Source organism: Streptomyces sp. EDA2-14 (genome assembly GCF_054963755.1).
In genome coordinates this window covers 1-55899 of sequence record NZ_JBUEGE010000015.1, presented here as the reverse complement: position 1 = coordinate 55899, position 55899 = coordinate 1, and the positions used below count along the sequence as shown (strand labels likewise).

General features: G+C 70.9%; 54 protein-coding genes and 1 riboswitch (1 of these 55 only partly in view). Of the genes, 32 read left to right on the top strand and 22 right to left on the bottom strand.

The annotated features are described in order from the left end of the window. From ACY34M_RS29315 to ACY34M_RS29305, 3 genes are all read right to left on the bottom strand, one after another. On the bottom strand, positions 1-358 hold the 5' portion of the coding sequence (locus ACY34M_RS29315) for a GNAT family N-acetyltransferase (protein WP_462721338.1). The gene continues 242 nt to the left of window position 1, outside the view; 358 of the gene's 600 nt are visible here — the first part of the coding sequence; it begins with the start codon at positions 356-358; the stop codon falls past the left edge of the window. 139 nt (positions 359-497) lie between these two features. Continuing rightward, complete coding sequence (locus tag ACY34M_RS29310; RefSeq protein ID WP_462721337.1) at positions 498-1601, bottom strand: family 2 encapsulin nanocompartment cargo protein polyprenyl transferase; 1104 nt, start codon at positions 1599-1601, stop codon at positions 498-500. A gap of 112 nt (positions 1602-1713) precedes the next feature. Then, entirely contained in the window at positions 1714-3120 is a 1407-nt protein-coding gene (locus ACY34M_RS29305; protein WP_462721336.1) for a family 2B encapsulin nanocompartment shell protein, read from the bottom strand. A gap of 232 nt (positions 3121-3352) precedes the next feature. Here ACY34M_RS29305 and ACY34M_RS29300 point away from each other — a divergent pair, with 232 nt between their 5' ends. From ACY34M_RS29300 to ACY34M_RS29290, 3 genes are all read left to right on the top strand, one after another. Further along, positions 3353-3586 (top strand): hypothetical protein, encoded by a 234-nt coding sequence (locus tag ACY34M_RS29300; RefSeq protein WP_462721335.1) that lies wholly within the window; start codon positions 3353-3355, stop codon positions 3584-3586. A 136-nt stretch (positions 3587-3722) separates the two neighbouring features. Next, positions 3723-4313: an N-acetylmuramoyl-L-alanine amidase gene (locus ACY34M_RS29295; protein ID WP_462721334.1), complete on the top strand. Its 591-nt coding sequence runs from the start codon at positions 3723-3725 to the stop codon at positions 4311-4313. A gap of 52 nt (positions 4314-4365) precedes the next feature. Beyond that, positions 4366-5295, top strand: a complete 930-nt coding sequence (locus ACY34M_RS29290; protein WP_462721333.1) for a 1-aminocyclopropane-1-carboxylate deaminase/D-cysteine desulfhydrase — start codon at positions 4366-4368, stop codon at positions 5293-5295. Here the strand turns inward: ACY34M_RS29290 and ACY34M_RS29285 are convergent. Beyond that, positions 5274-6872: a Na+/H+ antiporter gene (locus ACY34M_RS29285; RefSeq protein WP_462721332.1), complete on the bottom strand. Its 1599-nt coding sequence runs from the start codon at positions 6870-6872 to the stop codon at positions 5274-5276. The two genes, ACY34M_RS29290 and ACY34M_RS29285, sit on opposite strands and share 22 nt — an antisense overlap. A gap of 50 nt (positions 6873-6922) precedes the next feature. Here ACY34M_RS29285 and ACY34M_RS29280 point away from each other — a divergent pair, with 50 nt between their 5' ends. From ACY34M_RS29280 to ACY34M_RS29270, 3 genes are all read left to right on the top strand, one after another. After that, positions 6923-7183, top strand: a complete 261-nt coding sequence (locus ACY34M_RS29280) for a UBP-type zinc finger domain-containing protein (RefSeq protein WP_462721331.1) — start codon at positions 6923-6925, stop codon at positions 7181-7183. A gap of 265 nt (positions 7184-7448) precedes the next feature. After that, positions 7449-7862, top strand: coding sequence for an ATP-binding protein (locus ACY34M_RS29275; RefSeq protein ID WP_462721330.1), 414 nt, complete (start codon positions 7449-7451; stop codon positions 7860-7862). Beyond that, complete coding sequence (locus ACY34M_RS29270; RefSeq protein WP_462721329.1) at positions 7859-8893, top strand: RNA polymerase sigma factor SigF; 1035 nt, start codon at positions 7859-7861, stop codon at positions 8891-8893. Before ACY34M_RS29275 ends, ACY34M_RS29270 begins: the two co-directional genes overlap by 4 nt. 71 nt (positions 8894-8964) lie before the next feature. Here the strand turns inward: ACY34M_RS29270 and ACY34M_RS29265 are convergent, their stop codons facing one another. Next, positions 8965-9408 (bottom strand): hypothetical protein, encoded by a 444-nt coding sequence (locus ACY34M_RS29265; protein WP_462721328.1) that lies wholly within the window; start codon positions 9406-9408, stop codon positions 8965-8967. 126 nt (positions 9409-9534) lie between these two features. Here ACY34M_RS29265 and ACY34M_RS29260 point away from each other — a divergent pair, with 126 nt between their 5' ends. Both ACY34M_RS29260 and ACY34M_RS29255 read left to right on the top strand, forming a co-directional pair. Continuing rightward, positions 9535-10503, top strand: a complete 969-nt coding sequence (locus ACY34M_RS29260; RefSeq protein WP_462721327.1) for a diacylglycerol/lipid kinase family protein — start codon at positions 9535-9537, stop codon at positions 10501-10503. Positions 10504-10823: 320 nt separating this feature from the next. Continuing rightward, the gene (locus ACY34M_RS29255; protein ID WP_016639615.1) at positions 10824-11081 is read left to right on the top strand and encodes a WhiB family transcriptional regulator; all 258 of its coding nucleotides are present in this window, start codon (positions 10824-10826) and stop codon (positions 11079-11081) included. Positions 11082-11253: 172 nt separating this feature from the next. On the opposite strand, the gene ACY34M_RS29250 is transcribed toward ACY34M_RS29255, so the two are convergent. Continuing rightward, positions 11254-12720, bottom strand: coding sequence for a sensor histidine kinase (locus tag ACY34M_RS29250; protein WP_462721471.1), 1467 nt, complete (start codon positions 12718-12720; stop codon positions 11254-11256). Positions 12721-13421: 701 nt separating this feature from the next. Here ACY34M_RS29250 and nagB point away from each other — a divergent pair. Next, entirely contained in the window at positions 13422-14207 is a 786-nt protein-coding gene (gene nagB, locus ACY34M_RS29245) for a glucosamine-6-phosphate deaminase (RefSeq protein ID WP_462721326.1), read from the top strand. A gap of 131 nt (positions 14208-14338) precedes the next feature. Here nagB and ACY34M_RS29240 read toward each other — a convergent pair whose 3' ends face one another. The 4 genes from ACY34M_RS29240 to ACY34M_RS29225 all read right to left on the bottom strand — a co-directional run bounded on the left by ACY34M_RS29240 (position 14339) and on the right by ACY34M_RS29225 (position 19108). Further along, on the bottom strand, positions 14339-15823 hold the full coding sequence (locus tag ACY34M_RS29240; RefSeq protein WP_462721325.1) for a glycoside hydrolase family 3 protein: 1485 nt from the start codon (positions 15821-15823) through the stop codon (positions 14339-14341). A gap of 9 nt (positions 15824-15832) precedes the next feature. Further along, positions 15833-16711, bottom strand: a complete 879-nt coding sequence (locus ACY34M_RS29235; protein WP_462721324.1) for a carbohydrate ABC transporter permease — start codon at positions 16709-16711, stop codon at positions 15833-15835. Further along, positions 16708-17706 (bottom strand): carbohydrate ABC transporter permease, encoded by a 999-nt coding sequence (locus tag ACY34M_RS29230; RefSeq protein WP_462721323.1) that lies wholly within the window; start codon positions 17704-17706, stop codon positions 16708-16710. The genes ACY34M_RS29235 and ACY34M_RS29230 overlap by 4 nt, the downstream gene beginning before the upstream one ends. 97 nt (positions 17707-17803) lie before the next feature. Continuing rightward, positions 17804-19108: an extracellular solute-binding protein gene (locus ACY34M_RS29225; protein WP_462721322.1), complete on the bottom strand. Its 1305-nt coding sequence runs from the start codon at positions 19106-19108 to the stop codon at positions 17804-17806. Between the two features lie 536 nt (positions 19109-19644). Between ACY34M_RS29225 and ACY34M_RS29220 the strand changes: the two genes are divergently transcribed. The 9 genes from ACY34M_RS29220 (at position 19645) to ACY34M_RS29180 (ending at position 29432) form a co-directional block, all read left to right on the top strand. Then, on the top strand, positions 19645-21015 hold the full coding sequence (locus ACY34M_RS29220) for a nitroreductase family protein (RefSeq protein ID WP_462721321.1): 1371 nt from the start codon (positions 19645-19647) through the stop codon (positions 21013-21015). Positions 21016-21020: 5 nt separating this feature from the next. Then, a complete protein-coding gene (locus tag ACY34M_RS29215; RefSeq protein WP_462721320.1) occupies positions 21021-22496 on the top strand; it encodes a class I adenylate-forming enzyme family protein in 1476 nt (491 codons plus the stop codon). A gap of 84 nt (positions 22497-22580) precedes the next feature. Further along, positions 22581-22844 (top strand): phosphopantetheine-binding protein, encoded by a 264-nt coding sequence (locus tag ACY34M_RS29210; RefSeq protein ID WP_462721319.1) that lies wholly within the window; start codon positions 22581-22583, stop codon positions 22842-22844. Further along, positions 22837-23538 (top strand): dihydrodipicolinate reductase C-terminal domain-containing protein, encoded by a 702-nt coding sequence (locus ACY34M_RS29205; protein WP_462721318.1) that lies wholly within the window; start codon positions 22837-22839, stop codon positions 23536-23538. The genes ACY34M_RS29210 and ACY34M_RS29205 overlap by 8 nt, the downstream gene beginning before the upstream one ends. After that, the gene (locus ACY34M_RS29200; RefSeq protein WP_462721317.1) at positions 23535-24287 is read left to right on the top strand and encodes a class II aldolase/adducin family protein; all 753 of its coding nucleotides are present in this window, start codon (positions 23535-23537) and stop codon (positions 24285-24287) included. Before ACY34M_RS29205 ends, ACY34M_RS29200 begins: the two co-directional genes overlap by 4 nt. Next, positions 24284-25423: an acyl-CoA dehydrogenase family protein gene (locus ACY34M_RS29195; protein ID WP_462721316.1), complete on the top strand. Its 1140-nt coding sequence runs from the start codon at positions 24284-24286 to the stop codon at positions 25421-25423. The genes ACY34M_RS29200 and ACY34M_RS29195 overlap by 4 nt, the downstream gene beginning before the upstream one ends. Positions 25424-25532: 109 nt before the next feature. Next, positions 25533-27053 carry a condensation domain-containing protein gene (locus ACY34M_RS29190; RefSeq protein ID WP_462721315.1) on the top strand — a complete coding sequence of 507 codons (1521 nt, stop codon included), beginning with the start codon at positions 25533-25535 and terminating at the stop codon, positions 27051-27053. Beyond that, positions 27050-28123 (top strand): polysaccharide deacetylase family protein, encoded by a 1074-nt coding sequence (locus ACY34M_RS29185; RefSeq protein WP_462721314.1) that lies wholly within the window; start codon positions 27050-27052, stop codon positions 28121-28123. Before ACY34M_RS29190 ends, ACY34M_RS29185 begins: the two co-directional genes overlap by 4 nt. A 34-nt stretch (positions 28124-28157) precedes the next feature. Continuing rightward, positions 28158-29432, top strand: a complete 1275-nt coding sequence (locus ACY34M_RS29180; protein WP_462721313.1) for an MFS transporter — start codon at positions 28158-28160, stop codon at positions 29430-29432. Here ACY34M_RS29180 and ACY34M_RS29175 read toward each other — a convergent pair. Beyond that, a complete protein-coding gene (locus tag ACY34M_RS29175; RefSeq protein ID WP_462721312.1) occupies positions 29377-30132 on the bottom strand; it encodes a 4'-phosphopantetheinyl transferase family protein in 756 nt (251 codons plus the stop codon). The two genes, ACY34M_RS29180 and ACY34M_RS29175, sit on opposite strands and share 56 nt — an antisense overlap. A 181-nt stretch (positions 30133-30313) precedes the next feature. Between ACY34M_RS29175 and ACY34M_RS29170 the strand changes: the two genes are divergently transcribed. The 9 genes from ACY34M_RS29170 to ACY34M_RS29130 all read left to right on the top strand — a co-directional run bounded on the left by ACY34M_RS29170 (position 30314) and on the right by ACY34M_RS29130 (position 40772). Next, positions 30314-31078, top strand: coding sequence for a GntR family transcriptional regulator (locus ACY34M_RS29170; protein ID WP_462721311.1), 765 nt, complete (start codon positions 30314-30316; stop codon positions 31076-31078). A gap of 105 nt (positions 31079-31183) precedes the next feature. Then, a complete protein-coding gene (locus tag ACY34M_RS29165) occupies positions 31184-33325 on the top strand; it encodes a carbon starvation CstA family protein (protein WP_462721470.1) in 2142 nt (713 codons plus the stop codon). Further along, entirely contained in the window at positions 33294-33497 is a 204-nt protein-coding gene (locus ACY34M_RS29160) for a YbdD/YjiX family protein (protein WP_462721310.1), read from the top strand. The genes ACY34M_RS29165 and ACY34M_RS29160 overlap by 32 nt, the downstream gene beginning before the upstream one ends. Positions 33498-33621: 124 nt before the next feature. Beyond that, on the top strand, positions 33622-33888 hold the full coding sequence (locus ACY34M_RS29155; RefSeq protein ID WP_462721309.1) for a DUF3311 domain-containing protein: 267 nt from the start codon (positions 33622-33624) through the stop codon (positions 33886-33888). Further along, the gene (gene mctP, locus ACY34M_RS29150; protein ID WP_462721308.1) at positions 33885-35513 is read left to right on the top strand and encodes a monocarboxylate uptake permease MctP; all 1629 of its coding nucleotides are present in this window, start codon (positions 33885-33887) and stop codon (positions 35511-35513) included. Before ACY34M_RS29155 ends, mctP begins: the two co-directional genes overlap by 4 nt. A 103-nt stretch (positions 35514-35616) precedes the next feature. Continuing rightward, the gene (locus ACY34M_RS29145) at positions 35617-36129 is read left to right on the top strand and encodes a GNAT family N-acetyltransferase (protein WP_462721307.1); all 513 of its coding nucleotides are present in this window, start codon (positions 35617-35619) and stop codon (positions 36127-36129) included. Positions 36130-36191: 62 nt separating this feature from the next. Beyond that, positions 36192-36322, top strand: a riboswitch (cobalamin riboswitch). Positions 36323-36449: 127 nt separating this feature from the next. Next, entirely contained in the window at positions 36450-38825 is a 2376-nt protein-coding gene (locus ACY34M_RS29140; RefSeq protein WP_462721306.1) for a ribonucleoside-diphosphate reductase subunit alpha, read from the top strand. Beyond that, a complete protein-coding gene (locus ACY34M_RS29135; RefSeq protein WP_462721305.1) occupies positions 38816-39862 on the top strand; it encodes a ribonucleotide-diphosphate reductase subunit beta in 1047 nt (348 codons plus the stop codon). The genes ACY34M_RS29140 and ACY34M_RS29135 overlap by 10 nt, the downstream gene beginning before the upstream one ends. 79 nt (positions 39863-39941) lie before the next feature. Further along, on the top strand, positions 39942-40772 hold the full coding sequence (locus ACY34M_RS29130) for a class I SAM-dependent methyltransferase (protein ID WP_462721304.1): 831 nt from the start codon (positions 39942-39944) through the stop codon (positions 40770-40772). Here ACY34M_RS29130 and ACY34M_RS29125 read toward each other — a convergent pair. After that, entirely contained in the window at positions 40754-40915 is a 162-nt protein-coding gene (locus tag ACY34M_RS29125) for a hypothetical protein (RefSeq protein WP_462721303.1), read from the bottom strand. The genes ACY34M_RS29130 and ACY34M_RS29125 overlap by 19 nt on opposite strands. Before the next feature lie 94 nt (positions 40916-41009). Between ACY34M_RS29125 and ACY34M_RS29120 the strand changes: the two genes are divergently transcribed. Next, entirely contained in the window at positions 41010-41972 is a 963-nt protein-coding gene (locus tag ACY34M_RS29120) for a helix-turn-helix domain-containing protein (RefSeq protein WP_462721302.1), read from the top strand. Here the strand turns inward: ACY34M_RS29120 and ACY34M_RS29115 are convergent. The 10 genes from ACY34M_RS29115 to ACY34M_RS29070 all read right to left on the bottom strand — a co-directional run bounded on the left by ACY34M_RS29115 (position 41969) and on the right by ACY34M_RS29070 (position 52315). Continuing rightward, positions 41969-43348 (bottom strand): bifunctional albaflavenone monooxygenase/terpene synthase, encoded by a 1380-nt coding sequence (locus ACY34M_RS29115; RefSeq protein ID WP_462721301.1) that lies wholly within the window; start codon positions 43346-43348, stop codon positions 41969-41971. The genes ACY34M_RS29120 and ACY34M_RS29115 overlap by 4 nt on opposite strands. Next, entirely contained in the window at positions 43345-44439 is a 1095-nt protein-coding gene (locus ACY34M_RS29110; RefSeq protein ID WP_462721300.1) for a terpene synthase family protein, read from the bottom strand. Before ACY34M_RS29110 ends, ACY34M_RS29115 begins: the two co-directional genes overlap by 4 nt. Before the next feature lie 334 nt (positions 44440-44773). Then, positions 44774-45427: a peptide deformylase gene (def, locus tag ACY34M_RS29105; RefSeq protein ID WP_462721299.1), complete on the bottom strand. Its 654-nt coding sequence runs from the start codon at positions 45425-45427 to the stop codon at positions 44774-44776. Positions 45428-45500: 73 nt separating this feature from the next. Then, positions 45501-46481, bottom strand: coding sequence for a tetratricopeptide repeat protein (locus ACY34M_RS29100; protein WP_462721298.1), 981 nt, complete (start codon positions 46479-46481; stop codon positions 45501-45503). Positions 46482-46596: 115 nt separating this feature from the next. Next, complete coding sequence (locus tag ACY34M_RS29095) at positions 46597-47817, bottom strand: HD-GYP domain-containing protein (RefSeq protein ID WP_462721297.1); 1221 nt, start codon at positions 47815-47817, stop codon at positions 46597-46599. A gap of 83 nt (positions 47818-47900) precedes the next feature. Then, the gene (locus ACY34M_RS29090; protein WP_462721296.1) at positions 47901-49232 is read right to left on the bottom strand and encodes an HD-GYP domain-containing protein; all 1332 of its coding nucleotides are present in this window, start codon (positions 49230-49232) and stop codon (positions 47901-47903) included. A 128-nt stretch (positions 49233-49360) separates the two neighbouring features. Beyond that, positions 49361-49657 carry a mycothiol system anti-sigma-R factor gene (rsrA, locus tag ACY34M_RS29085; RefSeq protein ID WP_351338991.1) on the bottom strand — a complete coding sequence of 99 codons (297 nt, stop codon included), beginning with the start codon at positions 49655-49657 and terminating at the stop codon, positions 49361-49363. Continuing rightward, positions 49654-50346, bottom strand: coding sequence for an RNA polymerase sigma factor SigR (gene sigR / locus ACY34M_RS29080; protein WP_462721295.1), 693 nt, complete (start codon positions 50344-50346; stop codon positions 49654-49656). The genes rsrA and sigR overlap by 4 nt, the downstream gene beginning before the upstream one ends. 244 nt (positions 50347-50590) lie before the next feature. Further along, positions 50591-51226: an alpha/beta hydrolase family protein gene (locus ACY34M_RS29075; RefSeq protein ID WP_462721294.1), complete on the bottom strand. Its 636-nt coding sequence runs from the start codon at positions 51224-51226 to the stop codon at positions 50591-50593. A 273-nt stretch (positions 51227-51499) separates the two neighbouring features. Then, entirely contained in the window at positions 51500-52315 is an 816-nt protein-coding gene (locus ACY34M_RS29070) for an SOS response-associated peptidase (RefSeq protein WP_462721293.1), read from the bottom strand. Positions 52316-52375: 60 nt separating this feature from the next. On the opposite strand from ACY34M_RS29070, the gene ACY34M_RS29065 reads away from it, so the two are divergent. From ACY34M_RS29065 to ACY34M_RS29050, 4 genes are all read left to right on the top strand, one after another. Beyond that, on the top strand, positions 52376-53077 hold the full coding sequence (locus ACY34M_RS29065; RefSeq protein ID WP_462721292.1) for a M50 family metallopeptidase: 702 nt from the start codon (positions 52376-52378) through the stop codon (positions 53075-53077). 36 nt (positions 53078-53113) lie between these two features. Further along, positions 53114-54439, top strand: a complete 1326-nt coding sequence (aroA, locus tag ACY34M_RS29060; RefSeq protein WP_462721291.1) for a 3-phosphoshikimate 1-carboxyvinyltransferase — start codon at positions 53114-53116, stop codon at positions 54437-54439. Positions 54440-54451: 12 nt separating this feature from the next. Next, on the top strand, positions 54452-55462 hold the full coding sequence (rsgA, locus tag ACY34M_RS29055; RefSeq protein WP_462721290.1) for a ribosome small subunit-dependent GTPase A: 1011 nt from the start codon (positions 54452-54454) through the stop codon (positions 55460-55462). Between the two features lie 118 nt (positions 55463-55580). Then, positions 55581-55899: DMT family transporter (locus ACY34M_RS29050; protein ID WP_462721289.1), on the top strand; the 319-nt coding region annotated here is incomplete at its 3' end.

Here is a 55899-nt window from a genome sequence, read left to right as displayed (position 1 = left end):
GCGCCCGGCCCACGGGATGCGTCTGCTCCGTCCACCGGGCTATCTGCTCCACCCGTACGTTGTCGGGGTCGACGGCCGCCCGCACCTGCGCGGGCACGTCCTCCTCGCCCTCGTCCACCGGCTCGGCCGGCATGTCCACCCACAGCGCGACAGCCGATTCGTCCTCGGTGAGATCCACGTAGCCGTCCGCGAGCGTCGCGTCCGCGAACACCCCCATCAGTCCGGAGTGCCGCTTGCGGCGTCGCTCCGCATCGGGAAACACCCAGCCGCTGACCGGGTCGTCCATGAACACCTCGTCGAGCAGCCGCACGACGAGCTCCCGGTCGGCCTCCCCCGCCCGCCTGATACGCACACCCATTCCGCTTCGCCCCTCGCCCAACCAGCTTGTTCTGCACGGCCGTTGGCACTCTAGGCGATCACTCCGTGTACGGGCAGGGCGCCGTGGGGGCAGGGGGGCGCCGCGGGCGATGGCGGCGCCCCCCCCTGCCCGGCGGGCGTCAGTACCCGCGCCGCGTGACGAACTCCGCCAGCGACAGCAGGCCGCCCGCCGCCTCCGGCACCGGGACCGCCTGCGACAGCAGGTCCACCGCGCGGGACATGTGGTCCGCGGCCTGCGTCTGCGCCCAGTCCCGGCCACCGGCCCGCTCCACGGCCAGCGCGATCCTCTCCAGTTCCGCCACTCCCTCCTTGCCCGGCCCCGGCGGCCCGTACAGCGCCGCCAGCTCGTCCGCCGCCGGACCGCCGGAGGCGAGCGCGGCGACCACGGGCAGGGATTTCTTGCGTACGGCCAGGTCCGCGCAGGCCGGCTTGCCGGTGCGGGCCGGGTCGCCCCAGATCCCGATCACGTCGTCGATCAGCTGGAACGCCAGTCCGGCGCAGCGCCCGAACGCGTCGAGCGCCTCGACCTCCTCGGCTCCGGCCCCCGCGTACAGGCCGCCCACCGCGCAGGCGCAGCCGAGCAGCGCCCCGGTCTTGGCCTCCGCCATGGCCAGCGTCTCGGCCAGGCCCACCTCCGCCGGGCCCCGCCCCTCCAGGGCGACATCGACGGCCTGGCCCTCGCACAGCTCCACCACGCAGGCCGCGAGCCGGATGGCCGCGGCCGAGGCCGCCGGGTGGTCGTCCTCGGCGAACATGCGCTGCGCCTGGGCCTGTATCGCGTCGCCCGTGAGGATCGCGCCGGCCTCCCCGAACACCGTCCACGCGGTGGGCCGGTGTCTGCGGGTGGCGTCCCGGTCCATCACGTCGTCGTGCAGCAGCGTGAAGTTGTGGGTCAGCTCCACGGCGGCCGCCGCCCGCACCGCCCGCTCCGGCCGCCCGCCCAGGGCCCGCGCCGCCGCGAGCACGAGGGCGGGCCGCACGGCCTTGCCCGCGTTGCCCGCGGCCGGTGTGCCGTCGGCGTGCTCCCAACCGAAGTGGTAGAGGGCGACGCGCCGCATGGATCCGGGCAGGGCCTCGACGGCCCGCCGCAGCTCCGGGTCGACCGCGGCCCTGGCCTGCGCCAGGATCGCCGACGCCTCCTGCGTGTCGTGCCCCTCCGCCGCGGCCGACCCGGTCGGCTCTGCTGCCACTCGCGCCTGCTCTCTCACGGCCGGCTGTGTCATGGACTCACCCCTGAAAGGGTGCGGACGGTGGCGGTTCCGCTGCGGGTGGGCGCGTACCCCCTGGGTGTACCCGCCCGGCTGGGCGGGGACACGGCGGACCGGGCGCGGCCCGTCACCGCCACCGCCCCACCTCTACGTTTTCGAGCACTCCCAGCGCATCGGGCACCAGGACCGCGGCGGAGTAGTACGTGGACACCAGGTACGAGATGATCGCCTGCTCGCTGATGCCCATGAACCGCACGGACAGGCTCGGCTCGATCTCGTCCGGGATGCCGGACTGCCGCAGCCCGATGACGCCCTGGTCCTCCTCTCCCGTACGCATGCAGATGATGGAGGTGGTCCGGGCGTCCGAGACCGGGATCTTGTCGCACGGGTAGATCGGCACTCCGCGCCAGGTCGGGATGCGGCTCCCGCCGACGTCGATGCTCTCGGGGACGAGTCCCCGCTTGTTGCACTCGCGGCCGAACGCGGCGATCGCCTTCGGGTGCGCGAGGAACAGCTTGGAGCCGCGCCGCCTGCTGAGCAGTTCGTCCATGTCGTCGGGGCTCGGCGCACCGTCGTGCGGCTGGAGGCGCTGCTCGTACTCGCAGTTGCTGAGCAGTCCGAACTCCCGGTTGTTGATCAGTTCGTGCTCCTGGCGCTCCTTCAATGCCTCGACGGTGAGCCTGAGTTGGTGCTCCGTCTGGTTCATGGGCTGGTTGTAGAGGTCGGCCACGCGCGAGTGGATGCGCAGCACCGTCTGGGCGACGCTCAGTTCGTACTCGCGCGGCTCGGCCTCGTAGTCCACGAACGTGCCGGGCAGGACCGCTTCCCCGACGTGACCGGCCGAGAGGTCGATCTCCTTCTCGCCGTACGTGTTGGACCGCTGCGCGGGCAGTGAGCGCAGCCCCTGGAGGTGGTCGCGCAGTGAATCGGCGCGCTCGGCGATCTGCTCGAAGTCGCTGCGCGGGAGCGTGAGCACGGTGCAGGCGGTGGCCGCCCGCGCCGTGTACTCCCAGATGCCCTCCGGGTCGAGCAGCGCCTGCTCGCCGAAGTACGAGCCGTCGGCGAGCACGCCGAGCACCGCGTCGTCCCCGTACGGGCCGGTGCCGACCTTCTCGACGCGGCCGTGCGCGAGCAGGAACACCTCGTCGGTCCGGCTGCCGAACGAGGCGAGCAGCTCACCGGCCGCGAACTCCCGCTGGGTGCAGCGCCGGGCCAGCTCCCCCAGTACGTCCTCGTCCTCGTATCCCCGCAGAGCGGGAAGCTCCCCCAGCTCGGCGGGGATGACCCGTACGTCGTCGCCCGTCTTCACGAACGTGACGCGACCGTCGCCGACCGTGTAGCTCAGCCGCCGGTTGACCCGGTACGTGCCGCCCCGCACATCCACCCAGGGCAGTGTCCGCAGCAGCCAGCGGGAGCTGATCTCCTGCATCTGCGGTGCGGATTTGGTCGTCGTGGCCAGGTTCCGCGCCGCGGACGTACCCAGACTCTTCTGCGGTCCGGGGGCCTGCTCGCGGACCTCTTCGCCTACCGACATGTGCAATGCCCTCCCGATCATGAACTGACCTGCGAGGACAAGCCTTCAGCACGGAGCGCGAGCGCACCATTACACAAATGAGGGGGAATGGATGACGGGCGGTCCGGGCATGGGGTGGCCACTTTTCCGCACCCGTCCGGCCCACCGGCCGCCACCACCCGGAACTCCAAGATCCCGGCGCCCGTTGGTCAGGAAACGGTAAAGACGAGAACAGGCGAGAAGGGTGATCACCATGGCGGGTTTCCTCGACCGGGCCAAGGAGCAGGCGCAGCGCGGTCTGACGCAGGGCAAGCAGAAGATGGACGAGATGCAGGCGCAGCGGGCGGGCGGAGACCTGCTGAAGCAACTGGGCGCGGCGTACTACGCGGAGCGCAAGGGCAGCGGCAGCCCGCAGGCGACCCAGCAGGCACTGCAGGCCCTCGAGTCGCACATCGCGGTGAACGGGGACGGCTTCCTGCGCAGCTGAGCGACCCGGCCGCCGGCGTCGCGGACGTTGTGCACGTTATGCGAACAGTAGGTCGCTGAACGGCAGTTCCGGGTAAAAGCGAACCGTACGAGACGGTACGCAGTCGGCGGCCGTCGCTCCCCCGAAGGAGGCGGCCGTGGCCCCACCCATGTCCGCAAGCAGCTTCATCAAGGCCCTCAAGGACGAGGGGCTGACGGTCGTCGAGGTCGGCGACTGGCGGACCCACAACCGCAATCACATCGGTGAGTGGGGCCCGTTGAACGGGGTGATGATCCACCACACCGCCACCTCGGGCAGCGCCGGCACGGTGCGCGTCTGCCGCGACGGCCATGCGAACCTGCCGGGGCCGCTGTGCCACGGGGTCATCACGAAGGACGGCCACGTCCACCTGGTCGGCTACGGCCGGGCGAACCACGCGGGGCTCGGCGACGACGACGTGCTGCGCGCGGTGATCGCGGAGAAGCGCCTGCCGCACGACAACGAGGCGAACACGGACGGCAACAGCCGCTTCTACGGCTTCGAGTGCGAGAACCTCGGCGACGGCGACGACCCCTGGCCCGCCGCCCAGCTGGAGGCCATCGAGAGAGCCGCCGCGGCGATCTGCCGCCACCACGGCTGGACCGAGCGCTCGGTCATCGGCCACCTCGAGTGGCAGCCGGGGAAGGTGGATCCCAAGGGTTTCACGATGGCGTCGATGCGCAAGCGCATCGGAGACCGCCTCAAGTAGCCGCACGCCACCGCGCGGGCGGGAACTCGGCCAGGTGTCCGACAATGGCCGGGTGTCCCGCCCCACCGCCTCCGGCCTGCGCCCCCGCCTCCCGTCTCCCGTCGCGGAGGCCGACGACGAGCGCTTCGCACGCCACGGCGTGCGGCTGCTGCTGAAGCGGGACGACCTGATCCACCCGGACCTGATCGGCAACAAATGGCGCAAACTCGCGCCGAACATCGACGCGGCGGCGACGCGGGGCCGCGCGATCGTCACCTTCGGGGGCGCCTACTCGAACCATCTGCGGGCCACGGCCGCGGCGGGCCGCCTCCTGGACCTGCCCACCATCGGCGTCGTCCGGGGGCAGGAACTCGCCGGCCGTCCGCTCAATCCGTCCCTGTCCCGCTGCGCGGCCGACGGGATGCGCCTGCACTTCGTCGACCGGTCGGCGTACCGGCGCAAGACCGAGCCGGAGGTGCTGGCCCGGCTGCTCGACGCCGCGGGCGCCGGGGACGCGTACGTGGTGCCCGAGGGCGGCAGCAACTCCCTGGCCGTGCGGGGCTGCACGGAGCTGGGCCGGGAGCTGCGCGATCGCGCCGACGTCGTCGCGCTGGCCTGCGGCACGGGCGGCACCCTCGCGGGGCTCGCGGCGGGCCTCGCTCCCGGACAGCGCGCCCTGGGGGTCGCCGTCCTCAAGGGCGGGTTCCTCGGGGACGACGTCCGCGCCTTGCAGGAGACCGCATTCGGCGGCCCGCGGGGCGACTGGCGCGTGGAGGACCGGTTCCATTTCGGCGGCTACGCGCGCGTGCCCGGGGAACTCGCGGCGTTCGCAGAGGACTTCGAGAACCGCCACGGCGTACCCGTCGAGCACCTCTACGTCGCCAAAATGCTGTACGCGCTCGTCGCCCTCACCCGGGAAGGCGCGTTCCCGCGCGGCACCACCCTCGCGGCGGTGATCACGGGCGCCCCCTTCGAGGGCGCTCAGTCGTCGACCTCGCGGTAGGCGGCGGCCTCCTCCAGGTCGAGCTTGCGCAGCAGCGTCCGCAGCATCTCGTCGTCGATCCGCCGTTCGTCCCGCATCCGTACGAAGACCTCGCGCTCGGCGGCGATCGCCTCCCGCGCGAGCCGGCGGTACGTGTCGTCGGCGGACTCCCCGGTCACCGGGTTGGCCTGGCCGAGCCGCTCCCACACCGAGTTGCGCCGCCGCTCCAGAACGGTGCGCAGACGGTCCTGGAGGGGCGTGGGCAGGCAGTTGCGCCGGTCCCGCATCAACTCCTCCACCCGCTCCTCCGCGGCCACGGAGGCGGCGTTCTGCGCCTGGGCCTCGGCGAGCGTCTCCGCCTGCGTGTCCCGGCCCGGCAGCTTCAGGAGCTTGATGAGCGGCGGCAGCGTGAGCCCCTGGACGACGAGCGTTCCGATGACCGTCGTGAAGGTCAGGAAGAGCACCAGGTTGCGCGAGGGGAACGGCTCCCCGTCCTCCGTGACGAGCGGGATGGAGAACGCGATGGCCAGCGACACCACGCCCCGCATGCCGGCCCAGCTCACGATCAGCGGCCGCTTCCAGTCCGTGTCGCTCTCACGCGCGCGGATGCGCGGCGACATGCACCACGGCAGATACGTGGCCGGATACGACCACACGAAGCGGATCACGACCACGAAGACGAACACCCCGACCGCGTACCAGACGGCCTGCCACACGCTGTACTCGCCGAGCCCGTGCAGGACGAAGCGCAGCTGGAGACCGATGAGCGCGAAGACCGCGGACTCCAGGATGAACGCGACGACCTTCCACACCGCGGTCTCCTGGAGCCGCGTCTCGAAATCGACCTGCCAGGAGCGGTGCCCCAGGTAGAGCGCCACGGTGACGACGGCGAGCACTCCGGAGGCGCCCACCTGCTCCGCGACCGCGTACGCGAGGAACGGGATCAGCAGCGAGAGGGTGTTCTGCAGCAGCGCCTCCTTGAGGTGCGTGCGCAACCAGTGCAGCGGCACCATCAGCAGCAGCCCCACACCGACGCCGCCGACGGCCGCCATCAGGAACTCCCGGATCCCGCCCGCCCAGCTCGCGCCCTCGCCGACCGCCGCGGCGAGCGCAACCTTGTAGGCGGTGATGGCCGTCGCGTCGTTCACGAGGGACTCGCCTTGAAGGATCGTGGTGATCCGGGAGGGCAGCCCCACCCGCCGGGCGATCGCCGTGGCGGCCACCGCGTCCGGCGGCGCGACCACCGCTCCGAGGACGAGCGCGGCCGTCAGCGGCAGGTCGGGGATCAGCTCGTACGCCAGCCAGCCCACCGCGAGCGTGGCGAACAGGACGTAGCCCACCGAGAGCAGCGCGACGGGCCTGATGTTCGCCCGCAGGTCGAGGTACGAGCTCTCCAGGGCGGCGGTGTGCAGCAGCGGAGGCAGGATCAGCGGCAGCACGACATGCGGGTCGAGCACGTACTCCGGGACCCACGGCACGTAGGAGGCGATCAGACCGACCGCGACCAGGAAGAGTGGCGCGGGGACGGGCGTCCTGCGCGCCGCCCCCGCGACTGCCGCACTCGCGGCGACCAGACCCACCAGAGGCAATACGTCCATGACCCGCCTTCCACCGCCCTCTCCGCGCCACCCGACGTAACCTGGCCATCATGAACGAGTGCTCGCACGTCGCCGCGTTGCCGCACCCCGAGCCCGCACCTCTGAGCGAGACCTGCTTGGAGTGTCTGGCCGTCGGCAGTCACCCTGTGCAACTACGGCTGTGTCTGGCATGCGGCCACGTCGGGTGCTGCGACTCGTCGCCGTACAAGCACGCGACGGCTCACCATGCGGAGACCGGCCACCCGGTGATGCGCACCTTCGAGCCTGGTGAGAGCTGGCGTTGGTGCTTTGTCGACTCGGTTCTCGTCTGACGCGAAGGATCCCCCGCCCCGCCGGGGTTCGATCCACTGGCGCCCGGGTACGTCAAACCGGCGCCCGCTCTTTCCAATTGAGCCCGCACACCCTCTAGCCACTGTCCGTACCCGTAGGCTTACTATGAGTGACAGCAATGGGCCGGGGGTCCCCGGGACAGGAAAGTCGGGCGCGCGGTAGCGTCACCGCAGATATAAGTGGCGCATCACCCGGGGGACGACGCCTCCGGAGCCCGTAAGTGCTTGTACCACCTTGGAGGTGAGGGTGTCCCAGATCGCAGGCGACCCCGGTAATCAGGACTTCGTGGAAGTCCGACTCCCGGCTGCGGGTGCCTACCTGTCGGTGCTGCGTACGGCGACGGCCGGTCTCGCGGCGCGTTTGGACTTCACCCTCGACGAGATCGAGGACCTGCGCATCGCTGTCGACGAGGCCTGCGCGATCCTGCTCCAGCAGGCCGTCGCGGGATCCGTCCTCAGCTGCGTGTTCCGACTGGTCGACGACTCGCTGGAGGTGACGGTCTCCGCGCCGACGACCGACGGTCGGGCCCCGGAGCGCGACACCTTCGCGTGGACGGTGCTGTCGGCCCTCGCGGGCCAGGTCGACTCCACGGTGGCCGAGGACAGGACCGTCTCCATCAGCCTCTACAAGAAGCGCGGCGCGGGCCCCGGCCCGACGTGAGGAACGGGGACGGTCCGGTGCGGGACGACAAGCGCGGCACACGGGATCTCCCGGCCGACGGCACGGACGGGATGCAGCGGCCGACCACCGGCATCCCCGAGCAGCAGGCCCGGCCGCACCCGGTGGACACGGCGGACCCGGCGGCCGACGCGGCACAGCAGGCAGCGCCGACCACGGGGGCCGTGCATCGCGGGGGCCCCGGGGGATCGGACGCGCGACGGGCGGGATTGATGAGCGACCACGAGCGACACGGTGAGCAGCACGGCCGGCACGATCCGACGGACCGCAGTGGCGCGCGGGCGATGTTCATCGAGCTGCGCACGCTGCCGGACGGCAGTCCGGAGTACGCGGAGCTGCGCAATCAGCTCGTCCGCATGCACCTGCCGCTCGTCGAGCATCTGGCGCGCCGCTTCCGCAACCGCGGCGAGCCCCTCGACGACCTCACCCAAGTCGCGACGATCGGCCTGATCAAGTCGGTCGACCGTTTCGACCCCGAGCGCGGCGTGGAGTTCTCCACGTACGCGACGCCGACGGTCGTCGGTGAGATCAAGCGGCACTTCCGGGACAAGGGCTGGGCCGTGCGCGTGCCCCGCCGCCTCCAGGAACTGCGCCTGGCCCTGACGACGGCGACCGCGGAGCTGTCCCAGCTGCACGGCCGCTCCCCCACGGTCCACGAGCTGGCCGAGAAGCTGGCCATCTCCGAGGAGGAGGTCCTGGAGGGCCTGGAGTCGGCCAACGCGTACTCCACGCTGTCCCTGGACGTCCCGGACACGGACGACGAGTCCCCTGCGGTCGCGGACACGCTGGGCGCCGAGGACGAGGCGCTGGAGGGCGTCGAGTACCGCGAGTCGCTCAAGCCGCTCCTGGAGGACCTGCCCCCGCGCGAGAAGCGCATCCTGCTGCTGCGGTTCTTCGGGAACATGACGCAGTCGCAGATCGCCCAGGAGGTCGGCATCTCCCAGATGCACGTCTCCCGGCTGCTGGCCCGCACGCTGGCCCAGCTCCGGGACAGGCTCCTCGTCGAGGAGTGACCAGGCACGCACACGAAGAGGGCGCCCGATGCGGATCCGCATCGGGCGCCCTCTCGTTACGGGCTTGCGAGCTACTGCGAGGACCCCGGCGTACGGATGCCCAGCGCGCGCGTGGTCTCCCGGTTGACGAGCAGCACCAGGGCGGCGATCGACACGGCGGCGAGCGCGATACCGGCCCCGATGGCCATGCTGTCGGCCTGCAACAGCGTGTAGGCGACCGGCAGCGCCATGATCTGCGTGATGATCGCCGGTCCGCGGCTCCAGCGCCTGCGGCCGAGCAGTCCGCGCGCGGCGAACAGCGGCAGCAGCGCGAGCACGATGAGCGTGACACCGCCGGTGACGGCCTGCTCCGGATTGTCGGGGTGCCCGCCCAGGCCGGCGACCAGCATGTAGACACCGCCGACGACGAGCGCGATCCCTTCGAGCCCGGCGAGGGCCGCCGCGGCGGTCAGCCGGCCGGGACGCGGGCCGTCTTCTTCGGAGGCTTCGGGGGCGGGGTTCTGCTCTGAGGTCACCTTTGCAGAGTAGCCGCCGGTCGCCGCCGCTCCGAAGCCCGGACCCCGCCCGGGATCCGGGTGGACTCTTACCCGACCCCTACCTCGGTCTGGGCCCGATCAAGGGCGCTGGGTACGCTGCCCTGCATGCGTGCACTTCTCGTGGTCAATCCGGCAGCTACCACCACCAGCGCGCGCACGCGTGACGTGCTGATCCACGCCTTGGCGAGCGAGATGAAGCTCGAGGCCGTCACCACCGAGTACCGCGGCCATGCGCGCGACCTCGGCCGACAGGCCGCGGAGAGCAAGGACATCGAGCTGGTCGTCGCCCTCGGCGGCGACGGCACGGTCAACGAGGTCGTGAACGGCCTGCTGCACAACGGCCCCGACCTCGACCGCCTGCCCGGCCTCGCGGTCGTCCCCGGCGGCTCCACGAACGTCTTCGCGCGCGCCCTCGGCCTGCCGAACCACCCCGTGGAGGCCACAGGACAGCTCCTGGACGCCCTGCGCGAGGGCCGGCGGCGCACGGTGGGCCTCGGTCTCGCCACGGGCACTCCGGGCACCGAGGACGAAGGTGTGCCCTCTCGCTGGTTCACGTTCGCCTCGGGCCTCGGCTTCGACGCGGGCGTGGTCGGCCGGGTCGAGCAGCAGCGGGAGCGCGGCAAGCGTTCGACGCATGCCCTGTACGTGCGACAGGTGGTACGCCAGTTCCTCGGCGAGGCCGACCGCCGGCACGGCACGATCACGCTCGAACGGCCGGGCGAGGACCCGGTCACCGATCTCGTCGTGTCCATAGTCAGCAACACGTCGCCGTGGTCGTTCCTGGGCAACAGGCCGCTGTACCCGACGCCCCGGGCTTCCTTCGACACCGGCCTTGACGTGCTGGGACTCAAGAAACTGTCGACTCCGGCGGTGGCCCGCTACGGCACCCAGCTGCTCGCCTCGACACCCGAGCGCGGCCCGCACGGCAAGAACGCGGTCACGCTCCACGACCTGACGGACTTCACCTTGCATTCGAAGGCGCCGCTGCCCCTTCAGATGGACGGCGACCACCTGGGACTACGGACCAGCGTGACGTTCACAGGCGTACGCCGTGCACTGCGTGTGATTGTGTGAGTGGAAGGGACTAAAGTCCTTCATCTCGAACGTTTGGGCCAGCATCCACCCCATGGAAGTACGGCTGTGACCTAGCCGACACCGAGGAATCAAAAAAAACTTTCCAGAAGGGGTTGTATCCGCCGCCGAGGTTTGCGAATCTCTACATGGCGCTCAGGACGGCCCGAAACATCGGCCCCACAGAGAGCCCGAACCCCCTCCCCAAAGCAACGGACACCCGTCGCAGATGTGACGTTCGTCCGGTTCATTTGTTGAGGGATTCGTGAAAGCGTTCACATTCACAAGCAACCTGCACGTAATACCAAGGAGAGGTAGCAGCCATGGACTGGCGTCACAACGCCGTTTGCCGCGAGGAAGACCCCGAGCTCTTCTTCCCCATCGGCAACACTGGTCCCGCGCTGCTGCAGATCGAGGAAGCCAAGGCCGTCTGCCGCCGCTGCCCCGTCATGGAGCAGTGCCTGCAGTGGGCGCTCGAGTCCGGCCAGGACTCCGGCGTCTGGGGTGGCCTCAGCGAGGACGAGCGCCGCGCGATGAAGCGCCGCGCCGCTCGCAACCGGGCGCGTCAGGCCTCCGCCTGATCCCACACCCCGTACGAGCCTGAGCCCGGCGGCGCGTACATCGAGTACGCATCTCCCGCCCCCGAGCCGCAGCGCGCAGTACCCCCGATGCTCCCCCAGGCTCAGCCCGGGATCTGACCCGAGCAACGCGAGCAGTGAACCCCGGACCGTTTCGACGGTCCGGGGCTCACTGCTATTTGCTGCTGCTCACGGGGATGTCCAGGATGACCTGCGTACCGCGCTCCGGCGCGGGCACCATGTCGAACGTTCCGCTCAACTCGCCCTCCACCAGGGTGCGTACGATCTGCAGGCCCAGGTTCCCGGCACGCTTGGGGTCGAAGTTCTCGGGGAGGCCGACGCCGTCGTCCTGAACGGTGATCAGGAGTCGGGCCTCCTTGCTGGTGCCGCCGCGTACGGCCGAGACCTCGACCGTGCCGGTGTCGCCCTGCCGGAAGCCGTGCTCCAGCGCGTTCTGCAGCACCTCGGTGAGGACCATCGACAGCGGGGTCGCCACTTCGGCGTCCAGGATGCCGAAGTGCCCGGTGCGCCGGCCGACCACCTGACCCGGTGAGATCTCCGCCACCATGGCGAGGACCCGGTCGGCGATCTCGTCGAACTCCACGCGCTCGTCCAGGTTCTGGGAGAGCGTCTCGTGCACGATCGCGATGGAACCGACGCGGCGGACCGCCTCCTCCAGCGCCTCGCGTCCGCGGTCGGAACCGATGCGGCGGGCCTGGAGGCGGAGCAGGGCGGCGACCGTCTGAAGATTGTTCTTCACCCGGTGGTGGATCTCCCGGATGGTCGCGTCCTTGGTGATCAACTCGCGTTCGCGGCGACGCAGTTCGGTGACGTCGCGCAGCAGGACCAGCGAACCGATGCGCGCGCCCTTGGGCTTGAGCGGGATCGCGCGCAGCTGGATCGATCCCTCCTCGCCCTCGATCTCGAACTCCCGCGGTGCCCAACCGCTGGCGACCTTGGCGAGCGCCTCGTCGACCGGGCCGCGGGACGGGGCGAGTTCCGCCGTCGTCGTGCCGAGGTGGTGGCCGACCAGATCTGCCTGGAAGCCCAACCGGTGGTACGCGGACAGGGCGTTGGGCGAGGCGTACTGGACCACGCCGTCGGCGTCGAGCCGGATCAGTCCGTCGCCCGCGCGCGGGGAGGCGTCCATGTCGACCTGCTGGTCCGGGAACGGGAAGGTGCCGGCCGCGATCATCTGCGCGAGGTCGGAGGCCGACTGCAGATAGGTCAGCTCCAGGCGCGAGGGCGTCCGGACGGTCAGCAGGTTGGTGTTGCGCGCGATGACTCCGAGGACCCGGCCCTCCCTGCGTACGGGGATGGACTCGACCCGCACCGGGACCTCCTCGCGCCACTCGGGGTCGCCCTCGCGCACGATGCGGCCCTCGTCGAGCGCGACGTCCAGCATGGGGCGCCGGCCGCGCGGGACCAGGTGGCCGACCATGTCGTCCTGGTAGGACGTCGGTCCGGTGTTCGGCCGCATCTGGGCCACGGAGACGTACCGGGTGCCGTCGTGTGTGGGAACCCACAGGACGAGATCGGCGAAGGAGAGGTCGGAGAGCAACTGCCACTCCGAGACCAGCAGATGGAGCCACTCGAGGTCGGAGTCACCGAGGGCGGTGTGCTGGCGTACGAGATCGTTCATGGAGGGCACGAGCCGAGCTTAACCGGCGGGGCGCGGGGGCCCGAAAAGCTCCGGGGCCCGAAAAGACCGACGGGCCGCGGCGCCGGGGGTCGGGACCCTCAACCCTTCCCCAAGCACCGCAGCCCTTCAGGTGCACCGGCCTCCAGGTGTGCGGTCCCGGCTGCCGATCGAGGATCCGACGCGGTCAGGGCAGAGAGCGTCGGTTCCTCTGTCCGTCCTCCTGTGCGGGGAGGGCGGAAGCTTCAGTTACGCATTGTGGACTAGACCATTCTCCCATGTCTATGCGTCGGCAGAGGTTTGTTGTCGTCCGATTCTCCAACGGCCGCGTCCGCCCCCGCACCCACTTCAACGTCCATACCCCTGCACGAGTGCCGGATCGAACCGGTTCATTTGCCGGACGGGCGGGTGTCTTCGAGGTGCCGAGGCGCGGTGCAGCGCCGAGCATGGAGGCAAGGGAGGCAGGTAAGGCGCGCGGTGACAGCGGGCCGAGTGCGAGGGAGAGGAGCCGCCGGGATGCGGTCAAGGGCCTGACTGGCAGGGTCCCGCTTTGCTAGATTGGTCTAAACCACATGGCGCGGGGTGCCACCGCCGAGTGCACTCGTCCGCACCCGTCCGATCCAGTCGCACCCCCGCCCGACCTCGTCCCACCAGACCTCTCCAGATTCCTCCAGACCCCCTCTGACCAGAACGGCAGGCCCAGCGTGGAAGTTGTGATCGTTCCGGACGCCAAGGCAGGTGGCGAGCTGATCGCCGAGGCCATGGCCCAGCTGCTGCGGCGCAAGCCCGACGCGCTGCTCGGTGTGGCCACCGGCTCGACTCCGCTGCCCATCTACGAGGCGTTGGCGGCTCAGGTGCGCGACGGTGCGGTCGACGCGTCGAAGGCGCGGATCGCCCAGCTCGACGAGTACGTGGGGCTGCCGACCGGGCACCCCGAGTCGTACCGGGCGACGGTGCTGCGGGAGGTCGTCGAGCCGCTCGGGCTGGACGAGGCGGCGTTCATGGGGCCCGACGGCAGCACCGCCGACGTGCAGGCCGCGTGCGAGGCGTACGACCGGGCGCTGGCCGAGGCCGGGGGCGTGGATCTGCAGCTGCTGGGGATCGGGACGGACGGCCACATCGGGTTCAACGAGCCGTGCTCCTCGATCGCCTCGCGGACCCGGATCAAGACGCTGACCGAGCAGACCATCACGGACAACGCGCGGTTCTTCGACGGGGACCTGAGCCAGGTGCCGCGGCACGTGATCACGCAGGGCATCGGGACGATCCTGGAGGCGCGGCACCTGGTGCTGCTCGCCACCGGTGAGGGCAAGGCGGACGCGGTGGCCGCGACCGTCGAGGGCCCGGTCGCCTCCGTGGTGCCGGCCTCCGCGCTGCAGCTGCACCCGCACGCGACCGTGGTGGTCGACGAGGCGGCCGCGTCGAAGCTGAAGCTGGCGGACTACTTCCGGCACACGTACGCCAACAAGCCGGAGTGGCAGGGGCTGTAGGCCCACCAGGACCGCATGACGATGCCGGGCGCCCCGAGGGGTGCCCGGCATCGATCTGTTCCCGTCAAGCCCCTGCGGCGCTTGAGCGGCGGGGTCCGGGGCGGAGCCCCGCGACCTCGCCACGGGTGACCTCAAGCGCCGACGATGACCTCCGCCGCGGCGATCCCGCACACCCTCGCCGCCCCGTGCGTGGCGATGTGCAGCGCGCCCCGTGGTGGGGCCTGGGGGACGCCCATCTCCACGACCAGCGTGTCCGGGCGGGTGGCCAGGAGGTCGTCCAGGGCGCGGGACATCCACGGGTGACGGTGCTCGTCGCGGACCACCGCCACCACTCGCCGCTCCCCCGCGGCGGCCAGCGCGTCGGAGCCTGCGCCGGATCCGGTGTAGGAGCCGGTGGTGGTGCCGGGCAGCAGGCGTTCGAGTTCGGCGGCGACGCCCCACGGGGTCTCGTCGCCGACCGCGATGTTGGCCATCGGCGTGAAGGCCGCGACGTGCACGGGCCCGGTCGCCGCGGCGGCGTGCTCGCCACGGGTCACCGTGACCGCGCGGCGCGCCGCGTCGAGGCCCACCTCGGGATTGCCGGCCGTGAGCCCGGTGCGGCTCGAAGTCGTGGCCCACTTGGACAGCGACCGGACCCGCGCCGCCGCGTCCGCGAGGCGTTCCTCCGGGAGGTCGCCCGAGCGCACGGCGGCCACGAGGGCGTCGCGCAGTCGCAGCACCGTGTCGTCGTCGGCGAGCCCGCCGCCCACGCAGATCGCGTCGGCGCCCGCGGCGATGGCGAGGACGCTGCCGCGTTCGATGCCGTACGTGGCGGAGATGGCCTTCATCTCCATGCCGTCCGTGACGATCAGGCCCTCGTAGCCGAACTCCTCGCGCAGCAGGCCCGTGAGGATGCGCCGGGACAACGTTGCCGGGTGCGTGGGGTCGAGCGCCGGGACCAGGATGTGCGCGCTCATCACGGCCCGCGAGCCCGCCGCGATGGCCGCCCGGAACGGCGCGAGGTCACGGGCCGTCAACGTCTCCAGGTCCACGTCGATGCGCGGCACGTCGTGGTGCGAGTCGACCGCCGTGTCGCCGTGGCCGGGGAAGTGCTTCGTGCAGGCGGCGACGCCCGCGGACTGCAGTCCCTCGACGTACGCGGCGGTGTGCCGGGCGACCAGCTCGGTGTCCGCGCCGAAGGAGCGCACGCCGATCACCGGGTTGTCGGGGTTGGCGTTGACGTCCGCGGACGGCGCCCAGTTGAGGTTGACGCCGCACTCGGCGAGACGGCGGCCCAGCTCGTGCGCCACCGCCCGCGTCAGCTCGGCGTCGTCGACCGCGCCGAGCGCGTGGTTGCCGGGGAAGGAGGAGCCGGTGCGGACCTCGAGGCGGGTGACGTCGCCGCCCTCCTCGTCGATGGCGACCAGGACGTCGTCGCGCTCGGACCGCAGCTGGGCGGTGAGGGCGGCCAGTTGCTCTGGCTCCTGGATGTTGCGGCCGAACAGGCCGACCGAGGCGAGACCCTCCCCCAGCCGCCTGAGCAGCCACTCGGGCGCTGTCGTGCCGGTGAAGCCGGGCTGCAGGACGGTGAGGGCGTCGCGTTTCAGGGTGTCGGTACCGGGGGCGAATGTCGTCATCAGGTGGCGTTATCCCTTCACGGCGCCGGAGGTGAGACCTGTCGCCATCTTCTTCTGGATGAACATGAAGAAGACCACCACAGGCAGAGCGATCATCGTGGACGCGGCCATCAACGCGCCGTAATCGGTGCCTCGTTCCGTCGTGAACGTCATCAGCCACACGTTGAGTGTGTACTTCGAGTCCTCGTTCATCAGGATGTAGGCGAACAGGTACTCGTTCCACGCGTTGACGAGGGCGAAGATCGAGGAGGCGGCGAGGCCGGGGGCGAGCAGCGGGAAGATGACGCGGCGGAACGCGCCCATGCGCGTACAGCCGTCGACCATCGCCGACTCCTCCAGCTCCACGGGGATGTTGACCACGAAGCCGCGGATCATCACCGTGGCGAAGGGCAGCGTGGAGACGAGGTAGACGACGATGACGCCCCAGTACTCGTTGAGTCCGCCCATCGCGTTGAGCTGGGTGTAGATGGGGATGAGCATCGCGGTCGGCGGCAGCATCTGGACCAGGATCAGCGCCATGAGCAGCGCGCGCCGGCCGGTGAAGCGGAAGCGTCCGATGGCGAGGGCCGCGAGGGTCGCGATGATCATTCCGCCGACGACGGCGGTGATCGAGATGATGAGGCTGGACTGGATCGCGGTGCCGAAGTTCGGCTGCTTCACGGCGCGGGCGAAGTTGTCGAAGGTGATCGACGACGGCCACAGCGTCTGGTCGTAGGAGCGGATCTCGTGGTTGGGGCGCAGCGCCGAGATGATGAGCCAGTAGACCGGGAAGGCCATCACGACGGCGATGAGGAGCCCGAGGATGTTGAAGCCGAGCCCGGACTTCTTGCGGTCGGGGCGCAGTTCCCGCTCGACCGGGGCGTCGACCGGGGCGGTGGAGGCGCTCATTCGACCTCTCCTGTCTTCATGAGCTGGCGCAGGTAGTACACGGCCACGCCGGACAGCATCAGTACGGTGATCAGCGCGATGGCGGTGCCCTGGCTGAAGGACGTCGAGGTGAACGCCTTGGAGAAGGAGTAGAGACCGAGGGTCTCGTAGTCCGGTTCGGGCTTGTTGCCGCGCAGCAGCCAGATCTGCCCGAAGACGTTGAAGTCCCAGATCACCGAGAGCGTGGTGACCATGATGAAGACGGGCTTGATGACCGGCCAGGTGACGAAGCGGAACACGCCGAAGGCGGTGGCGCCGTCGAGCTGGGCGGCCTCCGTCAGCTCGCCGGGGACCTGGGTGAGGGCCGCGTACAGGGTGATCACGACGAACGGGATCGCGCCCCAGATGACGAGGGCGGCGATGATCGCGAAGCCCTGCAGTGGGTCGAGGAACCAGTTGTGGCCGAGGAAGTCGTCGCCGGCGACCTTGGCGATGAGCGTGTTGATCAGGCCGTAGTCGGAGTCGGCGAGCCAGCGGAAGATCGACGAGGCGACGAGCAGCGGCATCGACCAGGCGGCGATCAGGGCCGTGGTGAGCGTGAGCCGCACCCAGGTCGACAGGCGCATCATCAGCAGCGAGATGAGCAGGCCGACCACCATGGTGAGCACGACGCAGACGCCCATGAAGACCACCGTGCGGACGGTGACCTTCCAGAACTCCGCGTCGCCGAGGATGTTGGTGAACTGGTCGAGGCCGACCCACGGCGGGCTGTCACCCGTCCACAGTTCGCGCCGCCCCATGTCCTGGAAGGACATGATCACGGTCTTGACCAGCGGGTACGCGTAGACGGCGGCCAGCGCGACGATCGCCGGCAGGATCAGGAGGTAAGGGAGCGTCGCCCCCTTCTTCCGCGGGGGGCGGCCGGTACCGCGGGGGCCCTCGCCGAGGACCTCCCCTTCCGGCCTCTCCGCCGCGAGGAGCGGTGGCCCGGCGGCCTTGGTGTCGGCGGCAGTCACGTGGCTGACCTTTCTCGTTCTCGGCGAAAGGGAGAGAGGGTGATCGGCGGGGCCGGTCGGAGCCGGCACCCGTCGATCACCTCCGGAGCCCGGGGGCTCAGGACTCCTTGTTGATCAGCTCGTCGATCTTGGCGTCGGCCGCCTTGGTGGCCGTGGCGACGGACTTGCCCTTGAGGATGTCGAGAAGCATGTTCTTCAGGACCTCCTCCTTCTCGATCGCGGTCCAGCCCGGCGCGATCGGCGTGAACCAGGCGCTCTCCACCGCGTTGGCGGCGGCCTCGGTCTCCGCCTTCTCCTTCAGCGGCTGCAGCTGCTTGGTGTTGCTGGGCAGCACGTTCTTGGCGGTGAGGACCTCCTGGGACTTCTCGCTCGTGAACATGGAGATCCAGTCCTGGGCGAGGTCCGCGTTCTTCGACTTCTGCGTGACGGCGAGGTCGGAGCCGCCGACGAAGGACGGCAGGGTCTTGCCGTTCGGGCCCGGCATGGAGGCGACGGCGATCTTGTCCTTCAGCTTCGGGTTGCCGTTGGCCTTGCCGTCGACGACGGAGCCGGCCTCCCAGCCGTTGCCGTACAGGACGCCGGCCTTCTCGTTGGCCATCACGTTGGCGTGGTCCTGCTCGTCCTTGGTGATGTCGCCCTTGTTGTACTTCTTCACCAGGTCGATGAAGTGCTGGATACCCTCCTGCGACTTGGCGTCGGAGAGGCTGGCCTTCCACTTCTTGGTGCCCTCGTCGTACGTGGCGATGTCGCCGCCGTACGCGTGGACGTAGGACATGGCGGCGTACCAGTAGCGGCCCGGCAGGTACAGCGACGAGAAGCGCTTGTCCTTGGCGCCCTGCTTCGCCGTCTCCTTGTCCATCGCCTTGAGGAACGCGGACTCGTCGGTCGGCAGCTTGTCGGAGCCGGTGGCCGACTTCAGCAGGTCCTTGTTGTAGATGGCGACGCGCGCACTGGAGTAGTACGGGACGCAGTACATCTTGCCCTCGAAGGAACAGGTGTCCTTGAGGCCCTTGATCCAGGAATCGCTGTTGTCGTACTTCTTCGGGTCGATCTCGGCGAGCGCCCCGTTGAGGATGTACTGCATGGTCTCGGTGTTGCCGAGCTCGACGACGTCCGGGAACTTGTCGCCGCCCAGGGCGGTGTCGAGCTTCTTGGCCTTGTCCGCCCACTGCTGGTACGAGACCTTGACGTCGACCTTCGGGTACTTCTTCTTGAACTGCGCGTTGACGTCCTTGACCAGCTCGGGCCACGTGCTCTGCGCGTCGACCATCAGCCAGACCGTCACGTCGCCGGTGCGGTCCTTCGGGTCCTTGCCGGCGTTGCCTTCGCTGTCGCCCCCACAGGCCGCGACCGCGGACATCATGGCCGCGACACCTACAGCCGCTATGAGCTTGCGCTTCATGTCACCCTCCTCAGGGATGCCTGCAACCCCCCACCCACAGCGATGACATACGGCGAACACGCGTCTGCGTACGCGGATACGGCTGATGGGACTGGGACCTGGCCACTAATGGTGTAGACCAGTACCCGGAGCTTGGCCCAGACCAATAGAGGTGTCAAGGGTGGCCGAGAACTGTCTCCGCGTCCGTTATCGGAACGACACCCGCCGCCCATGGCAGGGGAGTTGGGCCACCCTCCGACATCCGCGCGCACCCGCCGCAGCCGTACACCCACCGGCGCCCGCTTTGGCCCGGTTGGGCCGGTTCTATTCTCAGCTTTGTTGCGAATTAATTGGTCTTGACCAGTGCCCGACGCGCTTGGCATGCTGACGGCCGCCGCAATTCATCACGTGATCTCGCGGCACGCCAGGGGTTTTTGCAACTGTAATTGATATTCCGTGAACTACCCACGAACAGGAAGTTTGCGTCAGACGTGCAAGGAAACCTGATCTCATCCGAACGTGAATTACCGGGCCGCACCGCCGACCTGTGGGCCCGCGTGGCCCTGCCGTCGGCGCCGCCCGCCCCCGCCTTCGCCCCCGTCGCCGCACCGGGCCTGCGCCGCGCCCTCTCCCTGCTCGAAGAAGCCGTGCTGACCAGCCGGGCCAACCGTGCCTGCGGCTCGTACGCGGCGCGCGCCGTGCCGTCGGCCGGGGCCGTGTACCCGTACGAGTTCGCCGTCGTCGCCAGGGAGAACGGCGAGCCGACCGCCTTCCGTGTCGAGGCCGACCGCCACACCTGCGCCCGGCTCTGCGCGGGCGACCGCGTCACCGCGGTCCTGCGCGATTCCGCACTTCCCCTTCCGGCGGCCGATGAGGCGCTGATTGTCACCCTCACCCGCCCTTGGCTTTCTATGCGCAAATACGGCGACCGCGGCTATCTTTACACCCAGCTCGACGCCGGACATGCCGCCGCAAATCTCTTACTCGCCACCGCGGGGCGCGGTGGCACGGCGGAGTTGAGGCTGCGTTTTCCCCGGGAATCCCTGTCGGAATTACTGGAGGCGGAGGACAACTTCCGGGAGATTCACTCCGTGATTCCGCTGCCGCAGGGACCCGTCGACACGGCGTGGGCCCGCTGGAGCGTGCACGACGCCACCGACCGGAAGCCGCACGAGCCCGCGTGGCGGTCCTGGCTGGAGAGCGCCTGCTGGGACTCGCTCGCCGGCTGGACCGACCACCTCGGCACCCCGGCCCTCCCCGCCGAACCCGCGCCCCTCGCCCCCATCCGGACGGACGGCCAACTGCCGGGCAGCCACGCCGGACTGGGCCGCCCGTCGAGCTGGCCGGAGCTGATCGGCAACCGGACCTCCAGCAAGGCCTTCACGGGCGAGGCCATCTCCGCCACCGCCGTCTGGCAGTCCGTCTCGGCCCTGTCGACACCGCTGCGGACCGACCTGCCGGGCGCCTCGCCGCTGTCCGCGACGCTGGTGCTGCGGTCGGCCACCGAACCCGAACGCAACGCGGTCTACCGGCTGCGCACCGGAGAGCGACGACCGGACCGGCTGCCCTCCACCGACGACGTGGCCCGCGCCTGCATGCAGCAACGCGCCCTGGCCGGAGCCGCCGCCGTCCTGCTGCTGCACGTGCCGCGCACCTCGCTCGCCGGCCGCGCGGCGGGCACCGCCGAAGAGACACTGCGTGAACTGGCCTTCCGTTGCGGCGCTTTGGGGCAGCTGCTCTATCTGGGCGCGCACCGCGCCGCGGTCGGGGTGACCGCCATCGGCGGCTTCGACACCCCGATGTGGCGGGCGCTGGCGGGGTTGCCGCAGGGCGACGAGATCCTCTACGCCCTGCTGCTCGGCGACCCGGACGACACGGGCGTCAAATTCGACCGGCTTGCCACGGCGCACGCCCAGAACGAGCGGTGAACCCGGTGCACTCCACTGTTCTGCCCGATGCCTTCGGCGACGTGCTCGCCCGCCACGGCGACCGTGTCGCGGTCACCGACGCCGCCGGGTCGCTCCGCTACGCCGAACTCGCCGCGCAGGCCCGCGCCGCGGCCGACCGGCTCACCGCCCTGGCGGTACCGGGCGGTGCCCTGCCCGGCGATGCCGTGCCGGGCGAGCGCCTGCGCGTGGGGGTGTACGCCACCAACTCCATTGATTACGTGGTCGGTTACCTCGCCACGCTGTTCGCCGGGGCGGTGCCCTTCCTGGCGGACTCGGCCTTCGGCCCGTTCGACCTGTCCCGGATCGCCGAGGACTGCGGCCTCGATCTGCTGCTGCACGCCCCGGGCGCCGACGTCCACTGCGTCGTCGACGAACCCGTCCCGGACGACGGCGCGTTCGGCGCCCTCGTGCTCGGCCGGGTGCGGCGCGCCGACGCGGCCCGGCCCCGGCTGCTCGACACCACCGAGGTGTGCCGCTTCACGTCCGGCTCCACCGGGCGCCCCAACTGCATCGAGTTCTCCGGCCCGGCCGTCGCCGCGGCGGCCGCCAACTGGGCGGCGGGCACCGGCCTTTCGGGGGACGACCGGATCGCCTGCTTCGCCGCGCTCTCCAACGGCCTCGCCTTCAACACCTCGCTGCTCGCGGCCTTCCTGCCGGGTGCCACGCTGCACCTGTCCCACGGGCTGCCCACCTCGTCCCGCGTCGTACGACTCCTGGAGCGCACCGCCGCCACCCGCCTGGTCGCCTTCCCCGCGCTGTACGAGTCGATCGTGCGGCGCGGGGCGAAGGACGGCTTCGGCACCGTACGGGCCGCGATCTCCTCCGGTGCCCCGCTGCGCGACAGCGTGCGCCAGGAGTTCACCCGGCTCACCGGCGTCCCCGTCCACAACTACTACGGGGTCGCCGAGACCGGTCCGCTGACGTACGCCCCCGACGGAACGGACGACGGCGGGCTCGGGGCTCCGCTGCCCGGAGTGCGCCTGCTGACGCCGGAGGACGGCATCCGGGTCAGGAGCGAGTCGATGGGCTCGCGCTACCTCAACGCTCCGGGGGTCTTCGAGGAGCGCGTCGACGACGCGGGCTACTACCGCACCGGCGACCAGGGCCGGCTGACCGACGGCGTCCTGCACCTGACCGGACGCACGAGCCGCCTGGTCAACGTCGGCGGGCGCAAGATCGACCCGATCGAGATCGCCGAGGTGCTGCGCGCGGCGCCCGGCGTGCTGGACGCGGTCGCCTTCGAGGCCGAGAACCAGCACGGTGAGCCGACCCTGGCCGCCGTCGTCGCCGTCGAGTCCGGGGTGAGCGCGCAGTCCCTGCGTACGCACTGCGCGGCGACGCTCCCCGCGTTCAAGGTGCCCGGGATCCTGCGCCTGGTGGACCGCATTCCGGCGAACTCGATCGGCAAGCCCTCCGTCGAGCGCCTGCGCCGCCTGCTCGCGGAGACACCTGGCGGCTGAACTCCCGCACTCGCCCTCCCCGTACTCCCCTCCCCGTTCGCGTACTTCGTGTACGTCACGTCCTTCGAGACACAGGAATCCGCCATGGACAGCAGCGCCCTGCGTACCAAGATCCTCGACCTCGCCCTCGCGGCCGGCGACGGCAGCGTCAGCGCCGCCGAACTCGCCGCCGCCGACTACTCGTTGCGCGACGTCGGCTACTCCTCCCTCTCGTACATGCGCCTGATCGACAGCATCGAGAACGAACTCGGCGTCTACCTCGACCCGGAGGCCGACATCGAGCACTACGAGACCATCGACTCGGTCGCGGCCCTCGTCGCCGCGGGCGGTGTCGGCGCCGATGCCTGAGACGCCCACCATCGGGATCGTCGGGCTCGGGCGGCTCGGTTCGGCGGTGCGGTCGGTGTGCCGGGCTGAGGGCCGCGAGGTGGTGCTCACCGCGTCCCGACGGTCCGGCTGGTCCTCCGCACGGCCGCCCGACGTGCTCGTCGACGCCAGCGCCCCCGAGGCGCACCCCGACGTCCTCGACCACTGCGCCACGCACCGCACCCCGCTCGTCGTCTGCGTCTCCAATCTGGCGGACGGCCAGTGGAAGGCGCTGGCGGAGCTGGCCGACGTGGTGCCGGTGGTCCGGGCCACCAACCTCTCCTTCGGCCACTACCTCCAAGTACGGATCGCGGAGTTCACGGCCACCGTCGCCACGGGCCGGTTCACGGCGGCCACCACCGTCCGGGAGCGGCACCCGCTCGGCAAGGCCCACCGGCCGTCCGCGACCGCGCTCGCGCTCGCGGACCGCTGGGCCGCGGCGAGCGGCCGGGCCGTCGCCGACATCGCCGACGAACGGTCCGGACTGCCGGTCAGCGAACACGAGTTGACCCACATCTGGCCCGGCGAGGCGCTGCACGTACGCCATCACGTCGCCGACTGGACCGTGCCGGCCCGGGGCGCGCTCGCCGCCGCCGACTGGACCCGCACCGCGACCCCCGGCCTGGCCACCATGCGCGACGTCTACGACGACCTGACAGCGAGGAGCACCCCATGAGCACCGCCGAACCGCAGCCGCTGACGCCGGCCGAGCGCCGGCTCGTCGTCCAGGTCGCGCTCGGCGCCCGGATGCTCTCCCTCGACGGGCACGACGACTTCAACCAGGGGCAGATATCCGCCCGGCTGCCCGGCAAGGACGAGTTCTTCATCAAGGGGGCGCTGGTCGGCTTCGACGAGGCCGCCCCGGCGGACGTGGTGCGCTGCCCGGTCGACCACACGCTGCCCGCGCCCGCCCTCGCCCCGCCGGAACTGCCGCTGCACCAGGCCGTCTACCGGGCACGCCCGGACGTCAACGGCATCGTGCACAGCCACGCGCCGTACACCCTGCTGTTCGGCGCCACGGACCTGGCGATGCGCCCCGTCTCGCACGACGGCGCCTACTTCCGCGACCGGCTCGGTCTGTTCACGGAGACCAGCAACACCGTTCTCGACATCGGGACCGGGGACCGCATCGCCAAGGCCCTCGACACCCACCCGGCCGTTCTGCTGCGCAACCACGGCGGGGTGGTCGTCGGCAAGAGCGTGCGGCACGCAGCCGTCTTCGCGCAGGTCCTGGAGCGGGCCTGCCGACTGCAACTGACCGCCGAGAGCACCGGGGTCGCCTACACCTGGTCCACCGAGCAGGACGTGGCGGCCAAGCAGGACTTCATCTACGCCGACCTCTCCGTCCGCTCGTACTGGGACTACGCGGTCCGCAGGGTCGTACGGCACTGGCCGCAGGCCGGGGAATGGGAGGCGGGGCGATGAAGGTCCAGCGCGTCCTGCCCACCGAGGAGGCCGGCGAGCTGCTCGGCCTGGTCCGGGAGATCGCGGCCGGTGAACTCGCCCCGAACGTGGCCGAGTTCGAGGAGAACCACCGCTTCCCGCGCGAGATCGTGCGCACCCTGGGCAAGGCCGGACTCCTGAGCCTGCCGTACCCCGCGGAGTACGGGGGCGGCGACCAGCCGTACGAGGTCTACCTCCAGGTCCTGGAGGAGCTCGCGTACCACTGGTTCGGGGTGGCGGAGGCGGTCAACGTCCACACCCTCGCCAGCTTCGGCACCGCCACCTACGGCACCCCGGCCCAGCGCGAGGAGCTGCTGCCCGCCATGCTCGGCGGCGAACTCCTCGGGGCGTACTGCCTGTCCGAGGCGGAGGCCGGATCGGACGCGGCCTCGCTCAGCACCCGGGCCGTACGCGAGGACGGCGGGTATCGCGTCGACGGAACCAAGGCGTGGGTCACGCACGCGGGACACGCGGACTTCTACTCCGTGTTCGCCCGCACCGGCGGGCCCGGCGCCCGCGGCCTGTCCTGTCTGGTGGTCCCCGCCGACACACCGGGGATGGTCGTGCACCCGCCGGAGCGGAAGCTGGGCGTCTGGTCCAACCCCACCGCCCAGGTCGGCTTCGACGACGTGCGCGTTCCGGCCGGGCGACTGATCGGGCGGGAGGGCAAGGGCTTCCTGATGGCGATGGGCGCGCTGGACTGCGGGCGGCTCGGCATCGCCGCCTGCGCGGTCGGCATCGCCCAGGCCGCCGCCGACTACGCGGTGCGGTACGCCAAGGAGCGGCGGCAGTTCGGGCAGCGCATCGCCTCCTTCCAAGGGGTCGGCTTCCTGCTGGCCGACATGGCCACCCAGATCGCCGCGGCGCGGGCGCTCACCCTGGCGGCGGCCCGGCTGAAGGACGCGGGCCTGCCGTACTCGCTGGAGGCGGCCAAGGCGAAGCTGTTCGCCACCGACATGGCGATGAAGGTGACCACCGACGCGGTGCAGGTGCTCGGCGGCGCCGGTTACGTCCGCGACCACCCCGTCGAGCGGTGGATGCGCGAGGCGAAGCTGCTGCAGATCGTCGAGGGCACCAACCAGATCCAGCGGATGGTCATCTCGCAGGGCCTGGACTAGGTGCCTGCCCGCCCGCCCCGGGGCCGGGGGCACGCCATGTACGCCTCGCACGCCTCGTAAGCCTCCGCACACCTCGTACGCGAACAACCGAAGGGACGTTGGGAACACCATGACCACGCTCGACGGGCGGACCCTCCGCCTCGACTCCGCGCGGACCGGGGCGGCTCCGGCCACCTGGGGGCAGCGGGCGATCTGGGGTGTCGTCACCCGGCTCGGCGCCGACGCCCCCCGCTACAACCTGCGCCTCGACCTCCCGCTCAGCCCGGCCCGCCCCGCCGACCGCGTACTGGCGGACCTGACGGAGCTGCTCCGGATGCACGACAGTCTGCGCACCCGGCTGCTGCCGGACGGCGCGGACGGCCTGGAGCAGGTCGTGGACGGCGCCGGCGAGCTGCCGGTGGCGGTCCGCGGCTGCTCCGCCGAGCGGGCCCCGGAGGTCGGCGCGGGCCTGATGGAGGAGCTGGCGGGGCGGGCCTTCGACCATGCGCGGGAGTGGCCGTTCCGGGTCGGTCTCGTGGAGTGCGAGGGCCTGGTCCACCGGCTGGTCCTCGCGGCCTCGCACACCGCGATGGATCTGTGGGGCGAGGGCCGGATGCTGCGCGACCTGCGGTTGATCGAAGCGGGGGCGTCCGCCGACGCGCTGCTCCTGGAGCGTCCCGCCCTGCAGCCCCTGGAGGCCGCGGCGCTCCAGGCGTTGCCGTCCGGCCGGCGCCGTGACGAGGCGGCCCGGCGCTACTGGTGCGAGCGGCTCGCCGCGGGCCCCCGGCGGATCTTCACCGGGCCCGCCGAGCCGGAGCACGCCGAGCCGGAGCACGCTGCGCCGGAGCGCGGCGCGGTCGACCCGGACCGGCTCTTCCCCAACGCCCTGCTGCGCTCCCCCGCGCTCGCGGTCGCCGTGGAACGGGTCGCGGCCCACCTGGGGGTGAGCGACCCGGCGGTGCTGCTCGGGGCGGCCTCGCACCGTCTCGCCGTGCAGTCCGGGAGCCGTGACGTGCTGTTCCAGGTGGTGGTGAGCAACCGCTTCACGTCGGAGGCCGCCGAATCCGTCAGCACGATGGCGCAGGAGGCCGTGTTCCTGCTGACGGACGCGGACAAGGGCTTCGAGGACGCGGTGCGGCGCACCCGGTCCGTCGTCTTCGGCGCGTTCCGGCACGCCGGGTACGACAAGTGGGCGCTGGACCGGGAGGTGGCGCGCCTCGTCGAGGCAGGCGAGGCGGCCGACCACTCGTGCTGGTGGAACGACACCAGGGACCCGGCCGCCGGGCCCTTCGACGCCGTGCCCCGGCCGCGCGCCGCGCTGCGCGAGCTGGCGAAGCGCACCGAGCTGAGCTGGCCCACGGAGTTCCTGCCCCGGGCGAACGTCTCGATCGCGGTCGACGTCATGACCGCGCCGGGCGCCGTGGAGCTGTGCATGACGGCCGACCCGGCGGTCCTCACGCGGGCGGGCATGGAGCGGTTCCTGCGTGGGGTGGAGGAGTCGGTCGTCGAGGCGGCGATCGCCCTGGGGGATCCCGGAGATCTCGGGGATCTCGGGGATCTCGGGGATCTCGGGGATCTCGGGGATCTCGTGGATCTCGGGGATCTCGGGGATCTCGTGGATCTCGGGGACCTGGAAGGCGGGGACGCATGATCACGCGATACGCGGGCATCGCCTGGACCGGCGCGGGCTACCGGGTCGAGGTCCTCGACGGCGCGGGTGGCCGGGTGACCCGGGCGACGGAGCCGAGCGAGTGGGGCGCCGCCCAGCTGGCCGAACTCATCGAACGGCTGCGGGACTTGGGGCGCGAACGGCCCCTCGCCGCCGTCTTCGACAGCACCAACGGACTCCTCGACGGGCCACTGACGGCGGCGGGTCTGGACGTGTACCGGGCCGATCCCTGGCTGCTGCCGGACCGGCCGCGGTTCGGTTCCGTCCCGGCGTACCGGCTCGCGGAGCTGGCGTGCGGCGATCCCGGCGCGCTCGCCCGGGTCACCGCCGAGGGCGGCACCCTGACCGGCCGCGGCGACGAGTACTTCGAAGGAGTACGGCGCGGTGCTTCCGCACGGGAGGCGCTGACGGCGGCCGGGCGCTGCGTCGAGCACGGCAGCCGGGACACGCCCCGGATCGCGCTCACCTTCGACGACGGCCCCGATCCCGTGCACACCCGCCAGGTCCTGGAGATCCTGGACCGCTACGGCGTCCGGGCCACCTTCTTCTGCGTGGGGCACCACGTCGCGGCGCTGCCCGACGAGGTGCGCCGGATCGCCGCGGCGGGCCACGAGGTGGGCAACCACTCCTGGTCCCACCCCTTCCTGCCGGACCTGACGCCGGAGCAGCTGCGGGAGCAGATCGACCGGACGACGGAGGCGGTGGCCCGGGTGACCGGCGAGCCGCCGTCCCGGTTCCGGCCGCCGTACGGCGCGCTGAACCCCGAGGTCCTGGACACGCTGGCGGACCACCCGAGCACGCTGACGCTGTGGGACGTGGACTCGCGCGACTGGTCGCGACCGGGTCCCGGGCAGATCACGGAGACCGTCCTGGAGGGGTCAGGTCCGGGTTCGGTGGTGCTGCTGCACGAGGGCGCGGGCGACCGCGGCCAGACGGTGCTCGCGCTCCCGTCGATCATCGAGGGCCTGCTCGAACGCGGCCTGGAGCCGGTCACCTTGGCGGATCTGCTCGCGCCGCCGCCCACCAAGCGCACACGTGCGGACCACGCATGAAGTTCACGATCCACGGCTGGAGCATCGGGGAGTCATGAAGGACAGCTCTGCACACCGCACGGCGCCGGCGCCGCCCTCCGGGACCCCGGCGGGCCCGGCCGACCCGGCCATCTGGACCCGCAACTTCCGCTACTACTTCACCGCCCGCAGCTCCGGCCTGCTCAGCTGGGCCATGCTCCCGGTCGCGGTCTCGGCCGGTCTGCTGAGCGCCGGGTACGGCGTGAGTACGGCGGGGTACGCGATGGCCTTCCTGGTGGGGCCGTTCGCCGGGCTCGTCCTGTTCGGCGGGGTGCTCGCCGACCGGTTCACCGCCCGCCGGATGATGATCACCGCCGATCTGGCCAATCTCGCCACACACGTGCTGCTCGCCCTCCTCTTCTTCCGCGGCATCGACCATCTCTGGCAGCTCTACGCCCTGTTGATGGTGGCCGGCACCGCCAACGCGATGTTCCAGCCGGGCGCCTCCTCGACGGTCCCGCTCATCTCCCGCGACGTACAGGGCGCCAACGGGGTGCTGCGGATCTCCGAGGCGTTCACCGCGCTCGGCGGCCCGGCCCTCGCGGGTGTGCTGGTCGGCACCGCCGCCACCGGCTGGGTGATGGTGATCTCCGCCGTCGCCTACGGGACCAGCGCGGTCTGTCTGTTCGCGCTCCGGCTCGGGGTGGTGCCCGCCCCGCCCGCCGGGGAGAGCCTGTGGCGCAATCTGGCGGTCGGCTGGCACGAGTTCCGGGCGCGCAGCTGGCTGTGGGGGGTGATCGCGATCTGGATGTTCTTCGCCGTGCTCTGCTGGGGGCCGCAACTGTCGGTCGCCGCAGGAGTGATCGTGCCCGAGCACGGTGCCACCGCGTTCGGCCTGCTCAACTGCGCGTTCGGGGCGGGCACCGTGGCCGGCGGGCTGCTCGCCATCCGCTACAAGCCGCGGCGTCCGCTGGCCGCCGGGGCCCTGGCGATGCTGGCCTACCCCCTCTACCCGCTCGGCATCGTGCTCGACCTGCCGGTCTGGCTGCTCGCCGTCGCCCAGGTCGCGGTCGGCATCGGCATCACGTTCTGGGGGGTCATGTGGGCCACGAGCGTGCAGACCCAGGTGCCGGGCGAGGTGCTCAACCGTGTGCACGCCTACGAAGTCGCGGGTTCCGTCGGCATGTTCCCGGTCGGCAGCGCGCTGGCGGGACCGGCCGTCGGCGCGTTCGGCACCGACCGGGTGCTGCTCGTCGGCGCCCTGGTCGCGCTCCTCACCGCCGCCGCGCTGCTGGTCACCCGGCCGATCCGGACCCTGAGCCGGGCGCCGGAGCGGACCCTCGCGGGGTGACGGTGACGGCCACGAGGACCAGCCCCCGATCCACGCGCCAGCGCCCGCTCAGCACGGGCGGCGGGTGCCCGGCGCCAACCCTCTCGCCACCGTGCGCGGCGACAGCGCCATCACCACCGTGCCCGGCGACCGGTCCTGCCCCACCGCGCACGGCGACGGTGAACGCATCGCTGTCGACCGCCAGCCCGAGGTCCGCCCGATGCACCGCGAGACCGCTTCCGGTCAGGGCGAACCACGCCTTGTACACGGCCTCCTTGGCGCTGAAGAGCACGCAGTCCCAGTGCACATCGGGCCGCAGCTCCGCGAGCCGGGCCAGGCGCCGCGGCTCGTCACGGGACGTGATCCGCGCCAGTACGCCGGAGGGGACGGGCCGGTGCGGCTCGGCGTCGACGCCGATCGCGGCGTACCGGTCGGCGCGGCTCAGCGCGGCCGCCCGGTACCCCGCACAGTGCGTCATGCTGCCCACGATCCCGGCGGGCCACAGCGGCTCGCGCCGGGCGCCGGGCGGCACGGCGGTGGGCGGCACGCCCAACTCCCGCATGGCGAGCCGGGCCAGGTGCCGGACGGTGGTGTACTCACGCCTGCGGCCCTGGAGCGCCCCGCGGATCCCGGCCTCCTCCTCGGGGAGGAGAGCGGCCCCGGGGAGATCACCGAAGGACTCCGCCACCGCGACCCCGTGCGGCACGATCCTGGCGAGCATGGGGCCCAGCGTACGAGAGGCCGAACACCTCCCACGTGGACTAGACCAAATGGGCAGCGACGGGTATAAGAAGGGATCACGGAGCGTGCAGGCAGTCCCGTCGAGCGAGCCGTGCCACGATGTGAGCCGTGGCCGACGGGGACGAAAGGTCGCATCGGCACCGGAGCCGGGAAGGCGGAGCATGAGCACCGACGTCAGCAGTGCGGAGAACGAGAGCGGGGCGCCCGTCCGCACCGCACGCGTGCCCAAGTACTACCGTCTCAAGAAGCATCTGCTCGACATGACGGAGACGCTGCCGCCGGGCACGCCGGTCCCGCCCGAGCGCACGCTCGCCGCCGAGTTCGACACCTCGCGCACCACGGTCCGCCAGGCCCTCCAGGAGCTCGTCGTCGAGGGCCGGCTGGAGCGGATCCAGGGCAAGGGCACCTTCGTCGCCAAGCCCAAGGTCTCCCAGGCGCTGCAACTGACCTCGTACACCGAGGACATGCGCGCCCAGGGCCTGGAGCCGACCTCGCAGCTGCTCGACATCGGCTACGTGACCGCCGACGACACGCTCGCGCACCTCCTCGACATCTCCCCCGGCGGCCGCGTCCTGCGCATCGAGCGGCTGCGCCTCGCGAGCGGGGAGCCGATGGCGATCGAGACCACGCACCTGTCGGCGAAGCGCTTCCCGGCGCTGCGCCGCAGCCTCGCCAAGTACACCTCCCTCTACACGGCGCTCGCCGAGGTCTACGACGTGCACCTCGCCGAGGCCGAGGAGACCATCGAGACCTCGCTGGCCACGCCGCGCGAGGCGGGCCTGCTCGGCACGGACGTGGGCCTGCCGATGCTGATGCTCTCCCGGCACTCGATCGACGGCTCGGGGCAGCCGGTGGAGTGGGTGCGGTCGGTGTACCGCGGGGACCGGTACAAGTTCGTCGCGCGGCTGAAGCGGCCGGTGGACTGACACCCGCTCATTTCCGCACGGCCACAAGGCTGTTCGCGGTGTAGCGCGGCTCAGTTTTCTGGCTTACGGTCCTCCCGTCGTCGCATGGACGGGGAGGACACACCGGTGCGTACCGCTTCTCCTAGAACCATCCTTTTGTGGACCGTCGTCGCCCTCGTGGGCGCGGCCGGCTGGACCGTACTCGCGCTCTCCCGCGGCGAGGAGGTCTCCGCCGCGTGGATGGTGGCCGCCGCCCTCGGGTCGTACGCCATCGCCTATCGCTTCTACGCGAAGTTCATCGCGTACAAGGTGCTGAAGGTCGACGCGAAGCGGGCCACGCCCGCCGAGCGGCTCAACAACGGCATGGACTTCCACCCCACCGACCGGCGCGTGCTGCTCGGCCACCACTTCGCGGCCATCGCGGGGGCCGGGCCGCTGGTCGGCCCCGTGCTCGCGGCGCAGATGGGGTATCTGCCGGGCACCGTCTGGATCATCGTCGGCGTGATCTTCGCGGGCGCCGTGCAGGACATGGTCGTGCTGTTCTTCTCGACGCGGCGCGACGGGCGTTCGCTCGGGCAGATGGCGCGCGAGGAGATCGGCCCGGTCGGCGGGGCCGCCGCGCTGATCGCCGCCTTCGCGATCATGATCATCCTGCTCGGGGTGCTCGCCCTGGTCGTGGTGAACGCGCTGGCCGACTCGCCGTGGGGCACCTTCTCCATCGCGATGACCATCCCGATCGCCCTGCTCATGGGCTTCTACCTGCGGGTGCTCCGCCCCGGCCGGGTCTCCGAGGTGTCGCTGATCGGCGTCGCGCTGCTGCTGATCGCACTCGTCGCGGGCCGCTGGGTCGCCGAGTCCTCCTGGGCGGACACCTTCACGCTCGCGCCGTCGACGCTCGTGATCTGGATGGTGGCCTACGGGTTCGTCGCCTCGGTCCTGCCGGTGTGGATGCTGCTCGCGCCGCGCGACTATCTGTCGACGTTCATGAAGCTCGGCACCATCGCGCTGCTCGCCATCGGCGTCGTGGTCGCGCTGCCGACGCTGAAGATGGACGCGGTCACCGACTTCGCCTCGCGCGGCGACGGACCGGTCTTCGCGGGCTCGCTCTTCCCCTTCGTCTTCATCACCATCGCGTGCGGCGCGCTCTCCGGTTTCCACGCGCTGATCTCGTCCGGCACGACGCCGAAGATGATCCAGAAGGAGACGCAGGTCCGGATGATCGGCTACGGCTCCATGCTGATGGAGTCGTCCGTCGCCGTGATGGCGCTCGTCGCCGCGAGCATCATCGACCCCGGCCTGTACTTCGCGATGAACGCGCCCGCCGGGGTCATCGGTGACAGCGTGCAGTCCGCTTCACAGGCCGTGGCGAACTTCGGGTACTCGATCTCGCCGGCCGACCTCGCACAGGCCGCGAAGAACGTCGAGGAGGGGAGCCTGCTCTCCCGGACGGGCGGCGCGCCGACGCTCGCCGTCGGCGTATCGGAGATCTTCTCGCAGGTGACAGGGGGCGGACTGCGCTCCTTCTGGTACCACTTCGCGATCATGTTCGAGGCGCTGTTCATCCTGACCGCGCTCGACGCGGGCACGCGCGTGGGCCGCTTCATGCTCCAGGACATGCTCGGCAACGTCTACAAGCCGTTCAGGAACGTGAGCTGGAAGCCGGGCCTGCTGTTCACCAGCGCCGTCGTCGTCGGCCTGTGGGGCTACTTCCTGTGGGTCGGCGTGCACGAGCCACTCGGTGGGATCAACCAGCTCTTCCCGATCTTCGGCATCTCCAACCAGCTGCTCGCGGCGGTCGCCCTCGCGGTCTGCACGACGCTGCTCGTGAAGTCGGGGCGGCTCAAGTGGGCCTGGATCACCGGGATCCCGCTCGTCTGGGACACCGTCGTGACGCTGACCGCGAGCTGGCAGAAGGTGTTCTCCTCCGACCCGAAGGTCGGCTTCTTCCAGCAGCGCGCGAACTATCAGGACGCCATCGACGCCGGGAAGGTGCTGCCGCCCGCGAAGACGATGGACGACATGCACACGGTGGTCACCAACTCCACGGTGGACGGCGTCCTTTCGGCGGCGCTCGCGCTCCTCGTCCTCGTGGTCGTCCTCGACTCGCTGTGGGTATGCGTGAAGCACGTACGGAACCCGCAGGCGTCGAAGCTGAGCGAGGCGCCGTACGTCGAGTCCACGCTGGTGGCACCGGCCGGGCTCGTCCCCACACAGGAGGAGAAGGCGGAGGCGCGCGATGCCGGCGTCGGCAGTACTACGGGTGGCTAGGTATGTGCGCTGGTTCGTCCGGGAGTTGACGGACGAGAGCGGCTACGAGCGGTACGTGGCGCATCTCGGGGAGACCCACCCCGGTGCGCCCGTGCCGACTCGGCGCGACTTCGAGCGCATGCGGACGGATCGGCAGGAAGCGGATCCCCGGCAGGGGTTCCGCTGCTGCTGAACAGGGGTGCGGGCACGTCCGTTATCCGGACAGGGGTTCCATAGATCAAGACTCTCGCCTAGATTCCGCACGTTGAAACTGAGACGAGTGGGATCTCTGATCCGCGAGGGGAACGGAACCGCGAATGTCCGATGCGCCTGAAGTGAAACAACCGGTGGTCACGCCGGTGCGCGTGATCATTGCACTCTGTCTGGTCGCACCGTTCGTCGCGATGCTCTGGGTCAGCTCCTACGCCAAGGTCGAACCGACGCTGATCGGCGTCCCGTTCTTCTACTGGTACCAGATGCTCTGGGTGCTCGTCTCGACCGCGCTCACGATGATCGCGTACAAGCTGTGGCAGCGCGACCAGCGTGCCCGCAAGTCTGCTCAGTCGGCTGGAGGCCAGGCGTGAACGGCGGCGTCAACGGTGTCGCGCTCACCGTCTTCATCATCTTCTTCGTGGCCGTCACGGTCATGGGCTTCCTCGCCGCGCGCTGGCGCAAGGCCGAGAACGAGGCGTCCCTCGACGAATGGGGTCTGGGCGGCCGCTCGTTCGGCACCTGGATCACGTGGTTCCTGCTCGGTGGCGACCTCTACACCGCGTACACGTTCGTCGCCGTTCCCGCGGCGATCTACGCGGCCGGCGCCTCCGGCTTCTTCGCCGTGCCCTACACGATCCTCGTGTACCCGCTGATCTTCACCTTCCTGCCGCGCCTGTGGTCGGTCTCGCACAAGCACGGGTACGTGACCACCTCGGACTTCGTGCGCGGACGCTTCGGCTCCAAGGGGCTCTCGCTCGCGGTCGCGGTCACCGGCATCCTCGCCACGATGCCGTACATCGCGCTCCAACTGGTCGGCATCCAGGCCGTGCTCGACGTGATGGGCGTCGGCGGCGGCGAGAACACCAACTGGTTCATCAAGGACCTGCCGCTGCTGATCGCCTTCGGCGTGCTCGCCGCGTACACGTACTCCTCGGGTCTGCGGGCCCCCGCGCTGATCGCGTTCGTCAAGGACACCCTGATCTACATCGTGATCGCGGTGGCCATCATCTACATCCCGATCAAGCTGGGCGGCTTCGACGACATCTTCGCCGCGGCGAGCGACAAGTTCGACGCCGCGAACGAGGCGGCGGGCAAGCCCGTCGCCGGACTCGCGCCGGGCTCCTCGGGTACGTGGACGTACGCGACGCTCGCGCTCGGCTCCGCCCTGGCGCTGTTCATGTACCCGCACTCGATCACGGCGACGCTCTCCTCCAAGAGCCGCAACGTGATCCGCCGCAACACCACGATCCTGCCGCTGTACTCGCTGATGCTGGGCCTGCTCGGGCTGCTCGGGTTCATGGCGATCGCGGCCGGGATCAAGGTGCAGAACGGGCAGTTGGCGATCCCGCAGCTGTTCGAGGACATGTTCCCGGACTGGTTCACGGGTGTCGCGTTCGCCGCCATCGGCATCGGCGCGCTGGTCCCCGCGGCCATCATGTCCATCGCCGCGGCGAACCTGTTCACGCGCAACATCTACAAGGACTTCATCAAGCCGAACGCGACGGCCGCGCAGGAGACCAAGGTCTCCAAGCTGGTCTCGCTCCTGGTGAAGGTGGGCGCGCTCGCCTTCGTCCTCACCATGGACAAGACCGTCGCGATCAACTTCCAGCTGCTGGGCGGCATCTGGATCCTGCAGACCTTCCCGGCCCTGGTCGGCGGCCTGTTCACGCGCTGGTTCCACCGGTGGGCGCTGCTCGCCGGCTGGGCGGTCGGCATGGTCTACGGCACGCTCGCCGCGTGGGGCGTCGCCTCGCCGACGCAGGCGCACTTCGGCGGCTCGTCGGCGGAGATCCCGGGCATCGGCCAGATCGGCTACATCGGCACGACGGCGTTCGTCCTGAACGTCGTCGTCACCGTCGTCCTCACCTTCGTCCTGAAGGCCGTGAAGGCCCCGGACGGCGTCGACGAGACGTCCGCCGAGGACTACACGGCCGACGCCGGCGACAAGGGCGTGCAGGTCGAGCTGCCGAAGGTCGGCGCGGAGACCGGCCACTAGGCGCGCGCACGCGACCGGTGTCGGGCCCCTCCCCGCGGAGGGGCCCGACACATTTTCCGGAAAGCGTTGCCACCGGTGCCGCGGGTCGCGTAACCATGGCGTCGTGATCAGAACTGTGCGCCCCGATGAGTACGCCGTGCTAGGCGAGTTGAGTGCCCGCGCCTACCTGGGCAGCGGCCTCCTCGCGTTCGGCGAGAACGACTGGTACGCGGCCGAGCTGCGCGACGTCGAGAAGCGCGCGCGGACGGCCGAGGTGCTCGTCGCCGAGGCCCCGGACGGCCGGCTCGTCGGCAGCGTCACCTACGTCGGCTCGCACGACCACGAGTACGCGGAGATCGCCCGCCCCTCCGAGGCCGAGTTCCGGATGCTCGCGGTCGACGTCGAGGCGCGCGGGAAGGGCGTCGGCGAGGCGCTCGTGCGCGCCGTGGTCGAGCGGGCCCGCGCGGCGGGCAAGACGGCCGTGGTGCTGTGCACGCAGCCGCTGGCGACCGCCTCGCACCGCCTCTACGAGCGCCTCGGCTTCACCCGGATCCCGGACCGCGACTGGGCCCCGATCCCGGAAGTGGTGCTACGGGCGTACGAGTTGCGGCTGACGGCGCAGGCGCCGACGGGCTGAGGGCGCGGGACGCCACCGCCACGCCGACACAACATATGGGGCTGACGCGAAAGCCCGACACAACATGTATGCTCGCTCTCGCTGTCGCCGCAGGGGAATCCGGTGCGAATCCGGAACTGTCCCGCAACGGTGTGCGTAGGCGTACAAAAGCGCCCACGCGAGTCCGATGACCTGTCGACGGTACGCCCGAGCCGTCCGGCCCGGGCGTCGACGACGTCCGGGCCTCGCGGAAAGGGCCGGTGGACGAGGGCCCGCCATCGCGCGCCCGCGCTGCCACCTCCTCCCCGCAGGCCTCGAGCCGAGCGAGGGAGAGCCTCCACGTGACCATCGCGCCCGCCGAACCGGTCTCAGCCGCCCCCGAGGACGGCCCGGGTGCAGCCCTGCTGCGCACCCTGACCGAGCTGACCGCCGACCTCCCCGACGCCGACCCCGGCCGGATCGCGGCCGCCGCGCTGCGCGGCCGCTCGGCGCGGGCCGATGAGGCCGAGCTGCGCGATCTCGCCACCGAGGCCGCGGCCGGGCTGATCTCCGAGGACCCCGCCTACTCCCGGCTCGCCGCTCGCCTGCTCACCCGCTCCATCGCCGCCGAGGCCGCCTCGCAGGGCGTCACGAGCTTCACGGAGTCGATCGCGGTCGGCCACCGCGAGGGCCTGATCGCGGACCGCACGGCCGAGTTCGCGCGGGTGCACGCGGCGCGCCTCGACGCGCTGATCGACGTGGCGGGCGACGACCGCTTCGGCTACTTCGGCCTGCGCACCCTGCACAGCCGCTATCTGCTGCGCCACCCCATCACCCGGCACGTCATCGAGACCCCGCAGCACTTCATGCTGCGCGTCGCCGCGGGCCTGGCGGAGGACACTGCGTTCAATTCAAAGACGGGCGTGCGGGCCCTGGAGGACGTGGCGTCGCTGTACGGCCTGATGAGCCGACTCGACTACCTGCCCTCCTCCCCCACCCTCTTCAACTCCGGCACCCGCCACCCCCAGATGTCGAGCTGCTACCTCCTCGACTCCCCGCTCGACGAGCTCGACTCGATCTACGACCGGTACCACCAGGTGGCCCGCCTCTCGAAGCACGCGGGCGGCATCGGCCTCTCGTACTCCCGCATCCGCAGCCGGGGCTCGCTGATCCGCGGCACGAACGGGCACTCCAACGGCATCGTCCCGTTCCTTAAGACGCTGGACGCCTCGGTCGCCGCCGTGAACCAGGGCGGCCGCCGCAAGGGCGCCGCGGCGGTCTACCTGGAGACCTGGCACTCCGACATCGAGGAGTTCCTGGAGCTGCGCGACAACACCGGTGAGGACGCGCGCCGCACCCACAACCTGAACCTCGCGCACTGGATCCCGGACGAGTTCATGCGCCGGGTCAACGCGGACCAGCCGTGGTCGCTGTTCTCGCCGGCCGACGTGCCCGAGCTCGTCGACCTGTGGGGCGAGGAGTTCGACGCCGCGTACCGGAAGGCCGAGGCCGAGGGGAAGGCCCAGCGGACCATCCCCGCCCGCGATCTGTACGGCCGCATGATGCGCACCCTCGCGCAGACCGGCAACGGCTGGCTGACCTTCAAGGACGCCGCCAACCGCACCGCGAACCAGACGGCGGAGCCCGGCCACACGGTCCACTCCTCCAACCTCTGCACGGAGATCCTGGAGGTGACGGACGACGGGGAGACGGCCGTCTGCAACCTGGGCTCCGTCAACCTCGGCGCGTTCGTGCGGGAGGGCGACATCGACTGGGAGCGGCTCGACGAGACGGTCCGTACGGCCGTCACGTTCCTCGACCGCGTCGTCGACATCAACTTCTACCCGACCGAGCAGGCGGGCCGCTCCAACGCCCGCTGGCGCCCGGTGGGCCTGGGCGCCATGGGCCTCCAGGACGTCTTCTTCAAGCTGCGCCTGCCGTTCGACTCGCCGCGGGCCCGCGAGCTGTCGACCCGGATCGCCGAGCGGATCATGCTCGCCGCGTACGAGGCGTCGGCCGACCTCGCCGAGCGCAACGGTCCCCTGCCCGCCTGGGAGAAGACCCGTACGGCGCGCGGTGTGCTGCACCCCGACCACTACGACGTACAGCTCACGTGGCCGGAGCGCTGGGCGGCGCTGCGGGAACGTATCGCCGAGGTCGGCATGCGCAACTCGCTGCTGCTCGCCATCGCGCCGACCGCGACGATCGCCTCGATCGCCGGCGTCTACGAGTGCATCGAGCCGCAGGTCTCCAACCTCTTCAAGCGGGAGACCCTGTCGGGCGAGTTCCTCCAGATCAACTCGTACCTGATCGACGAACTGAAGGCGCTCGGCGTCTGGGACGCCAAGACCCGCGAGGCGCTGCGCGAGGCCAACGGCTCGGTGCAGGGCTTCACCTGGGTCCCGGAGGAGATCCGCGCGCTGTACCGCACGGCGTGGGAGATCCCGCAGCGCGGCATCGTCGACATGGCGGCGGCCCGCACCCCGTTCCTCGACCAGGCCCAGTCCCTCAACCTCTTCATGGAGACGCCCACCATCGGCAAGCTCTCCTCGATGTACGCGTACGCGTGGAAGTCGGGCCTGAAGACGACGTACTACCTGCGCTCGCGCCCCGCGACGCGCATCGCGCGGGCGGCGGGCTCCGGCTCGCGCACCACCCCCGTACCCCAGCAGGCCGCCGACCCCGAGGCCGTCGCCTGCTCCCTTGAAAACCCCGAGTCCTGCGAGGCATGCCAGTGACCACCGCCGCCGACAAGCACACGACGACGACCGGCGAGAAGAACCTGCTCGACCCCGGCTTCGAGCTGACGCTCCGGCCGATGCGCTATCCGGACTTCTACGAGCGCTACCGCGACGCCATCAAGAACACCTGGACCGTCGAGGAGGTCGACCTCCACTCCGACGTCGCCGACCTCGCGAAGCTGTCACCGGGTGAGCAGCACATGATCGCCCGCCTGGTCGCGTTCTTCGCGACGGGCGACTCGATCGTCGCGAACAACCTGGTTCTCACCCTCTACAAGCACATCAACTCCCCTGAGGCGCGGCTGTACTTGAGCCGCCAGCTCTTCGAGGAGGCCGTTCACGTCCAGTTCTATCTGACACTGCTCGACACCTACCTGCCCGACCCGGACGACCGCGCCGAGGCGTTCGCGGCGGTGGAGAACATTCCCTCCATCCGCGAGAAGGCGGAGTTCTGTTTCCGCTGGATGGATTCCGTCGAGGGTCTCGACCGTCTGGCGACCAAAGCGGACCGCCGCCGCTTCCTGCTCAACCTCATCTGCTTCGCCGCGTGCATCGAGGGCCTGTTCTTCTACGGTGCCTTCGCCTACGTCTACTGGTTCCGCAGCCGCGGCCTGCTGCACGGCCTCGCCACCGGCACCAACTGGGTTTTCCGCGACGAGACGATGCACATGTCCTTCGCCTTCGACGTGGTCGACACGGTCCGCAAGGAGGAGCCGGAGCTCTTCGACGACGCGCTCCAGCAGCAGGTCACTGACATGCTCAAGGAAGCCGTCGAGGCCGAGCTGCAGTTCAGCCGTGACTTGTGCGGCGAGGGCCTGCCGGGCATGAACACCGACTCGATGCGCCAGTACCTGGAGTGCGTCGCCGACCAGCGCCTCCAGCGCCTCGGCTTCGCACCGATCTACGGCTCGGAGAACCCGTTCTCGTTCATGGAGCTCCAGGGCGTCCAGGAACTGACCAACTTCTTCGAACGACGGCCGTCGGCGTACCAGGTCGCGGTCGAGGGGTCGGTCGGGTTCGACGAGGACTTCTGACCGGTCGGGCCACGCGGGGCCGGTGGGCGGCGGATATTGAGGTGCGCCGCCCACCGGCCCCTGGTCAGACTTGCGGGGCATGACGGGATCTCAGAGCGCAGACGAAGTCCTCGCCTACTACTCCACCCGCTTCGACGAGCACACCCGCCTGACGTCCTCCGCGGCCGGTGTACTCGAACTCATCCGTACCCAGGAGCTGTTGCGGCGCCATCTGCCCGCGGCCCCCGCCTCGGTGCTCGACGTCGGCGGCGGCCCCGGCGCACACGCCCGCTGGCTGGCCGAGGACGGATACCGCGTCCACCTCGTCGACCCGGTGGAGCGGCACGTGCGGGAGGCGGCGGGGGCCGGGTGCACGGTCGAGGTGGGCGACGCCCGGTCGCTGAGCGCCGCCGACTCCTCGTACGACGTGGTGCTGCTGCTCGGTCCGCTGTACCACCTGCCTCAACCGGCGGACCGGCAGCGGACGTTGGCGGAGGCGATGCGTGTGGTGCGGCCCGGCGGGCTCGTCGTGGCCGCCGGGATCCAGCGCTTCGCGGCGCTGTTCGACCACGCCTCGCTCGGGCGGCTGCACCTCGACGGGCGCGAGGAGCGCTCGGGGCGGGTGCTCGCGACCGGGATGAACGAGGGCCGGGAGTTCACGTTCGCCTATTTCCACCGCGCCGAGGAGCTGGCGGCGGAGGTGCGGGAGGCCGGGTTCGGCGACACCCTGCTGTACGGAGTGGAGGGGCCCGCCGACCCGGTCCTGAAGGCCGCCGAGGCCGCCACCGGCCAGCCCGTGCCCCGGGATTCGGACCTGTTCGTGTCGGCCCTGGCGGCGGCGCGGATCGCCGAGGCGCATCCGGAGCTGCTGGTCGCGAGCTCGCATCTGCTGGTCTTCGGGCAGCGCCCCGGTCAGGCCGCCTTCGCGTAGCGGGTGCGGGGCTTGTCGGTGTCCCGCGCTGCGGCCCGGAGTTGGCGGTCGATGCGGCGGTCGTGGGCCATCCCGTACAGCGACGGGGCGGCGAGGAGGAGGAAGACGAAGAGGACGGCGAGGTAGTTCATCGCTGTGGTCATGTCCTCCACTCTCCGCCCGGCCGGGCCTGCGCGGCAGTGGCAGTACCGTCAGCAACCCTCGAATTACTGCCACGAGTGCGGCACACTGGCAGGCATGCTGAAGAACGTGGCCGCCGTGCTGCTCGACGGCGTGCATCCCTTTGAACTCGGCGTCGTCTGCGAGGTGTTCGGCCTCGACCGGAGCGAGGCCGGGCTGCCGGTGTACGACTTCGCGGCCGTCTCCGCCGCGGGTCCCACGCTCGGCACCCACGTGCCGGGCATGACCGTCTCCACCCCGTACGGGCTCGACCGCCTGGACGAGGCCGACCTCATCGCGGTGCCCGCCGCGACCGAACCGCGGGACGGGTACCCGCCCGAACTGCTGGACGCGCTGCGCCGCGCCGTCGACCGGGGCGCACGCGTACTCAGCGTGTGCTCGGGCGTGTTCGTGCTCGGCGCGGCCGGACTGCTCGACGGCCGACGCTGCGCGGTCCACTGGCGCTACGAACGCGAGCTCGCGATCCGCTTCCCCCGCACCCGCGTCGACCCGGACGTGCTGTACGTCGACGAGGGCCCGGTCATCACCTCCGCCGGGACGGCCGCCGGCATCGACGCCTGCCTGCACATCGTGCGGACCGAGCACGGCGCCGAGGTCGCGAACACGATCGCCCGCCGGATGGTGGTGCCTCCGCACCGGGACGGCGGGCAGGCGCAGTACGTGGAGCGCCCGCTGCCCGCGACGCGCTGCGACACGGTGGGCGAGGTGCTGACCTGGATGGAGCGGCACCTGGACGAGCCGGTCACCGTGGAGGAGCTCGCGGCGCGGGCCCACATGTCCCCGCGCACCTTCGCCCGGCGCTTCCAGCAGGAGACCGGGACGACGCCGTACCGCTGGCTGCTGCGCCAACGGGTGCTGTTCGCCCAGGAGTTGCTGGAGCGCACGGACGAGACGGTGGACGCGATCGCCGCGCGCGCCGGGTTCGGCAACGCGGCGGCGATGCGGCACCAGTTCATGAAGGCGCTGGGCACGACGCCCAACGCATTCAGAAGGACCTTCCGGGTGCGGATCGCGAGCTAGCCGCGTGCCCGCACCTCGATCAGCGCCCCCTTCGGTTGCAGCGTGATCCCGATCCGGGCCGTGCCGTCCGCCCCCGCGGCCGGGGTCACGCGCCACTTCTGGACCACCGCGCCGAGGACCAGCGCGAGTTCGGCCATGCTGAAGTGGTCGCCCGGGCACTTGCGGTTGCCTACGCTGAACGGTGCGTGCGCCGCGGGCGTCACGTCCGCGGCACGTTCGGGCAGCCAGCGGTCCGGATCGAACGCCAGATGGTCCTGGAACGCGCGTGGGTCGCGCTGCATGGCGAGCGGGCTGTAGACGATGTCCGCACCGGCCGGAATGCGATACCCGCCGAGGGTGGAATCGACGGCGGCGAGCCGCGTCAATATCCATACGGCGGGCCGTATTCGCATCGATTCGGTGATGAGATTCTGCATATATGCGAGTTCTTTGAGGTCACCGAATGCGACCGGCCGACCACGCGTCACGGATTCCAGTTCTTCGCTCAACCGCTTTTCGTGGTCCGGGTGTTCGGCGAGGAGCTGAAAGACCCAAGTCAGCGTCTTCGCCACATTCTCGGCGCCGGCCACGACGAGCGACACGACTTGGTCGTGCACCTCTTGCTCGTCGACCCGTGCGCCGTTCTCGTCACGGTCGTCGAGCAATGCCGCGAGCAGATCGTCGGGATTGCTTCCCGAGGCCGTCTGCGCCCTGCGTTCGGCGATGATCTCGTCGACCAGGCGATGCAAATCGGCCAGCGCGTTCCCGAACCGCCGATTGGCCGGGAGCGGCAGCCGATAGAGCGGCCCGAAGGAGAGCACCATACGCCGGTACAGGCCCTCGAAGACCGTGTGCAGCGCGGCGCTGAGCCGGTCGGCCCGCTCGTCGATCGAGTCGACGCGGAGCAGGGAGCGGGCCACGATCCGGGTCGCCGTGCGGAACACCTCGGCGCCGATGTCGACGGTCTGGCCGTCCTCCCACCGGTCGGCCATGGCGCGTGCCTCCTGCTCCATCACCGCCGCGTACTCGTGGATCCGGTCCATCCTGAACGCGGGCTGGACGGCGCGGCGCTGCCGCCTGTGCAGCGGCCCGTTGCTCGTCGCCACACCCTTTCCGAGCAGGACACCCATGGTGTCCCAGAGCGGCCCGCCGACCAGGAAGTCGGGGCTCTTGAGGAGCGTGGCGACCAGCTCCGGGTCGTTCACCGCGTACGCCGTCTTCGGGCCGAGTCGCAGCCGGACGACGTCACCGCCGTCGCGCAGCCCGGCCAGGAAGGCGAGCGGGTCGCGCAGCAGATTCCAGGCGTGCCCCAGGAGCGGCGCGCCGCCGGGGGCGAGCGGCGGCTGCTCGGGCTCGGTGCTGGGCGCGCTGTCCTTGAGCAGAGAGTCGACACTCATGCGCGCTCACCCACCTGGTCGGTCGCTTCGTGTGCCGCGTTTTCCGGTGCAACGTCGGTGATATAAGGCGGAGTTGCCCTGTCGTCCCAACTGTCGACCTGATAGCGGCCCGATTCGTGGTGGAACCAGTACACGGAACTGAACCAGTTCCGCATGTTCGCGACGCACAGTCTGATGGCCGCCGCGAGTTCCTTTCCGTGCGGTCCCACGTTTTCCGTGACGGTCGCGAGATGTTCGACCTCCCGCTCCGCGGCGAGGAATTCGTCGATGGTTCCCTGAACCCTTCGCCTTACTTCCTCGGTCGCTTCGGGAAGCGAATAGCCCTCATGCCGAATGAGGCTTATCCCGAGGTTGTGCAATTCATTTCCCGCGAGTTCCTTGGGCAGCGAGCACAGGTCGTTGTACCAGGCAGAGAAGTCCTGGCAGGCGAGTCCGGCGCGCGCGAATGCCTCGTTTTTCCGTACCCACGTGGGGAGTTCGTACTGTGCGCTCGGCTCCAGCAGGTCGAGCCATATCCAGTGCGCGAACGTGTTCCTGCGCAGGGCGATGTACTCGTCGACCGCCGGGACCGTGCCGGCGATCCGGTTGCGGAACTCCTGGTCGTACGCGTCGATCACCTCGTGGAAGTGCCGGGCGAAGCGCGCGTTCCAGGTCCTGCCGAGCGTGCCGTAGAGCCGCCGCACACTGTCCGCGAAGCCCGCGACCAGCGGGTCCCTGTGGTCCAGGTGGAGCTCGGGGGCCTCGGTCGCCGCGTGCAGCTGGACGGCGAGCCGCCGCCAGCTCGCCGTCCTTCCGTGGATCACGTCGCGATCATGGCGGTCGTCCCAGGCGAAGAACCACGCGCTGTAGTCGCATATCGCGGCCAGCACGTCGTCGGGCGCCTCCAGGTAGTAGCCGGCCATCAGGTCCGTGTAGCGCAGTCCGTCGGCGTACTTCTCGACCCTGTCGGGCGACATCAGCTGCTTTTCGAGCAGCCAGGAGCGCGTCGTCTCCTGGAGCTTCGGCCAATACGGGTGCAGATTACGAGGAAACGCCTCCTCGACCGCCGGTAGCGCCAGCTCAGCCGGGACCGTTGTCTGTGGATAACGCACGTACAAACCCCTCTCCGCCGCGTGTGGGCGTACACCCCTCCCGTACTGCCGGGCGCGCGCCGTTGCGTATCCCCGCGCTTTCTATTCAGCACTACAACTGACCGTTCTGGGAACGGATTTGCTCCCCTCACTACCCCCGGTCACGCGATTCGTCCCCGTACATGACTGAATATGGATCACATGCGGCTGATCCTGTTCGCACACGCGGGCGTACGGCAGCGTGTGCGCGGGCACGGAAAAGCGGCGCCCGGCCGGGGGATTCCCGGACCGGACGCCGCTCGGCATCCCATTCGCGTACAGCGAAGAAGTAAATGCGATGAAACTGTGAAAGTTCTCAGGCGTTGGCGACCACGGGGTAGCGCGGCGTGCCCTCGTCCATCTGCTTCAGCGCGGCCTTCCGCTCCCGCTTCGACAGGCGGTCGATGTACAGGTACCCGTACAGGTGGTCCGTCTCGTGCTGCAGGCAGCGCGCGAAGTAGCCGGTGCCGCGCACGGTGATCGCGTTGCCCTTCTCGTCCTGGCCGGTGACCACCGCGTAGTCGGGGCGGGCCAGTTCGGCGTACGCGGTCGGCACGGACAGGCAGCCCTCGTTGGAGTCGTCGAGGCGGCGCTGGTCCGCGGGCAGCTCGCGCAGGACCGGGTTGCAGACGACACCGGTGTGCCGCACGCCGTCGTCGTCCGGGCAGTCGTACACGAAGACCTTCAGGTCCACACCGATCTGGTTCGCGGCCAGGCCCACGCCCTCGGCGGTGCGCTGGCTGGCGAACATGTCGTCGACCAGCTTCGCCAGCTCGTCGTCGAAGACGGTGACGTCCTTGCACTCCTTGTGCAGCACCGGATTGCCGACGACCGTGATCGGCCGCGACGTGCCGCGCTCCCGGTAGGCCGCCTCCCGCGCCTCGCAGTCCTCGGTGTCGATGACGAAGCCCTCGTCGTCCACGGGGAGGACCCCATCGGTGTGCTGCTGATCGGTGTCCTGCTGAGCCATGGCGGACGCGAGCCTTCCTGGGAAACGGGGTGAGAATGCTGGTTAACAGGGTACGGGGGCCCAGCGGCGCGGCTCAGCAGACCTCTTCGAGATCCCGCCAGTCACGCGAGTCCGGCGAATCCGCCACCCACCCGTCGAGCAACCCGCGCACCAGGGAGGCCGGCGCGGCCACCCCGCACTCCCGCTCCGGCACCCACAGCTGCCCGTCGGTGCGGTGGCCGAGCGGCCCCGGATGCCCCGGCTCGCTGTGGTCGTGCGGGTCCAGATGCGTGCCGTCCCCCTCGTCGGACGGCATCCGCGACTCCGAGCACGTCCGGCACAGCAGCCGCACGGAGGACGACCAGTCCTCCGCGGCGAACCCCGCGTCGGCGGCAAGCCGCTCCAGCGCGTCCCGGTCGTCCTCGGTGGCCGCCTCGAGCAGCACCACCCAGGTGGGGACCGGCGAAGGCGCCCACAGCTCGATCTCGTCGAAGACCGGGTACGAGTGCCCGGTCGCCGTGGTCCGCTCGCCGTGCGGGACACCGTCGTGCAGCACGACCTCGCCCCAGCGCCGGCCGGACGACGGCAGCGGAATGGAGAGCACCTCGATCCGCGCGGGGTCGAGCCTGCGCCCCCACACGACCTCGGCCTCGCCCTCCGGCGAGAGCCGCACGGCGGCGCTGCCGAGGTCCATCCCCGTCGGCTCCCCGGCGGCGGTGGCGCCGCCCGGCACCTTCAGCCCGTACGCCTGCCACGCCCTGCGCGCGAGCGGCCAGTCCTGCAGCGCGGTGGCGGCGATGCCCACGTTCCACCAGTCCGGTGCCCCGGACTCCTTCTCCAGCAGCGCGACGGCCCGCAGACCCGTGGTGCGGGCCTGCTCCCAGTCGTGCCGGAACTTGTGCAGCAGCGCGAGGTTGAACCAGGACTCCGACAGCCACGGCTCCAGGTCGGCGGCGCGGGTGAGCAGCGCTCCCGCGTCCTCGTACCGGCCGTCGCCGATCAGCGTGAACGCGCGATCCGTGGCCTGCCGCCAGGAGGCGGAGGGCCGGTGCCGTCCCTTGCCGAAGATCCTCACGATTCCCGCCTGCCGATACTCGAGGCCTGCGCCTCCGGACGCCGCGTTCTGTGCGTTCCCTGCCTTGCTTCGCATCCAACCACGTACGGTCGGACAACCGCTCATTACCCATGGGTTACCCCACCGACCCTAGGCTCAGACCGGTCTTGGAAACCACTCTGGCCAGGGCTTCAACAACCTCCGGCTGGTAGTCCCTGCCCGTGGCCAGGCGCAGGCTCTCCAGCGCCCTGAGCGGCCCCTGAGGTCCCTGTTCCCTTGCCATCTCGTCGTACGCGTTCGCTGTCCGCACAATCCGGGCGGCGAGCGGCTGCTCACGGTACGGGTCCGCCTGCCGTTCGACCACCACGGCGACCTGGGGGTCCACGCCGGTCTGCCGGACGACGGCGCCGCCGAGCAGCGCTATCCGGCGCTGCTGGGCCGGGTGCAGCGCGGCGGTGGCGCCTGCCGCCACCGGGTCGACGAGCGAGAGCTGCCCGATGTCGTGCATGAGCGCCGCGTATTCGAGGACCGTCAGGTCCGGCTGGGAAAGCCCCAGGTCACGGCCTACGGCCCGGCTCAGCTCGGCCACCCGGCGGGCGTGCCCGTGCGGGGTGTAGCCGGCGATCTCGGTGGCACGGGCCAGTGAGGTGATGGTCTGCCGGTACGTGGCCTTGACCACGGAGTACCGGCGGAACGCCAACTGGGTGAGCAGCAGCGGCAGGCTGATCAGGGGCAGCGCCCACAGCCCGGCGACGGCCACGGCGAGCGCCATCACGGCCCCCGTCGCGCAGACGGCCGAGCCGATCCCGAGCATCGCCCGCAACTCGTCGCGCAGCAGCGGCCCGAACGGCCACCGCGTCCTGGCGTGCGCCATCGCGGCGGCGAGCACGGCGTCGCACAGCGCGGTGAGCACCAGCAGCCCGACGATCAACAGGGCGTAGTACGCCCCGTCCCCGAACCACTGGGCCAGGACGCCTTGGTTGTAGAGCGGTTGGAAGCAGACGGCGGCGAACCCGACGGTGAGCACACGCCGCGTCACGTGATCGAGCGAGGCCCCCTTGCCGCGCGCCACATGCGGTACGCAGCCGACGAGCGTGCCCGCGACGACGATCGCGACGACCTGCGCGGCACCGTGGTGCGTGGGCTGCCCGGCGACCTCCCCGAGCAGCGCGTACGCGAGCGCCCCCGCGGCCCCCAGCGGCGCGGCCTCCCGATGCTCCTCGGCGCCGCCCCACCGGGCCAGCTCCCCCACGGCGACGAGCAACCCGAACGCCAGCGCGTTCCCCCGCTCGACCACCCCGTGCCACACGGTGTCGCCCAACGCCAGCGAGGCCACCAGCACGGCAACCCCGACCACCCCCCGGACCCATCCGTGCCGGTCGACCCCACCCGCCGTGTCGTGCAACGGCCCCAAGGCCCCGGATCCCGGCTCCGCCCCCGTCACAGGGAGGCCGCCGGCGGGGCGGTGACGGTTTCCGGGCGAGGGGGTGGCAGCACCGCCTCGTCCGCCGTCACCACGGGATGCCACCCGTCCCGCGCCAGCACCCGCACAAACGCTCCCACCATCACCGGATCGAACTGCGTCCCGGCACACCGCTCCAGCTCCGCCAACGCCACCGCGACGGGCCGCGCCCGCGAATACGTCCGCGTGGACGTCATCGCGTCGAACGCGTCCGCGACCGCCACCACCCGCGCGAACTCCGGGATCTGCGCGCCCGCGAGCCCGTACGGATACCCGCTCCCGTCGAGCCGCTCGTGGTGATGCAGGATCGCCGCCCGCGCCTCGTCGAGGAACCCGATCCCCCGCACCATCTCGTGCCCGTACTCGGGATGCAGCTGAATGATCTCGCGCTCCCGGGGCGTGAGGGGACCGTCCTTGCGCAACAGCCGCGTGGGCACGCCGAGCTTCCCCACGTCGTGCAGGATCCCGGCGAACCGCAGCGCCTCCACCCGCTCCGCCGCCATCCCGAGCTCGCGCGCGATCATCATGGACGCCTGCCCGACCCGCTCACTGTGCCCGCGCGTGTACCCGTCCTTGATGTCGACGGCCTGGACGAGTGCCCGGATGGTGGCCTGGTGGGCCGCCCGCTCCCGCTGGTACTGGGCGAACACCCAGCAGGAGATGTACATCGGCAGGAGCACGAGCAGCGCGGAGAGCGGACCGTAGGAACTCGCCCACATCATCGCCATCACGAGCCCGGCGAGACCGTGCGCGGCCACCGGCGCGAGCAGCCGCAGGAAGAGCCCGCGCCAGGCGCTGCGCAGCGGAACCCGCTCCGCGGAGGCGAGCACGCCCCCGTCGAGCACGGTCAGCGCGGCACAGAACGCGAGACCGGCGGCGCCGCCCGGCACGAGCGCGGACGGGAACCGGGGCTCGGCGACCGCGCCGGGCCCGCCGAGCGCGCCGAAGACCTGGGCCGCCGCCCAGGAGGCGAGGGCCAGTTGGGCCGCGCGCCACACCTTGCGCAGCCGCACGGGCCGCCGCTCGACCCGGGTGAGCAGGGCGCCGGGCAGCGCGACGAGCGCGGCGGCGGCCGGCGGCAGCAGGAACGCCCCGGCGAGCAGCACGGGAAAGAAGGTGCCCATCCCCTTGGGCGCGCGCCGCCCGACGAGCCGGCAGCGGCCGATCTGCTCGCACCCCGCGTACAGGGCGGCGAGCAGGGCGACGGCGGGCCACGGCGTGGTGGCGGAGAGCGCGGGCGCGGCGCAGACGACGGCGAGACCGGCGGTCAGGAGCACATACACGCGGGCCACGAGCGGAACCGAGCGCATGCCCCCAACTCCCTCCCCAAGGCGTCCAGTTCACGGAGAATAGGACGGGTGGGAGGGCGCTCGCGCCGCATCGCCGGGATTGCCGGGGCCATGGGCCCCGGATTCGCACGATCGGGTGAATCGGTCCGTCAGGCGAGCGGGTTGCCCATGCCTTCTTCGGGGGTGGCCTGGCCCGAGCGGATCACTTCGATCCGCCCCATGACCTTGGCCCGCAGGTCGGTGGGCACGTCGTCATGCCCGCAGCACCGCTTCACCAGCTTCTTCACGGCCTGCTCCAGGCCGTACTTCTCCAGGCACGGGGAGCACTCCTCGAAGTGCACCTCGAACTTGGTGCAGTCACTGTCCGGCATCTCGTGGTCGAGGAACTCGTAGAGATGGTCCAGGACTTCACTGCAGTCCGTCTCGTGCGGCTCTCCGCAGCTCATGAGCCCGAGCCTTTCGCTTCGTTCGCCTGACCGGCACCGGCCGGGACGAGCCCGCGGTCACGGGCGTAGTCCTCGAGCATGCCGCGCAACTGGCGACGGCCACGGTGCAGCCGGGACATCACCGTACCGATAGGTGTACCCATGATGTCCGCGATCTCCTTGTACGCAAAGCCCTCTACGTCGGCGAGATAGACCGCGATACGGAATTCCTCGGGGATCGCCTGGAGGGCTCGCTTCACGTCCGAGTCGGGCAGGTGGTCGAGCGCCTGCGACTCCGCGGAGCGCAGACCGGTCGACATGTGCGACTCGGCGCGGGCCAGCTGCCAGTCCTCGATCTCCTCGGCCGCGCTGCGCTGGGGCTCGCGCTGCTTCTTGCGGTACGAGTTGATGAAGGTGTTCGTCAGGATCCGGTACAGCCACGCCTTGAGGTTCGTGCCCTCACGGAACTGGTGGAACGAGGCGTACGCCTTCGCGTACGTCTCCTGCACCAGGTCCTCGGCGTCGGCCGGGTTGCGCGTCATGCGCAGGGCGGCCGAATACATCTGGTCGAGGAATTCCAGCGCGTCCCGCTCGAAGCGCGCGTTGCGCTCGGCGGTGCTCTCGCCGTTGCTCCCCTCGTTGCCAGGGGTCTCCGGGCGCTCCGCCTGGCCGTGCTCGGTCCCTGCGTCGGTCCCTGTGACCGGACCCACCTCCTCAAGCGACGTCGCGGGGACGAACGAGACCCCGCTCGAATCGGAGGATAGACGACGATCCGGTCCGCCCGCCGCCCGAACAGGAGCGGTCTTGGCCGCGCTCAGCACGCTCCACTCCAGGTCAGGAGCGGTGGCACGGCTGGGGCAAGCGACTGAACCCATGCGGCGGACTTCCTCTCGTACGAACTGTGTGCACCGACAGTCCCCACAACAGTGGTCCCGCGCTCAACATTCCCGACCGCTAGACGAGTGACCCGGTCCACTTCGCGACGGCCCCGGTGATGACCGTGAGGGCCTCGTCCTGAGTGATGTCCGCGCGCTTCGGAACGGCGAAGCCGTGGTCCCCGAAGGGGACTTCGACGAGTTCGTACGCGCCGGCCCCGGGGAACTCGGCGGGCTTTCCGAAGGGGTCGTTGCCGCCCTGTACGACGAGGGTGGGCACGCCCGCGCCGAGGAGTTCGTCGGCGCGGGACTTCTCCGGCTTGCCCGGCGGGTGCAGCGGGAAGCTGAGCGCGAGGACCGCGGCGGCGCCGAGTTCGCCCGCGGTGCGGCAGGCGACGCGGGCACCGGCGCTCCTGCCTCCGGCGATCACCGGGAGGCCGGGCTTCGCCAGCGCGGGCCAGATGCCCCGCCACCCCTTGTCGAGCGTCTTGGGGGCGGGCGCGAGCTTCTTCCCCGCGACGCGCCAGGGCTGCTCGACGAGCGCGACGGTCACCCCGTGGGCGGGCAGGGCCGCGGCGATCGCCTGCAGGTCCCTGGCCTCGATACCGCCACCGGCGCCGTGGCTCGCGGCCAGGACCAGTTTCGGGTTCTTGGCGGGGTGCCAGGTGATGCGGGCGTCGCCGACTTCGGTCGCAATGTTTTCGCTACGTGTCACCCGGCCATGGTGCATCGGCCTTCAAGCCCTGGCGCCGATTGATCCAATCAAGCCCCGCCGCCGGTCGAGCACATCAAGCCCTGGCGCCGGTCGAGCACATCAAGCCCCGCCGGCGATCGAGCAAATCAAGCCCCGCCGGCGATTGAGGCGCGGGGTCCGGGGCCGAGCCCCGAGTCGTTCACCCCGGCCCGCCGCTTCCCAATCAAGCCCCTGCGGCGATTGAGCAGCGGGGTCCGGGGCAGAGCCCCGAGACCTCCACCCCGGCACGCCGCATCAGAAGAGCGTCCCCTCCTCCGGCCCTTCCAGCTCCTTCAACAACTCCGGCCCGTTGTTACGGACATTGCTCACGGCCGTCGACACCGGATACGCCCGCATCAACCCCTCCGGCGGCGGCGCAAGCAGCGCACGAAGGTCGTCGACATCCGTACGGGCCGGGTCGAGCCAGTCGTCCCACCGGTCCGGCGTCAGCATCAGCGGCATCCGGGGGTGGATGTCGGCGAGCGACCGCGGCCCCTCCTTCGGCGCGACACCGAGCGGCGCGGTCTCCGCCTCCGTGGTGATCACGGAACAGGTCACCCACCAGGCCAGCGGGTGCTCGTCCGGGAGCGTGCGGTCGTGCCAGAACTCGTAGAGCCCCGCCATCGCGAAGACCGACCCGTCCGCGGGCGTCACGAAGTACGGCTGCTTGCGCGGCCGCTTCTTCTTGCCCTCGACCTCCAGATCGCGCTCGGCGGCCGCGGTCACCCACTCGTAATAGCCGTCGGCGGGCAGGATGCAGCGCCGCGAGGTGAAGGCCTTGCGGTACGAGGGCTTCTCGTGCACGGTCTCGGCCCGCGCGTTGATCATGCGGGCGCCGCCCTCCGGCGTCCTGGACCACGACGGCACCAGGCCCCACTTGAGCTTGCGCAGCTGGCGAACCGGACGGCGGTCCTCGGCGTCTTTCACCGGGCGGTCGAGAACCGCGTAGACCTCCTTGGTGGGAGCCACGTTGAAGTCGGCCTCATAGGCCTCTTCCGGCTCCCACTTCTCGATCTCAAAGATTCCTGCGAGATCCTCTGGCCTGCGACTCGATGCATAACGTCCGCACATACGTGCCACAGTGCCAGATGCCGACCCGCCACCGAACCCGAACGGGAGCAGCCGAAACACATGGACGCCAGCCTCTGGGACCGGATCTTCGGAACCCAGTCCGACCCCGACCAGTGGGTGACGATCGCCACGGGCATCGTCGCGCTCGCCGCGATCGTCCCGCACACGGTCTGGCGGCTGACCCGGAACGCGATCACGATCGCCCACGAGGGCGGCCACGGCCTGATCGCCCTCCTGATGGGCCGCAAGCTCGACGGCATCCGGCTGCACTCGGACACCAGTGGTCTGACGGTCAGCCGCGGCAAGCCGACCGGGCTCGGCATGGTCCTGACCGCGGCCGCCGGGTACACGGCCCCGCCGCTGCTCGGCCTCGGCGGCGCGGCGCTGCTCTCCGACGGGCACATCACGCTGCTGCTGTGGCTGGCCACGGCGCTGCTCGTCGTGATGCTGGTGATGATCCGGAACGCGTACGGGGCGCTGACCGTGGTGATCACGGGCGGTGCCTTCGTCCTCGTCTCCTGGCTGACGGGGCCGCAGGTGCAGGCCGCCTTCGCGTACACCGTCGTCTGGTTCCTGCTGCTCGGCGGCGTACGGCCCGCCTTCGAGCTGCAGCGCAAGCGCCGCAGGGGTGGCGCGGGCGACTCCGACGCCGACCAGCTCTCGCGCCTCACGCACGTACCCGCGGGAATGTGGCTGTTTTTCTTCCACGCCGTCTCACTGTGCTCGCTGCTGGGCGGAGGTCGCTGGCTGCTGGGGCTGTGAGCAGGTGCCTTCTCGTGGGCCTACTAGAGTTGGGGCATGACCACGAACCCCGCGCACACCGCACTCTGGCCCGCCCCGCTCGCCGGCGGAGCCGTCGACGCGACTGTCCAGGTGCCGGGGTCCAAATCCGTCACCAACCGTGCACTGGTGCTCGCCGCGCTCGCCGCGGAGCCGGGCTGGCTGCGCCGCCCGCTGCGCTCCCGCGACACGCTGCTGATGGCGGCCGCGCTGCGCGAGATGGGTGTGGGCATCGAGGAGGGCGTGGGCCCCGACGGGTCCGGTGAGGCGTGGCGCGTCATCCCGTCCGGTCTTCAGGGCCCGGCCACGGTGGATGTGGGCAACGCGGGCACCGTGATGCGCTTCCTGCCGCCGGTCGCCTCGCTCGCCTCCGGGCCGATCCGCTTCGACGGCGACCCCCGTTCGTACGAGCGTCCACTGCACGGCGTGATCGACGCGCTGCGCGCGCTCGGCGCCCGGATCGACGACGACGGGCGCGGGGCGCTGCCGCTGACCGTGCACGGCGGGGGCGCCCTCGAAGGCGGCCCGGTGGAGATCGACGCCTCGTCCTCGTCCCAGTTCGTGAGCGCCCTGCTGCTGTCGGGCCCGCGCTTCAACCAGGGGGTCGAGGTCCGGCACACGGGCTCGGCGCTCCCCTCCATGCCGCACATCCGCATGACGGTCGACATGCTGCGCGCGGTCGGCGCCCAGGTCGACACCCCGGAGTCGGGCGGCGAGCCGAACGTGTGGCGGGTCACGCCGGGCGCCCTGCTCGGCCGGGACATCACCATCGAGCCCGACCTCTCGAACGCCCAGCCGTTCCTGGCCGCGGCCCTGGTCACCGGCGGCAAGGTGACGATCCCCGACTGGCCGGAGCACACGACGCAGCCCGGCGACGCGCTGCGCGACATCTTCACGCAGATGGGCGGGGACTGTGAGCTGACCGCCCACGGCCTCGAATTCACCGGCTCCGGCAGCATCCACGGCATCGACGTCGACCTGAGCGAGGTCGGCGAGCTGACCCCCGGCATCGCCGCGGTGGCCGCCCTCGCCGACTCCGAGTCCACGCTGCGCGGCGTCGCCCACCTGCGCATGCACGAGACGGACCGGCTCGCCGCGCTCACCAAGGAGATCAACGAGCTGGGCGGTGACGTCACGGAGACCGCCGACGGACTGCACATCCGCCCGCGCCGGCTGCACGGCGGGATCTTCCACACGTACGACGACCACCGCATGGCCACCGCGGGCGCGATCATCGGCCTCGCGGTCGACGGCGTACAGATCGAGAACGTGGCGACCACCGCGAAGACGCTGCCGGACTTCCCCGACATGTGGGCCGCGATGCTCGGGACCGACCGGGCCTAGGGGCACACCGCGATGCGCCGCTACGGCAAGCACACCGACGAGGACGACATCCGCCAGCGCCCGAACCGCAAGGGCAACAGGCCGCGGAGCAACATCCGTCCCAAGCACGAGGACGCGGCCGAGGGCATGGTCCTCACCGTGGACCGCGGCCGCCTCACCGTCCTCATCGACGACGTCGCCGTGACCGCGATGAAGGCCCGCGAGCTGGGCCGCAAGGCGGCGGTCGTGGGCGACCGGGTCTCCGTCGTCGGCGATCTGTCCGGCAAGAAGGACACCCTCGCGCGCATCGTCCGCATCGAGGGCCGCAACTCCGTGCTGCGCCGCACGGCGGACGACGACGACCCGTACGAGCGAGTGGTCGTCGCCAATGCCGACCAGCTGGCCATCGTCACCGCGCTCGCCGACCCCGAGCCGCGCCCGCGCATGATCGACCGCTGTCTGGTGGCGGCGTTCGACGGCGGCCTCGACCCGCTCCTCGTCCTGACGAAGTCGGACCTGGCGCCCCCGGACAAGCTCCTCGACCTGTACGGGGCGCTCGACATCCCGTACGTCGTCACCAGCCGCGAGGAGCTGGAGGACGGTACGGCGGTGGCGCGGGTGCGCGAGCAGATCGACGGCAAGGTCACGGCGTTCGTCGGGCACTCCGGTGTCGGCAAGACGACGCTGGTGAACGCCCTGGTGCCGGACGATCAGCGGCGCTCGACGGGGCACGTCAACGCGGTCACCGGGCGGGGCCGGCACACCACGACGTCCGCGCTCGCGCTGCCGCTGTCCGGCGACGCGGGCTGGGTGATCGACACGCCGGGCGTGCGCTCGTTCGGGCTGCACCACGTGGACCCGTCGCGCGTCATCCACGCCTTCCCCGACCTGGAGCCCGGCACGGAGAACTGCCCGCGCGCGTGCAGCCACGACGAGCCGGACTGCGCCCTCGACGCCTACGTGGAGGAGGGGCACGCGGACCCGGCCCGGCTGTACTCGCTGCGCCGCCTGCTCGCCACGCGCGAGCGCCGCGAGGGCGACTGACCTGAGCCTGGTTTACTGCCGAGCCGCTCCGGTAAGGGCATAATCGCACCAAGCCGGACGCAAGATCGTAGAACTCGTAAGCCGTACGAGATCAGTGGAGCGCGGGAGGCACAAGGACATGGCGTGGCTGCTGGTCATCGTCGCGGGGATCCTGGAGACCGGTTTCGCCGTCTGCCTGAAGCTCTCGCACGGCTTCACGCGGCTGTGGCCCACGGTCGCGTTCGCCGCGTTCGCGCTCGGCAGTTTCGGCCTCCTCACGCTCTCCCTGAAGAAGCTCGACGTGGGGCCCGCGTATGCGGTGTGGACGGGCATCGGCGCGGCCGGCACGGCGATCTACGGCATGGTCTTCCTGGGCGACATGGTCTCGGTCCTCAAGATCGTCTCCATCAGCCTGGTGATCGCGGGCGTCATCGGCCTCCAACTCTCGGGCTCGGCCC

What these genes read in the sequence shown, in the direction of transcription:
- ACY34M_RS29065 (WP_462721292.1), top strand. Translation starts at nt 52,376, where the DNA reads ATGGACGCCAGCCTCTGGGACCGGATCTTCGGAACCCAGTCCGACCCC.
- ACY34M_RS29250 (WP_462721471.1), bottom strand. Translation starts at nt 12,720, where the DNA reads ATGAACGATCTCGTACGCCAGCACACCGCCCTCGGTGACTCCGACCTC.
- ACY34M_RS29210 (WP_462721319.1), top strand. Translation starts at nt 22,581, where the DNA reads ATGGACAGCAGCGCCCTGCGTACCAAGATCCTCGACCTCGCCCTCGCG.
- ACY34M_RS29240 (WP_462721325.1), bottom strand. Translation starts at nt 15,823, where the DNA reads ATGACGACATTCGCCCCCGGTACCGACACCCTGAAACGCGACGCCCTC.
- rsrA (WP_351338991.1), bottom strand. Translation starts at nt 49,657, where the DNA reads ATGAGCTGCGGAGAGCCGCACGAGACGGACTGCAGTGAAGTCCTGGAC.
- ACY34M_RS29070 (WP_462721293.1), bottom strand. Translation starts at nt 52,315, where the DNA reads ATGTGCGGACGTTATGCATCGAGTCGCAGGCCAGAGGATCTCGCAGGA.
- ACY34M_RS29115 (WP_462721301.1), bottom strand. Translation starts at nt 43,348, where the DNA reads ATGAGTGTCGACTCTCTGCTCAAGGACAGCGCGCCCAGCACCGAGCCC.
- ACY34M_RS29090 (WP_462721296.1), bottom strand. Translation starts at nt 49,232, where the DNA reads ATGCGCTCGGTTCCGCTCGTGGCCCGCGTGTATGTGCTCCTGACCGCC.
- ACY34M_RS29155 (WP_462721309.1), top strand. Translation starts at nt 33,622, where the DNA reads ATGTCCGATGCGCCTGAAGTGAAACAACCGGTGGTCACGCCGGTGCGC.
- ACY34M_RS29285 (WP_462721332.1), bottom strand. Translation starts at nt 6,872, where the DNA reads ATGGACGTATTGCCTCTGGTGGGTCTGGTCGCCGCGAGTGCGGCAGTC.
- ACY34M_RS29160 (WP_462721310.1), top strand. Translation starts at nt 33,294, where the DNA reads ATGCCGGCGTCGGCAGTACTACGGGTGGCTAGGTATGTGCGCTGGTTC.
- ACY34M_RS29280 (WP_462721331.1), top strand. Translation starts at nt 6,923, where the DNA reads ATGAACGAGTGCTCGCACGTCGCCGCGTTGCCGCACCCCGAGCCCGCA.
- ACY34M_RS29305 (WP_462721336.1), bottom strand. Translation starts at nt 3,120, where the DNA reads ATGTCGGTAGGCGAAGAGGTCCGCGAGCAGGCCCCCGGACCGCAGAAG.
- ACY34M_RS29260 (WP_462721327.1), top strand. Translation starts at nt 9,535, where the DNA reads ATGCGTGCACTTCTCGTGGTCAATCCGGCAGCTACCACCACCAGCGCG.
- ACY34M_RS29170 (WP_462721311.1), top strand. Translation starts at nt 30,314, where the DNA reads ATGAGCACCGACGTCAGCAGTGCGGAGAACGAGAGCGGGGCGCCCGTC.
- ACY34M_RS29130 (WP_462721304.1), top strand. Translation starts at nt 39,942, where the DNA reads ATGACGGGATCTCAGAGCGCAGACGAAGTCCTCGCCTACTACTCCACC.
- ACY34M_RS29125 (WP_462721303.1), bottom strand. Translation starts at nt 40,915, where the DNA reads ATGACCACAGCGATGAACTACCTCGCCGTCCTCTTCGTCTTCCTCCTC.
- ACY34M_RS29135 (WP_462721305.1), top strand. Translation starts at nt 38,816, where the DNA reads ATGCCAGTGACCACCGCCGCCGACAAGCACACGACGACGACCGGCGAG.
- ACY34M_RS29200 (WP_462721317.1), top strand. Translation starts at nt 23,535, where the DNA reads ATGAGCACCGCCGAACCGCAGCCGCTGACGCCGGCCGAGCGCCGGCTC.
- ACY34M_RS29255 (WP_016639615.1), top strand. Translation starts at nt 10,824, where the DNA reads ATGGACTGGCGTCACAACGCCGTTTGCCGCGAGGAAGACCCCGAGCTC.
- aroA (WP_462721291.1), top strand. Translation starts at nt 53,114, where the DNA reads ATGACCACGAACCCCGCGCACACCGCACTCTGGCCCGCCCCGCTCGCC.
- ACY34M_RS29235 (WP_462721324.1), bottom strand. Translation starts at nt 16,711, where the DNA reads ATGAGCGCCTCCACCGCCCCGGTCGACGCCCCGGTCGAGCGGGAACTG.
- rsgA (WP_462721290.1), top strand. Translation starts at nt 54,452, where the DNA reads ATGCGCCGCTACGGCAAGCACACCGACGAGGACGACATCCGCCAGCGC.
- ACY34M_RS29195 (WP_462721316.1), top strand. Translation starts at nt 24,284, where the DNA reads ATGAAGGTCCAGCGCGTCCTGCCCACCGAGGAGGCCGGCGAGCTGCTC.
- def (WP_462721299.1), bottom strand. Translation starts at nt 45,427, where the DNA reads ATGGCTCAGCAGGACACCGATCAGCAGCACACCGATGGGGTCCTCCCC.
- ACY34M_RS29300 (WP_462721335.1), top strand. Translation starts at nt 3,353, where the DNA reads ATGGCGGGTTTCCTCGACCGGGCCAAGGAGCAGGCGCAGCGCGGTCTG.
- ACY34M_RS29120 (WP_462721302.1), top strand. Translation starts at nt 41,010, where the DNA reads ATGCTGAAGAACGTGGCCGCCGTGCTGCTCGACGGCGTGCATCCCTTT.
- ACY34M_RS29225 (WP_462721322.1), bottom strand. Translation starts at nt 19,108, where the DNA reads ATGAAGCGCAAGCTCATAGCGGCTGTAGGTGTCGCGGCCATGATGTCC.
- ACY34M_RS29175 (WP_462721312.1), bottom strand. Translation starts at nt 30,132, where the DNA reads ATGCTCGCCAGGATCGTGCCGCACGGGGTCGCGGTGGCGGAGTCCTTC.
- ACY34M_RS29185 (WP_462721314.1), top strand. Translation starts at nt 27,050, where the DNA reads ATGATCACGCGATACGCGGGCATCGCCTGGACCGGCGCGGGCTACCGG.
- ACY34M_RS29180 (WP_462721313.1), top strand. Translation starts at nt 28,158, where the DNA reads ATGAAGGACAGCTCTGCACACCGCACGGCGCCGGCGCCGCCCTCCGGG.
- ACY34M_RS29310 (WP_462721337.1), bottom strand. Translation starts at nt 1,601, where the DNA reads ATGACACAGCCGGCCGTGAGAGAGCAGGCGCGAGTGGCAGCAGAGCCG.
- ACY34M_RS29190 (WP_462721315.1), top strand. Translation starts at nt 25,533, where the DNA reads ATGACCACGCTCGACGGGCGGACCCTCCGCCTCGACTCCGCGCGGACC.
- ACY34M_RS29205 (WP_462721318.1), top strand. Translation starts at nt 22,837, where the DNA reads ATGCCTGAGACGCCCACCATCGGGATCGTCGGGCTCGGGCGGCTCGGT.